This window comes from Pseudomonas sp. S09G 359 (assembly GCF_002843605.1).
GTDB lineage: Bacteria > Pseudomonadota > Gammaproteobacteria > Pseudomonadales > Pseudomonadaceae > Aquipseudomonas.
This window is the reverse complement of the sequence record NZ_CP025263.1, coordinates 2,137,501-2,195,171: the sequence shown is the minus strand read 5'-3', so window position 1 is coordinate 2,195,171 and position 57,671 is coordinate 2,137,501. Positions and strand designations below refer to the sequence as shown.

The 57,671-nt window shown below is 61.9% G+C and carries 45 protein-coding genes, 2 rRNA genes and 1 pseudogene (2 of these 48 only partly in view); 22 read left to right on the top strand and 26 right to left on the bottom strand.

Going from position 1 to position 57,671, the window contains the following annotated elements:
- The 12 genes from CXQ82_RS10080 to CXQ82_RS10025 form a co-directional block, all read right to left on the bottom strand.
- A protein-coding gene (locus tag CXQ82_RS10080; RefSeq protein ID WP_101268415.1) for a TonB-dependent receptor crosses the window boundary here: on the bottom strand, positions 1-693 show its start. Its footprint begins 1,713 nt before the window's first position; 693 of the gene's 2,406 nt are visible here — the first part of the coding sequence; it begins with the start codon at positions 691-693; the stop codon falls past the left edge of the window.
- Positions 694-790: 97 nt separating this feature from the next.
- Positions 791-1,744 carry a FecR family protein gene (locus CXQ82_RS10075; protein ID WP_101268413.1) on the bottom strand — a complete coding sequence of 318 codons (954 nt, stop codon included), beginning with the start codon at positions 1,742-1,744 and terminating at the stop codon, positions 791-793.
- A gap of 29 nt (positions 1,745-1,773) precedes the next feature.
- Complete coding sequence (locus CXQ82_RS10070; RefSeq protein ID WP_101268410.1) at positions 1,774-2,274, bottom strand: sigma-70 family RNA polymerase sigma factor; 501 nt, start codon at positions 2,272-2,274, stop codon at positions 1,774-1,776.
- A gap of 91 nt (positions 2,275-2,365) precedes the next feature.
- A complete protein-coding gene (locus tag CXQ82_RS10065) occupies positions 2,366-3,010 on the bottom strand; it encodes a CGNR zinc finger domain-containing protein (RefSeq protein WP_101268408.1) in 645 nt (214 codons plus the stop codon).
- 96 nt (positions 3,011-3,106) lie between these two features.
- Entirely contained in the window at positions 3,107-3,721 is a 615-nt protein-coding gene (cysC, locus tag CXQ82_RS10060; protein WP_101268407.1) for an adenylyl-sulfate kinase, read from the bottom strand.
- Positions 3,718-4,950, bottom strand: a complete 1,233-nt coding sequence (locus CXQ82_RS10055; protein ID WP_101268405.1) for a nitrate/nitrite transporter — start codon at positions 4,948-4,950, stop codon at positions 3,718-3,720. Before CXQ82_RS10055 ends, cysC begins: the two co-directional genes overlap by 4 nt.
- Positions 4,951-4,960: 10 nt before the next feature.
- Entirely contained in the window at positions 4,961-5,731 is a 771-nt protein-coding gene (locus CXQ82_RS10050; protein WP_101268403.1) for a bifunctional 2-polyprenyl-6-hydroxyphenol methylase/3-demethylubiquinol 3-O-methyltransferase UbiG, read from the bottom strand.
- 7 nt (positions 5,732-5,738) lie between these two features.
- Positions 5,739-6,875, bottom strand: coding sequence for a hypothetical protein (locus tag CXQ82_RS10045; protein ID WP_101268401.1), 1,137 nt, complete (start codon positions 6,873-6,875; stop codon positions 5,739-5,741).
- A complete protein-coding gene (locus CXQ82_RS10040) occupies positions 6,872-7,597 on the bottom strand; it encodes an SDR family NAD(P)-dependent oxidoreductase (protein WP_101268399.1) in 726 nt (241 codons plus the stop codon). The genes CXQ82_RS10045 and CXQ82_RS10040 overlap by 4 nt, the downstream gene beginning before the upstream one ends.
- 10 nt (positions 7,598-7,607) lie before the next feature.
- The gene (locus tag CXQ82_RS10035) at positions 7,608-8,336 is read right to left on the bottom strand and encodes a sulfotransferase family protein (protein ID WP_101268396.1); all 729 of its coding nucleotides are present in this window, start codon (positions 8,334-8,336) and stop codon (positions 7,608-7,610) included.
- Positions 8,333-9,556, bottom strand: a complete 1,224-nt coding sequence (locus CXQ82_RS10030; RefSeq protein ID WP_101268394.1) for a transaldolase family protein — start codon at positions 9,554-9,556, stop codon at positions 8,333-8,335. The genes CXQ82_RS10035 and CXQ82_RS10030 overlap by 4 nt, the downstream gene beginning before the upstream one ends.
- A 25-nt stretch (positions 9,557-9,581) precedes the next feature.
- On the bottom strand, positions 9,582-10,289 hold the full coding sequence (locus CXQ82_RS10025; RefSeq protein WP_101268391.1) for an HAD family phosphatase: 708 nt from the start codon (positions 10,287-10,289) through the stop codon (positions 9,582-9,584).
- Positions 10,290-10,543: 254 nt separating this feature from the next.
- On the opposite strand from CXQ82_RS10025, the gene CXQ82_RS10020 reads away from it, so the two are divergent.
- The 3 genes from CXQ82_RS10020 (at position 10,544) to CXQ82_RS10005 (ending at position 14,579) form a co-directional block, all read left to right on the top strand.
- The gene (locus CXQ82_RS10020) at positions 10,544-11,344 is read left to right on the top strand and encodes a glucose 1-dehydrogenase (RefSeq protein WP_101268389.1); all 801 of its coding nucleotides are present in this window, start codon (positions 10,544-10,546) and stop codon (positions 11,342-11,344) included.
- The gene (locus CXQ82_RS10015; protein ID WP_101268387.1) at positions 11,337-13,163 is read left to right on the top strand and encodes a glycoside hydrolase family 15 protein; all 1,827 of its coding nucleotides are present in this window, start codon (positions 11,337-11,339) and stop codon (positions 13,161-13,163) included. Before CXQ82_RS10020 ends, CXQ82_RS10015 begins: the two co-directional genes overlap by 8 nt.
- 519 nt (positions 13,164-13,682) lie before the next feature.
- Positions 13,683-14,579, top strand: a complete 897-nt coding sequence (locus CXQ82_RS10005) for an alpha/beta fold hydrolase (protein WP_101268385.1) — start codon at positions 13,683-13,685, stop codon at positions 14,577-14,579.
- Here the strand turns inward: CXQ82_RS10005 and CXQ82_RS10000 are convergent.
- Together CXQ82_RS10000 and CXQ82_RS09995 are read right to left on the bottom strand one after the other, a co-directional pair.
- Positions 14,576-16,783 carry an ATP-binding protein gene (locus CXQ82_RS10000; RefSeq protein ID WP_101268383.1) on the bottom strand — a complete coding sequence of 736 codons (2,208 nt, stop codon included), beginning with the start codon at positions 16,781-16,783 and terminating at the stop codon, positions 14,576-14,578. The two genes, CXQ82_RS10005 and CXQ82_RS10000, sit on opposite strands and share 4 nt — an antisense overlap.
- Before the next feature lie 109 nt (positions 16,784-16,892).
- Positions 16,893-17,861, bottom strand: coding sequence for a GlxA family transcriptional regulator (locus tag CXQ82_RS09995; RefSeq protein WP_101268380.1), 969 nt, complete (start codon positions 17,859-17,861; stop codon positions 16,893-16,895).
- 90 nt (positions 17,862-17,951) lie between these two features.
- Here CXQ82_RS09995 and inhA point away from each other — a divergent pair, with 90 nt between their 5' ends.
- Positions 17,952-18,632, top strand: coding sequence for an isonitrile hydratase (gene inhA / locus CXQ82_RS09990; protein ID WP_101268378.1), 681 nt, complete (start codon positions 17,952-17,954; stop codon positions 18,630-18,632).
- Positions 18,633-19,143: 511 nt separating this feature from the next.
- On the opposite strand, the pseudogene CXQ82_RS09985 reads toward inhA, so the two are convergent.
- Positions 19,144-19,772, bottom strand: a pseudogene (locus CXQ82_RS09985) (LysE family translocator).
- 158 nt (positions 19,773-19,930) lie between these two features.
- On the opposite strand from CXQ82_RS09985, the gene CXQ82_RS09980 reads away from it, so the two are divergent.
- From CXQ82_RS09980 to CXQ82_RS09910, 15 genes are all read left to right on the top strand, one after another.
- On the top strand, positions 19,931-20,446 hold the full coding sequence (locus tag CXQ82_RS09980) for a sigma-70 family RNA polymerase sigma factor (RefSeq protein ID WP_101268375.1): 516 nt from the start codon (positions 19,931-19,933) through the stop codon (positions 20,444-20,446).
- Positions 20,433-21,383 (top strand): FecR domain-containing protein, encoded by a 951-nt coding sequence (locus CXQ82_RS09975; protein ID WP_101268373.1) that lies wholly within the window; start codon positions 20,433-20,435, stop codon positions 21,381-21,383. Before CXQ82_RS09980 ends, CXQ82_RS09975 begins: the two co-directional genes overlap by 14 nt.
- 107 nt (positions 21,384-21,490) lie before the next feature.
- Positions 21,491-23,974 (top strand): TonB-dependent siderophore receptor, encoded by a 2,484-nt coding sequence (locus CXQ82_RS09970; protein ID WP_101268371.1) that lies wholly within the window; start codon positions 21,491-21,493, stop codon positions 23,972-23,974.
- A 442-nt stretch (positions 23,975-24,416) separates the two neighbouring features.
- Positions 24,417-25,856: an undecaprenyl-phosphate glucose phosphotransferase gene (locus tag CXQ82_RS09965; protein ID WP_101268369.1), complete on the top strand. Its 1,440-nt coding sequence runs from the start codon at positions 24,417-24,419 to the stop codon at positions 25,854-25,856.
- On the top strand, positions 25,856-27,319 hold the full coding sequence (locus CXQ82_RS09960) for a mannose-1-phosphate guanylyltransferase/mannose-6-phosphate isomerase (RefSeq protein ID WP_101268367.1): 1,464 nt from the start codon (positions 25,856-25,858) through the stop codon (positions 27,317-27,319). The genes CXQ82_RS09965 and CXQ82_RS09960 overlap by 1 nt, the downstream gene beginning before the upstream one ends.
- A 1-nt stretch (position 27,320) precedes the next feature.
- Positions 27,321-28,232, top strand: coding sequence for a glycosyltransferase family 2 protein (locus tag CXQ82_RS09955; RefSeq protein ID WP_101268365.1), 912 nt, complete (start codon positions 27,321-27,323; stop codon positions 28,230-28,232).
- 29 nt (positions 28,233-28,261) lie between these two features.
- Complete coding sequence (locus CXQ82_RS09950) at positions 28,262-29,038, top strand: polysaccharide biosynthesis/export family protein (protein ID WP_101268363.1); 777 nt, start codon at positions 28,262-28,264, stop codon at positions 29,036-29,038.
- A gap of 14 nt (positions 29,039-29,052) precedes the next feature.
- A complete protein-coding gene (locus CXQ82_RS09945; RefSeq protein ID WP_101268361.1) occupies positions 29,053-31,044 on the top strand; it encodes an exopolysaccharide transport family protein in 1,992 nt (663 codons plus the stop codon).
- Positions 31,044-32,234: a glycosyltransferase gene (locus tag CXQ82_RS09940; protein WP_101268359.1), complete on the top strand. Its 1,191-nt coding sequence runs from the start codon at positions 31,044-31,046 to the stop codon at positions 32,232-32,234. Before CXQ82_RS09945 ends, CXQ82_RS09940 begins: the two co-directional genes overlap by 1 nt.
- Entirely contained in the window at positions 32,224-33,552 is a 1,329-nt protein-coding gene (locus tag CXQ82_RS09935; RefSeq protein WP_101268357.1) for a beta-galactosidase, read from the top strand. The genes CXQ82_RS09940 and CXQ82_RS09935 overlap by 11 nt, the downstream gene beginning before the upstream one ends.
- Before the next feature lie 8 nt (positions 33,553-33,560).
- Positions 33,561-34,778, top strand: a complete 1,218-nt coding sequence (locus tag CXQ82_RS09930; RefSeq protein ID WP_101268355.1) for a glycosyltransferase family 4 protein — start codon at positions 33,561-33,563, stop codon at positions 34,776-34,778.
- Positions 34,769-35,872 carry a glycosyltransferase family 1 protein gene (locus tag CXQ82_RS09925; RefSeq protein ID WP_101268352.1) on the top strand — a complete coding sequence of 368 codons (1,104 nt, stop codon included), beginning with the start codon at positions 34,769-34,771 and terminating at the stop codon, positions 35,870-35,872. Before CXQ82_RS09930 ends, CXQ82_RS09925 begins: the two co-directional genes overlap by 10 nt.
- Positions 35,869-37,302: an O-antigen ligase gene (locus CXQ82_RS09920; protein WP_101268350.1), complete on the top strand. Its 1,434-nt coding sequence runs from the start codon at positions 35,869-35,871 to the stop codon at positions 37,300-37,302. Before CXQ82_RS09925 ends, CXQ82_RS09920 begins: the two co-directional genes overlap by 4 nt.
- Positions 37,302-38,711, top strand: coding sequence for a lipid II flippase MurJ (locus CXQ82_RS09915; protein ID WP_101268348.1), 1,410 nt, complete (start codon positions 37,302-37,304; stop codon positions 38,709-38,711). Before CXQ82_RS09920 ends, CXQ82_RS09915 begins: the two co-directional genes overlap by 1 nt.
- Positions 38,712-38,733: 22 nt before the next feature.
- Positions 38,734-39,792 (top strand): acyltransferase family protein, encoded by a 1,059-nt coding sequence (locus CXQ82_RS09910; RefSeq protein WP_101268346.1) that lies wholly within the window; start codon positions 38,734-38,736, stop codon positions 39,790-39,792.
- An 814-nt stretch (positions 39,793-40,606) separates the two neighbouring features.
- On the opposite strand, the gene CXQ82_RS09900 is transcribed toward CXQ82_RS09910, so the two are convergent.
- From CXQ82_RS09900 to CXQ82_RS09885, 4 genes are all read right to left on the bottom strand, one after another.
- Positions 40,607-41,185: a DUF4174 domain-containing protein gene (locus tag CXQ82_RS09900; protein WP_101268343.1), complete on the bottom strand. Its 579-nt coding sequence runs from the start codon at positions 41,183-41,185 to the stop codon at positions 40,607-40,609.
- Between the two features lie 165 nt (positions 41,186-41,350).
- The gene (locus CXQ82_RS09895; RefSeq protein ID WP_101268341.1) at positions 41,351-41,983 is read right to left on the bottom strand and encodes a glutathione S-transferase N-terminal domain-containing protein; all 633 of its coding nucleotides are present in this window, start codon (positions 41,981-41,983) and stop codon (positions 41,351-41,353) included.
- A 12-nt stretch (positions 41,984-41,995) separates the two neighbouring features.
- Positions 41,996-42,574: a GNAT family N-acetyltransferase gene (locus CXQ82_RS09890; protein ID WP_101268339.1), complete on the bottom strand. Its 579-nt coding sequence runs from the start codon at positions 42,572-42,574 to the stop codon at positions 41,996-41,998.
- A gap of 70 nt (positions 42,575-42,644) precedes the next feature.
- Positions 42,645-45,002: a DNA polymerase II gene (locus CXQ82_RS09885; protein WP_101268337.1), complete on the bottom strand. Its 2,358-nt coding sequence runs from the start codon at positions 45,000-45,002 to the stop codon at positions 42,645-42,647.
- Positions 45,003-45,219: 217 nt separating this feature from the next.
- On the opposite strand from CXQ82_RS09885, the gene CXQ82_RS09880 reads away from it, so the two are divergent.
- Positions 45,220-47,448: a TonB-dependent siderophore receptor gene (locus CXQ82_RS09880; protein ID WP_101268334.1), complete on the top strand. Its 2,229-nt coding sequence runs from the start codon at positions 45,220-45,222 to the stop codon at positions 47,446-47,448.
- Positions 47,449-47,564: 116 nt separating this feature from the next.
- The gene (locus CXQ82_RS09875; protein ID WP_101268332.1) at positions 47,565-48,152 is read left to right on the top strand and encodes a hypothetical protein; all 588 of its coding nucleotides are present in this window, start codon (positions 47,565-47,567) and stop codon (positions 48,150-48,152) included.
- Positions 48,153-48,192: 40 nt separating this feature from the next.
- Here CXQ82_RS09875 and CXQ82_RS09870 read toward each other — a convergent pair whose 3' ends face one another.
- From CXQ82_RS09870 to CXQ82_RS09855, 4 genes are all read right to left on the bottom strand, one after another.
- Positions 48,193-48,660, bottom strand: coding sequence for an SRPBCC family protein (locus CXQ82_RS09870; RefSeq protein WP_101268329.1), 468 nt, complete (start codon positions 48,658-48,660; stop codon positions 48,193-48,195).
- Positions 48,661-48,739: 79 nt separating this feature from the next.
- Complete coding sequence (locus CXQ82_RS09865) at positions 48,740-51,238, bottom strand: TonB-dependent receptor (protein ID WP_101268327.1); 2,499 nt, start codon at positions 51,236-51,238, stop codon at positions 48,740-48,742.
- A 99-nt stretch (positions 51,239-51,337) separates the two neighbouring features.
- On the bottom strand, positions 51,338-52,288 hold the full coding sequence (locus tag CXQ82_RS09860) for a FecR domain-containing protein (protein ID WP_101268325.1): 951 nt from the start codon (positions 52,286-52,288) through the stop codon (positions 51,338-51,340).
- A 2-nt stretch (positions 52,289-52,290) separates the two neighbouring features.
- Positions 52,291-52,821 (bottom strand): sigma-70 family RNA polymerase sigma factor, encoded by a 531-nt coding sequence (locus CXQ82_RS09855; RefSeq protein ID WP_101268323.1) that lies wholly within the window; start codon positions 52,819-52,821, stop codon positions 52,291-52,293.
- 135 nt (positions 52,822-52,956) lie between these two features.
- Here CXQ82_RS09855 and CXQ82_RS09850 point away from each other — a divergent pair, with 135 nt between their 5' ends.
- The gene (locus tag CXQ82_RS09850) at positions 52,957-53,358 is read left to right on the top strand and encodes a GFA family protein (protein ID WP_101268321.1); all 402 of its coding nucleotides are present in this window, start codon (positions 52,957-52,959) and stop codon (positions 53,356-53,358) included.
- Between the two features lies 1 nt (position 53,359).
- On the opposite strand, the gene mrdA is transcribed toward CXQ82_RS09850, so the two are convergent.
- From mrdA to CXQ82_RS09835, 3 genes are all read right to left on the bottom strand, one after another.
- Positions 53,360-55,252: a penicillin-binding protein 2 gene (gene mrdA, locus CXQ82_RS09845; RefSeq protein WP_101268318.1), complete on the bottom strand. Its 1,893-nt coding sequence runs from the start codon at positions 55,250-55,252 to the stop codon at positions 53,360-53,362.
- A gap of 360 nt (positions 55,253-55,612) precedes the next feature.
- Positions 55,613-55,728, bottom strand: a 5S ribosomal RNA gene (gene rrf / locus CXQ82_RS09840).
- Between the two features lie 171 nt (positions 55,729-55,899).
- Positions 55,900-57,671: ribosomal RNA gene (locus CXQ82_RS09835) — 23S ribosomal RNA — on the bottom strand (it continues 1,120 nt past the right edge of the window).

Below are 57,671 nucleotides of genomic sequence, written 5' to 3'. Positions count from 1 at the left end.
CAGGTTACCGGCGGAAATCGGCGCCATCGACAGTTGCGGCTGGCCATACGGTGCGAACGCCGCCGGTACGCCGTCGATCAGCACGGTGGAACGTGGCGACAGGCGCGAGGTGAGGCCACGTACACCGACGTTGAGGGAAATATCGCTGCCGCCGGTGCCGTTGGACTCCTGCACCTGCACACCGGGCACGCGGCGCAGTACGTCACCGACGTTCATTGCGCCCTGCTCCACCATGGCTTCGCGACGGATTACCGTGCGTGCGCCGGGGTGGTTCTGGACCACTTCGGCGTTGGCATCGCCCAGCCAGTCGCCGACCACCTTGATGTCGGTGGTGCCCAGTTCCAGCGGCGAACCGGCTTCACCCGTGCCGCTGCTCAGCGGGCGCAGGGTCACGGAACCGGCGTCGATCTGGTAGTCCAGGCCACTGCCCTGCAGCAGCTGGCGCAGGGCCTGTTCAGGCGAAAGGTTGCCGTCGACCGCCGGCGCCTGCTTGCCCGCGACCATGTCGGGGCTGAAGAACACTTGCAGGGATGTCTGCTGGCCCAGTTGGCTCAACGCCGCGCCCAAGGGCTGGGCCTGGATATGAATACCCTCGGCCGCGTAGGCCACAGGCATGGCCGCACTGACGGCAAGCGCCAGGGCCAGCGGCGCCCAGCGGGAAATTTTATTGTTGTTAACGGCACGTTTTTTCACGTCGAACCTAGTCCTGTGATCGCAAGAGTATGCGGCTGTTAATGCAAACCAGTTGCAGTTGCAGGAGAAGACGACGAACTCGAAAAAAACCTGAATGTCAGCGTGAAATAATTTCCTGGCTACCGTCCGGCAAGGTGCGCAAGGCCACCGGCAGGATGTGTGGCAGGGCCTTGAGCAAGGCGTCGGTGTCGTTGGCCTTAAACACACTGGTCAGGCGCAGGTTGCCCACCGCCGGGGTACTGACCCGCAACGGCTGCTCGCGATAACGCGACACTTCCCGCGCCACGTCACTCAGCGAGGCGTTGTTAAACACCAGCTTGCCGGTGCGCCAGGCGGTCAGTTCCTCGGCGTTCACGGCGTAGGCCGCGGCCACCTGCCCCTGGCTGTCGACATGGGTCCCGAGGCCCGCGGTAAGCGTCACCCGTTCCTCTGGCGAGCGTCCTTGCACCTTGACCGTACCGGCTTCGACCGCCACGCGGGTCTGGTCGTCATCACGGCGCACATCGAAGCGGGTGCCGGTGACCGTCACCTGCGCCGCCCCGGCGACGACCACAAACGGCCGGCTGGTGTCGTGCTCGACGCGGAACATCGCCTCGCCGCTCTTAAGCTCCACGCCGCGCCGGTTTTTTTCAAAGTGCACCGCGACGACGCTGCGGCTGTTGAGGTCCATCACCGAGCCATCGGGCAAGGCCACCTGGCGGTGCTCCCCCAGGCGGGTGCTGAACTCGGCACTGTACGGCTTGGGGTGATCGAGGCCGCTGAACAGGCCCAAACCCAACGCCACGGCGACCACACTCGCCGCCACTGCGTAACGCAGGATTGCGCGGCGTTTTGGCCGCTCGCCCGGTGCTTCGCAGAGTGCTTGCAGGCGGGCCTTGGGCAACAGGTCGGCGGCGCTCCACATGCCTTGCAGCACATCGAACTCATATTGGTGTTCGGGCGCTTCATTGCGCCAGGCATCAAAACGCTGGCGCTCGCTGGCGTCCAACTCTGCATCTTGCAAGCGTACAAACCATTGCGCGGCTTCGTCGCGAGCACGGCTATCCATCATGGAAGGTCCTGTTTCAGAGCGGGCATGGGTCATGGGGCCATTGCGTCCAGGCGGTCACGTAGATGCCGCAGGGTGCGGATCATATACTTTTCCACCATGTTTTTTGACAACCCCAGGCGCTCGGCGATTTCCTGCTGGGTCAGGCCTTCGATTTTCTGCCAGATGAAAATCTTGCGGCAGTTCAGCGGCAACTCGGCCAGGGCCCGCTCTATGGAGTCCGCCAGCTGGATCGCGTGCATGTAATGCTCCGGGTCGCCACTGTGGGGCGAACTCTGATCAAAGGCTTCCAGCGTCATGGCCTCGCGCCTGTCCTCGCGCCGGTAGCCGTCCACTGCGATATTGCGCGCGGTTTGATGCAGGTAGGCACGCGGTTGCGCAATGTCGGCGGATTTCGCCTCAAGCACCCGCACGAAGGTGTCATGGGCCAGGTCTTCAGCCTGCTGACGGTTTCGCAGGCGACGCGTCCAGGTCCCGATCAACTCTTCGTAGTGTTGGAAAAAGCCTGTTCTGCGGGGCGGCTGAGGGATCATCGCGGGTGCACTGGGGAGGCGGGGCGTGAATAGTAATGCTTCCTATTAAGTGGAGCAATTGCTACCCGTCGCCGATGGTCTTGCGTCGCAACTAGGGTTGGCCAGCCACCTGTTTGAGACGGCTGAGTTTCTTCCGGCTGCCGCACACGCTCATCTGGCACCATTTGCGCTGTTTGTTCTTGGAAACATCCAAAAACACCCAATCGCAATCGGTATCGCCGCAACTCCGCAACGCATGCAGATCACCGGACAGCAACATCTGCGTTGCTTCGATGGCCAGGCGCCCCAGCAGCATTTCGGTCAACGCCTGCGCCGAGGTGCAGGGGTTCCACGCCCAGGCAGGCCGCCCATCCACCGAATGCAACACCCGCCAGGTGACGCCCTGCTGGAATGTCCGGTTGATCTGCTGCAAGGCCGCAGCAGGCGCGGCCTGGTGCATCGACAACGGGTAAAGCACCGCATACAGGCACTCCCTGAACGCAAGAATGGCGTCCAGGTTCGGCTGGTAGGAAATAGGTGACTCAAACACCATTGGCTTGTAGTCATCGAACTCTTGGGCCGAGATCAATGATGCATGCAGCGCCCACTCAAAGAAGAACTGAAAGCTGGTAAGCCGCTCCTCTAATACCTTCAGCGCAGTGCCGGGGCGCCGGCCGTTGGTGGTGTTGATAAAGTCCAGTACCCGGGCCCCGCCAATCAGACGGATCGATTTTGCAGTGCCCGTAAAATGCGTCATGACTGCTCCTTGAAAAACGCGGTCTTGCGGCGATGGCGCAGAGTACCTTGTTTTCTCAAAGTGCAGATATTGGCAAACCGGCGCAAAGACCAACGGCTACGGGTGATCGTCGCGGCGGGCGACCCAATCCAGAATGGTCTCGACAGACTGTTCAACCGACAGCGCCTGGGTATCCAAGTGCACTTCCGGAAAAACCGGCAGGTCGTAGGCGGAATCAATGCCGGTGAAATGCTTGATCAACCCCGCGCGGGCCTTTTTATACAAGCCTTTGGGGTCGCGCTGTTCGGCAGTTTCCAGCGGCGCATCCACATGCACTTCAACAAAAAACTCATTGCCGATGATGGAGCGCGCGTAATGCCGGCTGGCCGCTGACGGCGAGATCAGCGCCACGATCACCACCAGCCCGGCCTCCAGCATCAAGCGCGCGACTTCCGCGACACGCCGGATGTTCTCGTCCCGATCGCTGTCGGTAAACCCCAGGTCCCGGCACAAGCCGCCGCGCACCGAGTCACCGTCAATAATGCTGGTCAACCGCCCTTGTGCCTGCAGGGCGATGTCCAGCGCATCGGCGATGGTCGACTTGCCGGAGGCCGAGATGCCGGTCATCCAGATGACCAGGGGCTTTTGCTGCAGGGGCGACCGTTCGGCGCGTAAATGGCTGAACGCAAATGCATGCAGGTTCTGGTTTGGACTGTGCGCAAAATGACTCATGGCCGCTCACCCTCTTCGGTTGCCGACACCGGCTGTTTACCCAACATGAAGACCATCACGCATTGCCCGAACAGCAACAGCGCCACCACCCAATAGACCGTCGAGAACGACCCGGTCAGGTCCTTGGAAAAACCGCCCAGGAAGTTACCGCACACGCCGCCCAGGCCAATCAGCACATTGGCGATGCCGAACGCCTGGGTCAGGCGGTTGACCGGCACAATTTGCCCGATGTAGCTGGGGACCAGCCCGAAGATCGGGTAAAACGCCAGCGCAAACAAAAACGCCGCCAGATAAAACAGCGGGAGGCTGTTGAAGCGGAACACCAGCGCGGCAGCCAGCCCGGCACTCAGAAAGCACATTGCCAGCGACGCCCGCACCCCGACCTTGTCGGCAATCCACCCCACCAGGAAGCCCGAGGCCATGCCCACGGCGCCAAGGGTAGTCCAGATAAACCCGGTGTCCTGCACCGACACGCCCAACTCGTCTCGAAGGAACGGCGCGAGGTAAGTCTGGAACGGCAGCAACGCCATGCCATTGAGAAACGCGATAGCCCAGGTCAAGTACAGCGAACGGCTCAGCCAGGGCCTGTCGCTGCCTACGACCGCCGAGCGCGCGCCGGAAAACCCCATGTCCTGGCCGGCCGCCATCGTGCGCAACAGAAACCACGCCACCAGGCACAGGGCCACCGAGATCAGCCCGGCGGTCAGCCAGATAGAACGCCAGCCGCCATGCAGGGTGAGGAACGACACCAGCAAGCCATTGATAAACACCCCATAGCTGGTGCCACTGGAGATCAGCCCCATGACCCGCGAGCGGTTACCCGGGCTGAAGCCCTTGGTAACGATTTCCGCCAGCGGGATATACACCGACGCCGAGCAGCCGCCGAGCAGAATCAACAGCGCACCGGACACCCAGATGCTGTCGCTGACACTCAGCCCCAGCAACGCCAGGGACGTCATCAGCGTGGACACCAGGCTGATTTTCCAGCCCTCGAAATACCGGCTGATGACACTTGTGACCGATGAAAACAGCAGGAAGCCGATCTGCGCGCCGCCGGTGATCACGCCCACCGTGGTGTAGTCGAAACCGATGTCCCGGCGCATGTCCACCACCAGGTTGGCGAACAGGTAAACGCCGAAGCCATAGGTGCTGGCCACGAAGCCGGTCAACACCACCGCCAGCACCACGCTGTCCATAGTGCGCGGGGGGCTTTGTACGAGTGTGCTCATGCTCGTCCCCTTAAATGGCGCGTGCGGTGTGGATGATGAAATCGCAATTCATCATGTCGTAGTCACGCTGGAAATCGCCGTAGCTCTCGTGCGCTGAAAACCCCGATGCGAGCACTTCCGTGGCCAACTCACCCGGCAGCAACGGATACACCTTCAGCCGATACTGCTCGGTGTCATCAAAGGTGTAGATGAACTCACACAACTGCTGGTCGACCTGCCCCAGGCTCACGGACGCATTCGTGCCGCAGTAGTAGTAATTGCCGCTGGCCTTGAAGTTGCCCGCGCGAATGGCAAAGAAGTTGCGTTGATCCACAATCAGCAAGCCGCCCGGCTTGAGCAATGCCCTGAATTTTTCCAACACTCTGAGGCGGTCATGGGCGGCAAACACATGGCACAGCGAACTGCCCAGGCATACCACCGCATCGAACTGCCCCAGCACGCTCGGGTCGAGCGCCAGCCACTCCATGTAGTGGGATTCGATTTCCAGCCCGCGCTGGCGGAAATTTGCGCGTGCCTTGGTCAGCATCGTGCTGCTGCCGTCCGTGGCCACCACCTCGAAACCGGCCTGCTTGAGCTGGACCGCATGGAAGCCACTGCCGGTCGACACATCGATCACCGAGCGCACGCCGTGCTCGCGTAGCAGCCGTTCAAAAAAGCCATCCTCGCCGGCCTTGCGTTTGTCCCAATCGATCAACTCATCCCAACGCTCGACGAAATCCGCCGAGTATTGCGCGGAATAACTGGCCACTTCGTGGTGCTTGCGCCCTGACATCTGATTCATCACACACCTACCAGGTTGAATTTTTAAAGGCGGAATACTTGCTCGCCAATTCGCGGGCAAAATCGGCGGACTGCTCGATCGACATGGTGGTCTTCGAATACCCCAGCATTGCTTGCATTACGGCCATGCACTGCGGGTTGTAGGTGACCGATCCATCGCAATGGATTTCGTCGATACCGTCATGGCTCTGGCAGATGCTATTGATGCGCACCGCCTCCTCCTGCGGGCACGCCTCGGAGAACTGCACCTCGATGCGCCCGTCCTGCAGCCGCACCGGATACCCGCCCGGCAGGCCAAGGGGGCCGGGGGCATGCACCAGCACCGGGGTGGGCGAAAACAGCCCTTCGATCACGGTGACCGCCGAACAGGCCGTGAGGAACTGCCCATCGATGCCGCCCAGGCGACAGAACTCGGTCTTTACCGTGGAAAAAATCACCTCGGCCGGCAGACGGTGTGCCTGCGGCCTGTCGCGCACCTCATACAACAGGCGGTAGCTGGCATGCGCAGGCAACCCGCCGCGCGGTACGTAGTGGCTGAAATAATGCTGGGCATACAGTTGCACCTGCACGTCGGTGGGTGAACATTCCAGCAGCCGCGCAATGGCAAAACGCGTGGCCGGGATCAAGTTCGCCACATTGCCCACGCCGATATCCGGCGCCAGGCCGACCCGGGCCAGGATCGGGTTGACCGCATCGGGAAAGGCCGCATTCACGGTTTTGAGTGCAATCCCGGAGGCCTTCACCGCCTGCATCAGGCTATGCATCAACGTCAGGTGCATCGGCAGCCAGGGGCCGAACTGCGCCTGGTCGAGTTGCTCGAACGTGAGCTTGGGTAACCCGTTGATAACCCGCCATGACTGCAACGACGCACAGTTCACCAACATATCCGGCGCTTCCTCACGCAGCACGCGCGTGACCTTGCCGATATCCGTCAAGTCGGCGATCACCGGCTTGATCGCAATCACCTGCCCCAACTGCGCGCACGACAGCGCCACCAGGTTGCATAGCCGCAGCGTTGCCTCCTCATTGCGGCCCAGCACCACAAACTCGAAGGCATTTTTCGGCCCGAGAATCTTCAGGATCTGCAGGCACAGGTTGCCGGCGCCCACCAGCAGCAGTTTTTTCTTGCGCCCCGAATCGCTCATCGCGGGTAGGCTCCGTTGTCGACCGGTATGACCTTACCGGTCATGTGGCGCATGCCCTCACCGACCAGCAGCAAGATCACCTCGGCGACGCCGCTGGGCCGGATAGGCTCGTTGAGGATTTCCTGGCGCGCGTACTCGGCGCGCCGGTACTCGGGAATGGTGGCGTAGATCGCGGTGTCATGAATCAGCGCCGGGGACACGGCGTTTACCCGCACAAACGGCGCGAAATTCCAGGCATTGGCCTTGGTCAGGCCGATAACTGCCGCCTTGGTGGCACCGTAGAGGGCATCACAGCTGCCCACCTCCCCCGCCACCGAGGCGATATTGACGATGCTGCGCGGGGCTTCGTGCTTGATTTCGCGTTCGGCGAAGTCCTTGGACAGATAAACCAGTGCCTTGAGGTTCACATTGAGGATTTCATCGACTTGCTCGTCGGAATAGGCATAGACACTTTTGCCATGGTAAATACCGGCGTTATTCACCAAGGCATAAATCGTCGCGTGGCGTTCATACAACGCTGGAATAAAACCCTTGATCACCGCGTTATCCGCGAAGTCGGCAACGTGGGTTTCCAACACATCCGTCGTATAACGGTGTTGTAACGCTTCAAGGCCCTGCGCATCCTTATCAGCAGCAATAACGAAATAGCCGTCCTGGATCGCTTGTTCTACAGTCGCCCGGCCAATGCCATTGGCCGCGCCGGTCACAATCAACTTTTTCATACAACAATCCTTATTGGCAAAATTCGTTCATACGCGCGTAATACGTCCGATGGTATTCGTACAACGCCCTTAACTTCGGATGCTGGTCGAGTGCTTGCATATCGATGTGTTGGTTCGGCGGCGAAATAATTCGCTCACTGTTCTCGGCGGCCACGTGCCAACTTCTCCAGGTTTTCCACTGGGGCGGACACTCGCGCTTCCAAGTCATGGCGTGCGGGAGAAACTCGATATCCAAATAATCACAGAGTTTACGCATAACCCGTTCTGGCTCAGCGGCAAGATCATCCGCATTGATCACATACGGCACTTTGCCGGTGAGTTTTGTCACCACACAAAAGATGTCATATAAGGCTTTATGCCCAATGGCCTGCATCGGCATATCCGGGTGTACGCGGTGGTGGGAAATAATACTGCTGGCCGGTTCGCGAATCAGAAAGATATTGTCCTGCTGCGCCAGAAACTCCAGATCAACTTTCAAGTCATCCAGGCAGTGGTAGCACATGTCTTTATGAAAAACATTGGTGCGTTGTTTGGCCGCCAGCAAGTGTTCCTTTATGCCCGAATACGTAGTGGGCAAACTGTCGTCCCATTCATCCGAAGGGATCGCCGAATCCGCGGAAAACGCCATGTGGGCGAACGGCTCGTGGAACACCTCGAAATCCCCACGTTCGATAAACACCCGCTCCAACACGGTAGAGCGCGAGCGTGGGTGCGCCCATAACCCAACCATCCGGTTCATGCGATCACCCCGAATTCGGCCGCCAGCAGTGCGTTGAGGGAACGCTTGAACGGTTTTGTCACCGGGCAGAGACGAACGCAGTAGTCCGCCAGGCGCCGGTGGGCGCTGTTGGCTTCGTTGCAGGCGTTGATAAATGCCTCATGGTTGCCGAAGTCGTACGGCTCGATGCTGTCGATGAAATACGCTTCGCAGAAATACGGGATGCGGATCAACTTGGCGAAGGTCGCTGGCGGCACCTGCAGTGGCTCGGTCGCCGGCACGACTGGCTTGCCGTGGCTTTCGCGCTCGATCAGGAACTCCACCACGTCCGGCGTCAAGGTGTAGCAAGTGGCACGCTGACCGGTTTTTTCCAGGTGCCAGCAGTGTTTGTTGCCGCGCTCGTCGATATCGATTTTTATACTGGAAAGCAGGGTTTTGACCGGCACGGTCGAGGCCGCGACCAGCGCCTGGATCTGTTGGTAAATCATCAGTTCGGCCCAGCGCAGCTCTTCGCAATCCAGCGCCAGGCCACGTTCTGCCGCCTGCAGCGCAAACTCCGGCTGGCAGGCCAAACGCCCGATCATGAAGGTGATCACGTATTTGCAGTGGCGGGTGTCGACACCGTTGCGCTGCGCGCTGGCCAGGCCCCGTTCTATCGCCTGGATACCGGCCTGGAACTGGGAAACCGTAAAGCAGAACGTGATATTCACCGAGCTGCCCTGGGCCACCAGGTCTTCGATGGTCGACATCCCTTCCAGGCTGCCCGGCACCTTGACCATCACGTTTGGCGCCAGCTGTCGCAGCTCCAGCCCCCGGGCAGTCATGCGTTCGGCGCAGCGCACATCCACAGGGTCGACCTGGGCGCAGATCCACCCCTCGGCCTGGGCCGATTGCACCCACAGCGGTGCCAGTGCAGTGGCGCCTTCAGTGATGACTTCGTTGTACAGCTTCTTGCGCAACTCGGCGGGGGACAGGCTCGCCAGGTTAAATCTCGACGCCCAGTACTCGCGTTTTTCGAGAATAACGGCGGTCACCAGCCGCGGGTTGGTGGTGACACTGCAAAACCCTCTGGCCGGCGAGAATGCGTCCGGCATCAGCTGTTCTATGTGGGCTGCCGCTGCCGGGTACTTATCCAGCAAGTGCCTTTTATAGGGCGCGTACACCACGGTTGATGAGTCCCACCACACCTCTGAAGATGGGTCATTGCGTTTTAACCGTTCTATATAACCGAGTGTGTTCACAACGCCTCCTCCCTGAGGAAGTTCGCTAATTATTAATAAGGGTCAACAATTCACGCATATCAGAAAACGTTAAGGCGCCGGCCTCGGCCAACAACGAATGCCGCTCGACAGGAGCAAAACCCAACACTTTAATATTCGCGGCCACCGCCGCCTGGATACCAGCCACACTGTCTTCAATAACCAGGGCATCGCCAACCGCTATGTTGTAGCGGTCACAGGCGGTCAAAAACACCAGAGGATCGGGTTTCCAACGGCCCAATTCATAACAACTGAATATTCGCCCATCGAAATAAGAGAGCAGCCCGGCAACACTCAAGCAATGTTCTATCTTGTTGCGCGGCGCACTCGAGGCTACGCAATAAGGAATATCCAATGCCTGTAACACTTCCAGCATGCCGTCGGTGGCTTTCAAATTAAGCGTCAACGCCTGCAGCGCCTGGGCTCTAAAGTCCGCCTCGAACTGGCTGCCCAGTTCAAGATTCAATAACTGTTCGGCTTCGCCCAAACAATCAGCAATCTTGCGCCCACGAAAACGCTCGATAAACAGCGCTTCATCAAGTTTAAAGTTGCCCGATGCACGGGCATTCAGCAGGCTGATCAACACAGACAAGGTGATCTCTTCGCTTTGCACAAGTACACCGTCGCAATCGAAGATCACCAACTTTGGCAAGCCGTTATAGGCCGGCGACTTTTCCTGGTCTGGTAATTCTCCTTGAACGGCCGAAAGGCACATAACTTTCTCTTTTAAAAGGCCCCGCGATGACTTCCGAACTACCAACGGAGCGGGCTGAGGTGTGCCTATAAGACACGCGGCAAAAAACCCTGTCAAACGCTTTTGATCGGTTTTTTAGTATCTTATGGTTATTTATTATTATTCTTTTATTCCATTTATCACCATGGTTGTAGTCGCTAAAATCACACCGGTGAACTTCCATTGCGCGCGGCCAGTCAGCTGACTGAACTCACGAATTTAAGGCTGGGTGAGCAATGCGAATTTCGTTGGAGCAACAAGTGGCCCTGGTGACGGGCGCCAGTTCCGGAATCGGTGCCGGTGCAGCCAAGGCCCTGGCGCAGGCGGGCGCTGCCGTGGTGCTGAATTACAACCGCCAGGCCGCGCCGGCCGAAGCCCTGGCCGAGCAGATCAATGCCGAGGGCGGCCGGGCGATTGCCATCGCTGCCGACGTCTCTAAAGAAGCCGACGTAGAACGCCTGTTTGCGCAGACCCTCGATGCCTTCGGCCACCTGGACATCCTGGTGGCCAACTCCGGTATGCAGAAGGACGCCGCGCTGGTCGACATGACCCTCGACGACTGGAATAGCGTGATCGGCGTCAACCTCACCGGCCAATTCCTCTGCGCCCGGGCGGCGGTGCGTATTTTCCAACGCCAGGGGCTGCGTGAAGGGGTGTCACGGGCCGCCGGCAAAATCATTCACATGAGCTCGGTGCACCAACTGATCCCCTGGGCCGGGCATGTGAACTACGCGGCGTCCAAGGGCGGCGTGGAGATGCTGATGCGCACCCTGGCCCAGGAAGTCAGCGAGCAGCGCATCCGCATCAATGGCATTGCACCCGGGGCGATTCGTACTGCGATCAATCGCGCAGCCACCGAGGGCGCAGCCGAACAGGCACTGCTGAAGTTGATTCCCTACGGCCGTGTCGGCGATGTGCAAGACGTGGCCAACGCCGTGGTGTGGCTGGCCAGTGATGCCTCCGACTATGTGGTGGGCAGCACCTTGTTTATTGATGGCGGCATGAGCCTTTACCCGGAGTTTCGTGACAATGGTTGATTTGAACAACGAGCCACAAAGCGCCATCGATGCCCACGGCATCATTGGCGACATGCGCAGCGCCGCCCTGGTGAATGACAAAGGCAGCATCGACTTTTACTGCTGGCCGGAATTCGACAGCCCCTCGATCTTCTGCGCGCTGCTCGACTCCCCCGAGGCCGGGACGTTTCAACTCACCCCGGACCTGCCCAACGCCCGACGCGAACAGATCTACCTGCCCGACACCAATGTGCTGCAAACCCGCTGGCTCAGCGATGAGGCCGTGGTGGAAATCACCGACCTGCTGGCCATCAGCGAAGAACCCGATGACCTGCCCCTGCTGATCCGCCGAGTGCGCGTGGTCAGCGGCAAGGCCAGCATTCACCTGCGCTGCGCTGTGCGCCACGACTATGCACGCATACCCACCGTTGCGACCCTGGATAACGGCACCGTGTGCTTCAACGCAGACGGCCAGCCCGGCCTGCGTCTGTCCAGCAGCCACCCGCTGCAGATCAAGGACGCCGCCGCCGTCGCCAGCTTTGTGCTGGGCCAGGAGGAAGATGCCGAGTTTGTGCTGGGCGGCCTCGAGGATGAACGGGTGGACAACGGCTGTACCGACCTGGCGCTGGCACACACCTTGAAGTACTGGCGCGGCTGGATCGCGCAATCGAACTATCGCGGGCGCTGGCGTGAAATGGTCAACCGCTCGGCCCTGGCCCTCAAGCTGCTGACCTCGCGCAAACATGGCGCAATCATCGCCGCCGCAACCTTCGGCCTACCGGAAACTCCCGGCGGCGAGCGCAACTGGGACTACCGCTACACCTGGGTCCGCGACGCTTCGTTTACCGTCTACGCCTTTATGCGCCTGGGTTTTATCGACGAGGCCAACGCCTATATGCGCTGGCTCAAAGGCCGAGTCAGTGACTGCTGCGGCCAGCCGACCAAGATCAACATCCTGTACGGCATCGACGGGCGCCAGGAGCTGCCCGAGACCACCCTGGACCACCTCAGCGGCCATGGCGGCGCCACACCAGTGCGCATCGGCAATGAGGCGGTGGACCAGATCCAGCTGGATATCTACGGCGAACTGATGGACGCGGTGTACCTGGTCAACAAATACGGCGAGGCCATCTCCCACGAAGGCTGGAAACACACGGTGGAAGTCGCCGACCAGGTCTGCGAAGTCTGGAACCAGAAGGACGTGGGTATCTGGGAAATGCGCGGCGAGCAGCATCACTTCCTGCATTCGCGGCTGATGTGCTGGGTGGCCCTGGACCGCGCCATCCGCCTGGCGTACAAGCGCTCACTGCCGGCGCCGTTTGCACGCTGGGACCAGACGCGCCAGGCGATCTACGCCGACATCTGGAGCAACTTCTGGAACGAAGAACGCGGGCATTTTGTGCAACATATCGGCAGCACCGCCCTCGACGGCTCGATGTTGCTGATGCCCCTGGTGCGCTTCGTCGCCGCCACCGACCCGCGCTGGCTGTCGACCCTGGAAGCCATCCAGAAAAGCCTGGTGCGCGACGGCATGGTCTACCGCTACCGCAACGACGACAACCCGATTGACGGCCTGCAAGGCACCGAAGGCGCGTTCGCGGCGTGCTCATTCTGGTACGTCGAATGCCTGGCCCGCGCCGGACAAGTGGAAAAGGCCCACCTCGAATTCGAACAACTGCTGCGCTACGCCAACCCGCTGGGCCTCTACGCCGAAGAATTCGACAGCCAGGCCCGCCACCTGGGCAACACGCCACAGGCGTTGAGCCACTTGGCGCTGATCAGCGCGGCGACATTCCTGGACCGCAAACTCAGCGGAGAAAAGACTACCTGGCAGCCCTGAAAAGCCAGCTGCGGCTCACCTGATGCATGGAGATCCAAATGTGGGAGGGGCGGTGCGACACGCACAAAACCGGTCGGCTCTAAGGCCGCCGCGCTCTTGCTTTTGATTTTAGGCGCCCCGTCAAACACGCTGGCCGCACGCAGGCTTGAATCCGTGGGTAACCCGGCAGGACGCCGGGTTAGCCGCGCTGGGCCAAGGATGGCCCATCGCGGCGGCCCACGGATTCAAGCCTGCGTGCGGGCACACCGAGCCTAAGCGAGGTGCCGAGTGTTGGGGCGAAGACCTTTTGGTTACTTTTGGGGCGTTTGCCAAAAGTGACCCGCTGTAAGAGCGGAACCATAAGCCGCCGTTACCTAAATAACGGATATGTACACCGACAAACCGCTACAAGCATCACCCCCCTCCCACATTTGGATCGCATTCCCCCCCTAGACATGTAAGCCCACTGCCTTCAATACACCCAAGGCCCGTCATCCGTTTCAGCTAGAGTTCCAGCAGCCCCCTAGACAGGACCCCACCATGACCACCCTGCTCTACACCCCCACCCCCATGCTCAACATTGCCTACGAAACCCACGGCCCCACCCACGGCGAACCGGTCATCCTGCTGCACGGCTTCCCCTACGACCCACGCAGCTACGACGAAATCGCCCCGCAGTTGGCCGAACGCGGCTACCGGGTTCTGGTCCCCTACCTGCGCGGCTACGGCCCGACGCGGTTCATCAACGAGCAGGTCATGCGTTCCGGCCAACAGGCGGCGCTGGCCAAGGATTTGCTGGATTTCATGGACGCGTTGGCGATCCCCCAGGCCACGCTTGCCGGCTATGACTGGGGCGGCCGCGCCGCGTGCATTGTCGCGGCATTGTGGCCCGAGCGAGTGCGCGGCCTGGTGACCGGCGATGGCTACAACATCCAGAACATCGCAAAATCCCTCAAGCCACGCGCGCCGGAAACCGAGCATCGGCTGTGGTATCAGTTCTACTTCCACACCCAGCGCGGCGTGGACGGACTGACCGCCAACCGCCGCGAGCTGTGTGAATTGCTCTGGTCACTGTGGTCGCCCACCTGGACCGAGGGGCCGCGCCTGTATGGGCAGACCGCGCCGTCGTTCGATAACCCGGATTTTGTCGAAGTGGTGATTCACTCCTATCGCCACCGCTTCATGTATGCCCCCGGCGACCCGACGCTGGAAGCCATCGAGCAGGCCCTAGCGCGGCAACCGCCGATTTCGGTGCCGAGCATTTCGCTGTGTGGCGCCGATGACGGCGTGGGCCCGCCACCGCAAGAGGATGACGATGTGGAACACTTCAGCGGCGTTTACCGGCGCCAGGTGTTGCCCGGCGTGGGCCACAATATTCCCCAGGAGGCGCCGCAAGCTACCCTGGCGGCAATCTGTGAGCTGCTCGAACGGCCCTAAACCGCGGCCGCAAGCCTGAAGCTGAACACACTGCCCTGCCCCGCCACGCTTTCGGCCCAGAGCGTGCCGCCGTGGGCCTGGATGATGCCGTGGGAAATATACAAACCCAGGCCGCTGCCGTTGGGGTTGCCCTCGCGGGAGGTCCAGTAGCGCTCGAAGATGTAGGGCAGTTGCGCCGCACCGATGCCCACGCCATTGTCGCAGACGCGAAACAGTACTTCGTCGTCTGCCGCTTGAGCGATCACTTCGATGGCGCCCCCCAGGCCGGTGAACTTGAGGGCATTGCCGAGCAGGTTGGAAAACACCTGGAACAACCGCTCCGGGTCGGCCTGGATACGCAACTGCGGCTGCGCGCGCCACGTCAGATTGATGCCCTTGGCCGCCGCCAGCGGGTGCCACATCAAGCCGAGTTGGTCGAGGGTCGCGTCTACCTCCAGCGGTTGCAGGGCCACCCGATAGTGCCCGGCCTCGATGCGCGAAATATCGATCAGGTCTTCGAGCAACGTATTCATGCGCGACGTGGCGGTCTGCATGGTTTCAATCGCCGTGGTCAGGCGCCGGTTGGCCTGGGTTTCTTCGGCGGGCACCAACTTGCGCATCATGCCGCATTGCATCAGCAGGATGGTCAACGGGCTGCGCAGGTCATGGGACACCACCGCCACCAGCTCATCCCGTGCGCGCACGGCGGCATGCTCGCGCTGCACCTGGCGCGCCAGGTCATGCTCGAGGGCGTTACGGCGCAGGCTCTCCACCGCGAGTATTTCCGAGGTCGACCACTGCTGCGCCTTGCCGTCGACTTGCTGCTTCCACAATTCAAACGACTGGCGCGGGCTCAGTGAAGCGGTGCCGGCTTCGCGGGATTTTATCGGCTCACCGCTCCAATGCACCGTCGTCTTCACCTCGGGACGGAACCACATCACCGCGTTGTCCACCGGCTTAGGCAGGCGAAATGCCAACAGGCCACTGGCGATGCCTTCATAGGCAGCGGCCGGCGCAAAGTCCGCGCCCAGTTGGTGACTGGCAACCACACCTTTTTCCTGTTGCCGGATCCAGGGGTAGAGGGCGCGAATTTCATCTTCGCCGGGGCACACGCCAAAGCGATGCAAACGCTCTTCCACCAGAATCGCCAGCCCGCTTGCCGCCGTCAGGTCCAGTAACGTCTGGGCGTGCGGGCGCAAGCTCTCCATCACATCGCAGGTGTCCAACGCCATGGCGCTGGCCAACGCCTCGATCATGACGGTCTTTTCCAACTGCTGACGCCGCGCCTCCTGCTCCTGAAGCAAGGTGATCTGCATCGACAGGAACTGGCCGACGCTGGTGCAGGCCGTGCGTAACTCATGGGGCACGCGCAAAGGCTCGCGGTGGCCACAGGTGATCAGGCCCCAGAGCTGGTCATCCTTGATCAAGGAGATGCTCATCGAGGAGCGCACGCCCATGTTTTTCAAGTAATGGCAGTGCACCGGCGAGACACTGCGCAGCACCGCGAAGCTGAGGTCCAGAGCCTGGCCGGTATCCGGGCGCAGGGCCGGCAGGATCGGCACCGGCGTATAGACAGCGTCGGGAATCACACGGATCCAGTTCAGCCGGTAGAGTTCGCGGGCCTGGGGCGGGATGTCCGACGCCGGGAAACACAAGCCCAGGTAAGGCTGCATGCCGTCGCTCAGGGATTCGCCGATCACCTTGCCGTGCCCTTCCTGTTCGAAACGGTACAGGGTGACCCGGTCATAGCCGGTCAATGCACGGATTTCAGTGACACAGATCTGGTACAGCCCATCGAGGGTCTTCGCTGATTGCAGGCGGCGCAAGGTGCGGGCGACGTGCAGGGCTGCCGCATGCTGGGGTATCACGGCGCGCTCCAGCTCCAGAAACAACAGCCCTTGGTGGCGGTGCAGCAAGGCGTCGTACAGCGCACCTTTTAGGGTGACTTGATGCTGCTCGTCCTCATCCGCATCCAGGTCCGCAAGGGCCAGCCGCACCTGGGCCAGCGCCGCTTCGCCAATCAAGCTGCCCAGCGCCTGGCCGGTCACCGACGCGGTGCCCAGGCCCAGTTCGGTATTGATGTTGGCGCTGGCCTGCAGCACCACCAGTGTCGGCTCGCTGAGGGTCAACAACACGCCATGGGGCTGGATCGCGCCAGGAATATGAATAGGCTCGCTGGCGCAGTCGTCCCTGAGGTCGGCGCCGGTGGCAGTCAATGGTTTCATGGGCAATGTCACGCCGGGGGGCGGAGGGAGTAGCGGCGCAGTACTGAGAGCTGACTGCGGCAGGTAGTCAGGCAACATAGCACCTTGGTTCAACTGTGTACGTTTTCGTTTAAACCGGCTCGCAGAAGCGCTCGCGGTAGGCCTGGGGCGTAACTTCCAGGGCGCGCACAAAGCTGCGGCGCAAGGTCTCTTCACAGCCGAAACCGCACTGCACGGCGATGCGCTTGATTGATGCCGTGCTGTCCGCCAACTGGCGGCGCGCGGTTTCCACGCGGATCAGTTCAACGGCGCGCGCGGGGGTCTGGCCGGTTTCGGCGCGGTAGTGGCGCACGAAGCTGCGCTCGCTCATGCCCGCCTGGGCGGCCAGGGTTGCAATGCTCAGGTCGAGGGTGAGGTTTTCGGCGACCCAGGCGTGCAATTCGGCGAAGCGGCTGCCGCCCTTTTGCAGGGCCAGGGTCACGCTGAACTGCGACTGGCCACCGGGGCGCTTGAGGAACACCACCAGGTGCCGCGCCACTTCCAGAGCCACGGCGCGGCCCAGGTCTTCCTCGACCAGAGCCAGGCACAGGTCGATGCCGGCGGTGACACCGGCGGAGGTCCACACCGAGCCTTGCTGGATAAAGATCGGGTTGGCTTCCACCGTCAGCGCGGGAAACTTGTGCGCAAGTTCTTCGCAACGGGTCCAGTGGGTGGCGACGCGGCAGCCATCGAGCAAACCGCTGGCAGCGAGCAGGAAGGCGCCGGTGCACACCGAGGTCATGCGCCGCGAGTGCCGGGCTTTTTCGCGCACCCAGTCCACCAACGACAGGTCTTCGGCAGCGCCATACACGCCCCAGCCGCCGGCGATGACCAAGGTGTCACAGGGCGCATCGGCGGCGGGCAACGGCTGCGCCACCAGCGCCAGGCCGGCGGAGGTCATCACCGGCTCGGCCTGGTCGGCGATCACGTTGACGGCGTAAGGCAGCGGCAAACCGCGCTGGCGCGCCAGGTCATTGGCCGAGGCGAAGACCTGCAACGGCCCGGTCACGTCGAGCACCTGGGCATTATCGAAAGCAAGCACGTGGATCAGTCTGGGCATGATTGGCGTGATTTGTGGGTTCAATGGCGTACTCGCCAAAGCCTAGGCCTCTAGAGTGAAGCCGTCCACCCCTTTATTGGAGTTTCATTCATGACCTTGCAGATCGGCTTTCTGTTGTTCCCCGGCATCCAGCAACTGGACCTGACCGGCCCCTATGACGTGCTCGGTTCGCTGCCGGACGTGAAGTTGCACCTGGTGTGGAAAGACCTCGCGCCCGTTACTTCCAGCACCGGCCTGGTGTTCACCCCGACCACCACCTATGCCGACTGCCCGAACCTGGATGTGATCTGCGTGCCCGGCGGTTCCGGCGTCGGCGCGCTGATGGAAGATGTGCAGACCCTGGACTTCCTCAAGGCCCAGGCACACACCGCGCGCTACGTGACCTCAGTGTGCACCGGCTCGCTGGTACTCGGCGCGGCGGGCTTGCTGCGCGGCCGCAAGGCCACAACCCACTGGGCCTACCACGACATGCTCGCCCCGCTCGGCGCCATCCCGGTACAGGACCGCGTGGTGCGCGACGGCAACCTGTTCACCGGTGGCGGCATCACCGCCGGCATCGACTTCGCGCTGACCCTGGCGGCCGAGCTGTACAGCGAAGCGGCGGCGCAACTGGTGCAGTTGCAGATCGAATATGCGCCGGCGCCGCCGTTCAACTCCGGCAGCCCAGAGACGGCGCCTGCGCATGTGCTGGAAGAGGCCAAAAAGCGCACGTTGGAGTCGCGTAAAGTCCGCGGCGAGATCACCGCACGGGCGGCTGCACGGTTGGGCTGACACACCGCAATACCCGTGGCGAACAAGCTTGTGTGATGAGCGGGCTTGCCCGCGTTGGGGCGCGCAGCGGCCCCAAAACCGGACCCCGCGTAATTCCTGAAGGAACACGGTGAATCTGATGGGGCTGCTACGCAGCCCAACGCGGGCAAGCCCGCTCGCCACAACAAGCAATCAATTGGGGCGCGGCATCGCCGCCAAGCGCACGCTGGAGTCGCTAAAGCCCGCGGCGAGATCACGGGCCTGTGGCGAGCGGGCTTGCCACACAGGCAATCAGTTGGGGCGCAGCATCTCCGTCAAGCGCACGCTGGAGTCGCTAAGGCCCGCGGTGAATACCTGTGGCGAGCGGGCTTGCCCGCGTTGGGGCGCGCAGCGGCCCTAAAACCTGACGCCGCGTAATTCCTGAAGGAACGCGGTGAATCTGATGGGGGCTGCTACGCAGCCCAACGCGGGCAAGCCCGCTCGCCACAACAAGCGGGCTTGCTACAGAAATGCGCTCGCCACAAAAAAGCAATCAGGTGGGGCGCGACATCAACGCCAAGCGCACGGCCAGCAAGGTCAACACCGTCGCCAGGCCCCATTTTTGTAGCAAGGCACCTTGTGAGCGCGTCGCAAAGAATCGGCTCAGCGCACCACCAAAAACTCCCAACAGCATGTGGAACAGCCCTGCAATCAACGTCAGCACCGCGCCTAGCACCATCAGTTGCGTGGCTATGGCCCCGGCCTCAGGCCGCACAAATTGCGGCAGGAATACCAAAAAAACAACAACGCCTTGGGGTTCAGCAAACTGTTCAACATGGCTTGCCAAAATACCCGGCCCAGGGGTATTCGGCTGACGTCAGCCGTGTCCAGGCCAGAGCGTTTCTGCACGGTCTTGAACGCAAGCCACAACAGATAGACCACCCCCGCATAGCGGATCAAATCAAAAGACGGCGGCCAACTGGCCACCAATGCTGTCACCCCGGTGGCAGTCAACAGCGTCAGCAGCAGGTCCGCCACGCCGATACCCAAGGCCGACGCCACCCCGCCTCGCCAGCCATGGGTCACGCCATGGCTGATCACAAACGCCATATTCGGCCCCGGCGATAACAACAGCAGTAACACCGCACCTGAAAACACCGCCAGGGTCGCAAGGTCGATCATGCTCAAACGCTCCGCAGGGCAAACCCGCAGATTAATCCGCAGGCCCCAGGCCAACAAAAAATTGTGCTGGATACATTGTTCGCCGGAATTGCTCATTCCCACAGCCAACGTCTAGAATGCGAAACATTATCAATTAAGACTGCTGCGCCAGGATGCCCATGTCGAGCGACCACCCACTGGATCATGCCGCCATCGGCCAGCTGTACCATACCCATTCCTCCTGGCTGCGCGGCTGGCTGAGCCGGCGTACCGGCTGCCGTGAACACGCCGCCGACCTGGCGCAGGAAACCTTCGTGCGCCTGCTCAATGCGCGCAAGCAGCAGGCCTTGCAGCAACCGCGGGCCTACCTGAGCAGCATCGCGCGCAGCCTGATGATCGACCAATACCGGCGCCGCGAGCTGGAGCGCGCCTACCTCGACAGCCTCGCGCATTTCCCGCAGGTCGAGGTGCCGTCCGAGGAAACCCGACTGCTGATCCTCGACAGCCTGGAACGCATCGACCGCCTGCTCGATCAGCTCAAACCACGGGTACGCGAAGCCTTCCTGCTGGCACAACTGGACGGCCTGACCTGCGCGCAGATCGCCAAGCGCCTCGGCGTCTCAAAGGCCACCGTGGAGCGTGACTTGTCCAAGGCGCTGCACGCCTGCTATCGGTTGCGCTATGCCGAACTATGACCCGCGCCTGGTCGACCAGGCCATCCAGTGGATGATCACGCTGCGCTTTAACATCGCCGACGACGCCAGCACCGCCGCCTTTGATCGCTGGTTGCACACCAGCGCCGAGCACCAGCAGGTATGGCAGCGGGTGGCGAGCATGAATGACGATTTCAGCCAGTTGCCGCCCCAGGTCGGGCGCCATGCCCTGCACGGTGCACGCCAACGCATCAGCCGCCGTGATGGCTTGAAGCTGCTCGGGCTGGTAGCGGGTGCGGCGGGATTGACCTGGCTGGGCCGCGACTACACGCCCCTACCCGGCTTGATCGCCGACTACCGCACCGCCACCGGCGAACGGCGCTGGCTGGCCTTGAACGACGGCAGCAAAATCCAGCTCAACAGCGCCAGCGCCATCGACACCGCATTCACCCAGGAACGGCGCCTGGTGCACCTGCACCACGGTGAAATACTGCTGGACACGGGCGCTGACAGCCGCCCCTTCTGGGTCCAAACCCGCGACGGTTACCTGCGCGCCCTCGGCACGCGCTTGCTGGTGCGCGAAGAAGCCCAGGGCACCTCTCTCGCGGTGCAACAGGGCAGCGTGGCGCTGTTTGCCGACAGCCATGACGCCACGGCGCGGCAACTGATCAAGCCCGGCGAACAGGTGCTGTTCGACCGCAGCGGCGTCCGCCCGCCCATCGCCAATGGCCTCGACCCCTGGGGCTGGAGCGACGGCGTGATCAGCGCCCACAACATGCGCCTGGATGACTTCCTCGCCGAGCTGGGCCGTTATCGTAATGGCTTGGTGCGGTGCAGCGCGGCGGTGGCCGGCTTGCGTGTATCGGGCACCTATCAGTTGGACGACACCGATCAGGTGCTGGGCCTTGTGGCGCAATCGCTCAAGGTCGATGTGACCTACCGCAGCCGTTATTGGGTGACCGTTTCACCTCGCGTTTAACTAATCGAAAAATAAATGAGGTGAATTCTCATTGCCGCTCGACCTGTAAGGAAAGGCCGATCAACAGGCCGGTTCTGTCCACTTCCTTTCAGGAGCACCCCGCGGTCATGCAAGCGTTCCCTTCCCAACGTTCCCCTCTTAAACGCGCGGTGCAGGCCGCCTTGCTCGGCGCCTGCCTGGGCGGTGGCGTGGTGCCATTGGCCGCGCAGGCCGAGCCGGCCAGTGACACGCAAGCCCGCGACTGGAACATCGCCGCCGGCGCCCTGGCCACTGCACTGGACCAGTTCGCCCGCCAGGCCGGCGTCAGCCTGTCGTACGACGCCACCAGCGTCGCCGGCAAGACCAGCCAGGGCCTCAACGGCCGCTTCGACCGCGAACAGGCGCTCGGCCAGTTGCTGCGCGGCCAGGGCCTGCAGGCCCAGCGCCAGGGCAACAGCACCTGGCTGCTGCTACCGCAAGTGGCGGACAGCGGCACGCTGAACCTGGGCGCCACCCTGGTCACCGGTGATCGCCTGGGGGCAACCACTGACGGCACCGGTTCCTACACCACCGGCGCCGTCACCATCGGCAAAGGCGAACACAGCCTGCGGGAAACGCCGCAGTCGGTCAGCGTGATGACCCGCCAGTTGATGGACGACCAGAACCTCACCACCATCGAAGACGTGATGGAACACACCCCGGGGATCACCAGCTACGCCTCGCCTATGGGCGGCAAGTACTTCTATTCGCGTGGTTTCAAGATGCTCGGCCAGTACCAGTACGACGGCGTGCCCCTGGACATGGGCAAGGACTACGTACAGGCCGACAGTTTCAGCGCCAACATGGCGATCTACGACCGTGTCGAGGTGCTCAAGGGCGCGGCCGGCATGCTCAAGGGGGCTGGCACCGCCAGCGGTGCGGTAAATTTCGTGCGCAAGCGGCCCCAGGCCAAGCCCACCACCAGCCTGTCGCTGTCCGCCGGCACCTGGGACAACTACCGCGCCGACGTCGACACCGGCGGCGCGCTGAATGAGAGTGGCACCGTGCGCGGCCGCGTGGCGATCAGCCAGCAGGATCGCGGCTCGTTCATGGACGTTCAAAAGCGCAAGGACCAGGCGTACTACGGCGCCCTGGACTTCGACCTCAGCCCCGACACCACCCTGGGCGTTGGCGCCAGCTACGAAGACGTCGACGCCAGCCCCTGCTGGGGCGGCATACCGCGCTACGCCGACGGCAAAAGCGCCAACCTCAGCCGTTCCACCTGCCTGGGCCAATCCTGGAACGACTGGCAAAGCCGACGCACCACCTACTTCGCCGACCTTACCCACCAGTTCAACGAAGATTGGAAATTCAAGGCGGCGGCGGTGCACAGCAGTAACCGCCAAGACACCAAATACGCCGCCAGCGAAGGCACCATCGCCTATGGCAACCCGGCGCCCACGGCCAATTCCTACGCTGCACTGATGGACTACGACCACCGGGACTACGGCCTCGACGCCTACGTCGACGGCAAATTCCAGGCCTTTGGCCTTGAGCACGAGTTGATCCTCGGCGCCAACGGCAGCCGTGGCACCCAGGACGACATCTACGCGATCCAGAACCTGCCCACGCGCCAGAGCATCTACCAACCCAACCACCACTTCCCGGAACCGGCCAACAGCACCTTCTGGCCGAACATGTACCGCGGCGGCACGGTCAAGGAAACCGCCACCCAATACGGCACCTACGCCACCTTGCGCCTGCGCCTGGCCGAACCGTTGATGTTCATTGTCGGCAGCCGCGTGAGCTGGTACGAGAACCGGCGCCAGTCGAATAACCTGGCCTGGGGCGAATGGGCCGTGCAAGACGCGCGCACCAAGGAAACCGGCGAGGTCACACCGTTTGCCGCATTGATCTATGACCTCGACGAGCACCTTTCGGTGTACGCCAGCTACGCCGATATCTTCCAGCCGCAAAGCTCATACGCCACGGCAGATGGCGCGGCACTCAAGCCGAAAATCGGCAACAACTATGAGCTGGGCATCAAGGGCGAATGGTTCGACGGGCGCCTCAACAGCTCCCTCGCACTGTTCCGTGCCATCGAGGAAAACGGCGCCGAAACCGACTACACCAGCTTCTGCGCAACCTCCGCCGATGGCTATTGCTACACCGACACCGGCAAGGTCCGCGCCCAGGGCGTAGAAGCCGAAATCAGCGGCGAAGTGCTCGAACGCCTGCAGGTCTCCGGCGGCTACACCTACACCCAGACCAAGTCGTTGAAGAACATCGACAGCGCCATTGAAGGCGGCAGCTCCAACACCTACGTACCGCGCCACATGCTGCGGATGTGGGGCGATTACCAGCTCGACGGCGCCCTGTCGAAATGGAGCGTGGGCGCCGGGGTCAATGCCCAGAGCAGCAACTACCGCGTGCAAACCATCAAGCTGGAACAGGCCGGTTATGCAACCTGGAATGCACGCCTGGGCTACCGCATCGATGACACCTGGAGCGTGGCGCTCAACGGCAACAATTTGTTCGATAAAAGCTACTACAGCACCGTCGGAACAGCCGCATGGGGCAACTTTTATGGTGAACCGCGTAATTTCACAGTTAGTTTGAAAGGCAACTTCTGATCCCCCCAAACCCCGTGTGGCAGGGCACTTAGTGCGCTCTGCCACCGCCTCTTTGTCCCCCTTTCCCAGCCCCTTTCGAAAAAGGTTTTTCCTTTAAGCAGGAAAAATTTGATATTTGTTCCTACACTCAAAAACACACCCATTCACCGAGTGTTCGGACAAGGAAAGTCAATAAAATGCCGCTAAAGAGACTGATTAACCTGTCTAGTATGCCGCCTCCGCACCATCGTCAATTCGTTGACTAACACACAAAAGGAACACTCCTTCAGCCACTACCCCGCAGATTCCCTTCAAATGGATAGCTTTGTTTGGTTTATGCATTTGGATTGATAGTTGCGTATTACCCAGAGTAGCCCTGGTTCGAAGTGTCCTCTAAAGCAGCCACTGCCTTATTGAACAAACACGCGAACAGCAGAGTCTGGAGTGCAATGAGGAATGTTTTATGCGAGAGAAGTCGTCCGTCGACAGCTTGTTTTTAACACGTGCCGGTTTTGTCGAGTTCTTTGTTGTTTTCGTCAAGTTTATCCATGGCCTCTCTGCCATCCTGCCGCCTCTGGTGCTGGTGATTTTCATTGACCCGCTGGAATCCGAGCTGCGCGCCCACTTCTTGGGACTGCTGGTATTTTTTGCGGTCCTGACCATCATTCTGTTCCAGGCCCTGGGGATCTATTCCGAGGAACTGTTCAGCAACCGCCTGCGCCTGAAAACCAAGATCAAGGCCTGGTCGGCGGCGTTCTGCATCCTGCTGTTCATGTACCAGATCCTGCAGTTTTTCCCGCAATTGAGCCCACGCAACCTGGTCGCCTGGTACTTCGCCAGCCTGGGTTTGTTCTGCCTTGAACGCCTGATAATGCTGCGCCTGTACCGCAAGCTGATGCGCGCCGGCAAATACCTGCAGCGCACGGTGATCCTCGGGTTCACCGACACTGCCGTGCACGTCGCCGACCACCTGCAACGCAACGGCGATATCCGCTCCGGACTGATCGGCTTCATCGACGACCGCACCGAGCGCATCCCCAAGGAACTGAGCAACCTGCCCTTGCTGGGCAACACCCGCGACCTGGAAAAACTGATCCGCGGCGAGCAGGTCAACCAGGTAATGATCTGCCTGCCCTGGGCCGCCGAGCAGCGCATCCACGGGTTGGTCAACCGCCTGCGGCAGATGTCGGTGAACGTGATGCTGGTGCCCGACATGGCCGCCCTGCGCTACGGCCACAGCAAAATCACCGACGTCGGCGGCATCCTGATGTTCAACACCTCGCAATTGCCCCTGCGCGGTTGGTCGCCGGTGATCAAGCGCCTGGAGGATTTGCTGCTGGCCAGCGTGGCGCTGGTGTGTCTGTCGCCGGTGATGGTGGCCACCGCGATTGCGATCAAGCTCGACTCCAAGGGCCCGGTGCTGTTTCGCCAGAACCGCTACGGCTACAACGACAATGAGATCCGCGTGTTCAAGTTCCGCTCGATGTACACCGACCAGAGTGACTTCACCGCCGAACGCCAGACCACCCGCCAGGACCCGCGCATCACTGGCGTGGGCCGCATTATCCGCAAGACCAGCATCGACGAGCTGCCGCAGCTGTTCAACGTGCTGCTGGGCAACATGTCCATGGTCGGCCCGCGCCCGCATGCCACGGCGACCAAAGCGGCAGGCGTTCCCTTCGAAGTCGCGGTGAGCGAATACAGCTCACGCCACCGGGTGAAGCCGGGCATCACCGGCTGGGCGCAGATCAACGGCTACCGGGGTGAAACCGACACCCTGTTCAAGATCCAGAAACGTGTCGAGTACGACCTCGAGTACATCTCCAAATGGTCGGTGTGGTTTGACTTGTACATCGTCTTCATGACGGTCCCGGCCGTCCTTTCCACCAAGGAAGTCTATTGATGAACACACTCAACGGATTAATTCCCTGCATCATTTCCGGTGGTTCGGGTACGCGGTTGTGGCCGGTGTCGCGGCAGAACATGCCCAAGCCCTTCATGCGCATGCGCGACGGCCAGAGCCTGCTGCAAAAAACCTTCCAGCGCGCCGCCAAGTTGCCCGGCGTGGAAAGCGTGTTGACGGTGACCAACCGCGACCTGCTGTTCCGCACCCTGGATGACTACCGAGGGGTCAACAAGGCCCACCTGCCCCTGGACCTGTTGCTCGAGCCGTTCGGCCGCAACACCGCAGCGGCGATTGCCGTGGCGGCGCTGCATGTGCAGGAGCATTTCGGCGACGACGCGCCGTTGCTGGTGATGCCCGCCGACCACCTGATCCTCAACGAAGTGGCGTTCGCCGCAGCCGTGACCCAGGCCCGCGACCTGGCCGAGGCCGGCTATCTGGTGACCTTCGGCATCCAGCCTGATCACCCGGAAACCGGCTTTGGCTATATCGAACAAGGCGAAAAACTGAGCCATGGCAACCGGGTCAAACGCTTTGTCGAAAAGCCCGACCTGGCCACTGCCCAAGACTACCTGGACGGCGGCAAGCACCTGTGGAACGCCGGCATGTTCTGCTTCAAGGCCAGCACGCTGGTGGACGAACTGGCCACCCACGCCCCGGATGTGCTGGAAGCTGCCTGCGCCGCACTTGAGCACAGCCAGAGCCTGCAAAACAAAACGTCGCGCCAGCGTGAACTGGACGCGGAGGCATTTGGCAGTGCGCCGGACATTTCCATCGACGTGGCGTTGATGGAGAAGTCCAGCCAGGTCGCCGTGGTGCCCTGCGACATCGGCTGGAGCGACATTGGTTCCTGGGAAGCCCTGCGCCAACTCACCCCCAGCGACGCCCATGGCAACCAGGTCAATGGCGAAGCGATTTTGCATGACGTGCACAACTGCTACATCGACTCGCCCAAGCGCGTGTTGGGCGCTGTGGGCGTGCACGACCTGATCATTGTCGACACCCCCGACGCCCTGCTGATCGCCGACGCCAACCGCAGCCAGGATGTGCGCTACATCGTCGCCGAGCTCAAGCGCCAGAACCATCCGGCGTACAGCCTGCACCGCACCGTCACACGGCCGTGGGGCACCTACACCGTGCTCGAGGAAAGCAGCCGCTTCAAGATCAAGCGCATCGTGGTCAAGCCCCAGGCATCGCTGTCGTTGCAGATGCACCACCACCGCAGCGAGCATTGGGTAGTGGTCAGCGGCGCGGCGCAGATCACCAATGGCGATCGCGAATTCCTGATCAACGCCAACGAATCCACCTACATCCCGGCCGGGCACAAACACCGCCTGACCAACCCCGGCATCATCGACCTGGTGATGATCGAGGTGCAGAGCGGCGAGTACCTGGGCGAAGACGATATCGTGCGCTTCGACGACATCTACGGGCGCGCACCCGCCCTCGATGTGAACAAATGATATGCGCACGTCCCTGATCATCCCGACCCGTAACGCCTCCAGCCACCTGGCGCGACTGCTGCCGGCGCTGAAGATGCAAACCCTGCAACCGGACGAAATGCTGGTGGTGGACAGCGCCTCCAGCGACGACACCGTGGCGCGCTTTCGCGAGTTCGGCGCGCGGGTCGAGGTGATCGACGCCCGCGACTTCAACCACGGCGGCACCCGGCGCTGGGCCAGCGAACAGGTGGGCGGCGAGGCGCTGTTCGTGATGACCCAGGACGCCATCCCCGCCACCCCCGAGACCTTCGCCAACCTGCTGGATGAATTGCAACAGGACTCGCTCAACGGCGTGGCCTATGGCCGCCAACTGCCGCACCCCGACGCCGGCGTGCTTGGCGCGCAATCGCGGCACTTCAACTACCCGGAGCAAAGCCGCAGCAAAAGCCTGGCCGACGCGTCCACGCTGGGGATCAAGACCTGCTTCAGCTCCGACTCGTTTTCGGTGTACCGGCGCAGCGTGTTGCAGGCCGTAGGCGGTTTCCCCGCCGACGTGATCGGCAGCGAAGACGCCTACGTCGCCGCCCGCATGCTGCTGGAAGGCTACAAGGTGCGCTACGCCGCCACGGCGCGGGTGTATCACTCCCACGATTACAAACTCATGGATGAGTTTCACCGCTACTTCGACATCGGCGTGTTCTACGGCCGCGAACCGTGGATCAGGCAGGCGTTTGGCGATGCCGGCGGCGAAGGCAAGCGCTATGTGCTCGCCGAACTCGCCGCCCTGCGCAAGGCCGGAGCCTTGCACCGCGCCCCCGAAGTGCTGGTGCGCAGTGCATTCAAATTGCTCGGCTACCGGCTGGGCCATCTTGAGCGTCGTTTGCCGCTGTCCCTCAAGCGGCGCATCAGCATGTTTCCCGGTTATTGGAGGTGAGCAGCATGACCCACAGGAAGTCCCCCTTGATGAAAAAAACCCTGCTCGCCCTGGCCATGCTGGCCCTGGCCGCCTGCAACACACCGGCGCGCATCGTCCCGCCGGACAGCCAGACCGTCGAAGACGGCAAGCGCGCCCTCGAGCAGCTCGCCCAGTTGCCGCCGGCGGTGGAACGCATCCGCATCGGCGACCAGCTGCGCATCGTGCGTGATGCCGGTGAGATGCCGACCCTGTCGGCGTTCAACGTCAGCACCATCTACGAGCTGACGCTGTACACGGTGCAGAACGACGGCAAGATCAACTACCCGTTCATCGGGCCTATCCAGGTGGCCGGGCGCCAGCCCTCGGACCTGGCGACGGAGCTGACCGGCAAGCTCGCGCAGACGTACCGCGAACCGCGCGTGACGGTGAACATCAACCAGGCGCCGGGCAATTCGGTGATCGTCGGCGGCGCGGTGAACAACCCGACGGCGGTGCAGATCGCCACGGCCAACACCCTCGAGCAAGCGATTCTCGGCGCCGGCGGGGTGAGCCCGGCGGGCAACGCGAGCATGGTCGCGCTGCTGCGCGAAGACGCCCAGGGCGCCTATCGCGCCTACTTCCTGGATTTCAGCCAGTTGCTCAAGACCGGCCCCAACGGGCGCAAACCCGTGCGCCTGCAACGCGGCGATGTGGTGTTCGTGCCCAAATCCAACGTGGGCGAACGCATCCAAGGGGTGGATACCTACATGAACCAACTGATCCCGTTCACCAAGTCCATTGGGGTGGGCTACAACTACACCCGAACCAGCGGCGGCAATAACTAAAGGAGCGACATCCCATGATCGAGATCCGTTCTTTTCGTGATCTGCTACGCCTGTTCTTCATCTTCCGGCATGAGTTCAGACTGGCGGCGATTGCCGCCCTGGTGATCATTTTGCTGGGGGCGTTCCTGCTGCCGGCCAAGTACGAATCCACCGCACGCCTGCTGGTAAAACCGGGGCGCGATTCGACCCTGCCGATCGAGATCAGCAACCGCCAGGCGCTGGTGATGCCCAGCACCCAGCGCGACCCGATTGTCGATGAGGAGCGCCTGCTGACCGGGCGCCCGATCGTCCGTGCGGTGGCCGAGCACTACCTGGAAGTGATCGACAACGCGCCGCCGCCGGAAGGCTTTATCAAAAAAACCAAGCATTACGTCAAGCAAGGCATCGGTGCGGTGTTCGACGGCCTGCGCGTGGTCCTGGAAACCGTCGGCGTGGTGGAAAAAACCACCCCGGTGGAACGCCTGGCTGCCGGCTTGGAAAAGAGTTTTGAAGTGAGCCACGCCGCCGGCTCCACGGTGATGGACATCAGCTTTACCTGGAGCGACCCGGAAATCGCCCAGGCGGTGGTCAAGGATTGGGTGGAAACCTATATCAACGAACGCACCCAGGCCCTGGGGCGCAAGAGCCTGTACGCCTTCTATGAAGGCCAGGTGTCGAACAGTGCCACCGAGATCAAGAGCTACAAGGAACAGATCCTCACGCACCTCAACCAGATCGGCGCGGCGAGCATCACCGACCGCCTGGAAGACTTGTCCGAGCGCATCAACGTGCTGCGTGGCGAAGTGTTCAACACCACGCGCCTGATCGCCTCGTCCGACAGTGCCATCCAGAGCACCCGCAACCAGCTCAAGGGCCAGCCCAAGGAAGTCACCACCGTTCGCCAAATTGCGCTGAACCCGCAGCAGCAGGATTTGCGTCGCCTGCTCAACCAGAAGCTGCTGGAAAAAGCCGACATGATGCGCACCTACACCGACAACGCGCCGCCGGTCAAAGCCCTGGATGCGTCGATCCGCGCGATGCAGGGCATGGTCGCCAGCGAGGCCAACACCGTGCAGGCCTCGGAAAACCGCGCGCCGAACACCCTGGAAATCCACTTGCAGCGGGTGCTGCTGGATGAGACCAGCAATAACCTGGCGCTGCGCACCCAGTTGGTACAACAGCAGAAGCAGCTGGTGAACCTGGAGGGTCAGCGCAAGGAAGCCCTGGAGATTGAACCGGAACTGGCGCGCCTCTCCCGCGAGCTGAGCACCACCGAGCGCAACTACGCGCTGTATGTCGACAACCTGGAAAAATCACGCATCGACCGTGAGCTGGACAACAGCCAGATCAGCAACATCGCTGTGATCGAAGAAGCCACCCTGAACCCCGGCCGCATCTTCCCGAAAACCCTGGTGATGCTGGTACTGGCGATCCCGTTTGCGATCGTCATCGGCCTGCTGGTGATCTACCTGTGCTACCTGCTCGACCAGCGTATCCACGACGGCGGCCTGGTGGAACGCAAGTTCGGCCTGCCGCTATGGACCACGCTGCCGGAGCTGGACACTACCACCGCGCAAAGCACCAACGCCTTCAACGCGAGCATCTACCGGCTGTACAGCCTGCTGCAGCCCGCACGCATCGCCGAGCAAGGCCTGACCCTGGGGTTGACCTCGGCACGGCATGGCGAAGGCGTGACCTTTGTGGTGGAACAACTGCGCCAGTTGCTGCGTGAGAACGGCATCAACGTCCGGGTCGGTGGGCTCGAAGCCGCGGCACCGGGCGAAGTGGTGCTGCTGGACGCCTCGGCCTTGCTCGACAACCGCGAGGCGTTTATCACCCTGCGCCGCGCGGACCTGATCGGGCTGGTGGTGGAAGCACGCAAAAGCACGGTGCCGGTGGTGGAACATGCGCTGTCGATCCTCAATACCGCGTTCGGCAAGGTGGACGGCATCATCATCAACCGTCGCAAGTTCGAAGTGCCCGGCAAAGTGCTGCAGACCATCGGCAAATACCGGGGGGCGTTCTGATGCGTATCGCCCTGCTTGCACCTTTGCCACCGGAAAAAAACGGGATCGCCGACTACGCGAACCATTTCCGCACGGCGCTGGAACAGCTGGGTGTAACGGTGCTGACACCGTTGGCCGAGGTGGCGGGCAACAGCGCGGCGATCAAACAGGCAGTCGCCGCCTTCAACTGGCATACCGTGGACCTGGTGCACGCTGAGCTGGGCGGCGGGCGCCTGGGCGAGTTCCTGGCCCTGCGCGAGCTGCGCAAGGCCTACTCGCACCTGCCGCTGACCGCCACCGTGCATGACCCGGAGCGCATTGTGTGGCGGCGCGAGCAGCTGCCGTTTCCGCTGAACCTGCTGGAGCGTTTGCCCAGCCCTTTGCCCCAGGCGGCCGTGGTGCTGGCCGACCCGCTGACCTTGCGTGAAGAGCGCCAGTTGGCGGCTGGTTTGACGCGCCTGATCACCCTCACTCGCCTGGGTGCCGAGTGCCTGAGCCAGCGCATGCAGTTGCCGGCCGGCAAGGTGGCGGTGATCAACCATGCCAACCTGGCGATTGCACCGGCACCGTTGCCGCCGTTGGAGACCCTGCACCTGCTGTACTTCGGGTTTATCTACCGCGGCAAAGGCATCGAAGACCTGGTACAGGCCCTGGCCGATGTGTTCAAACAAGCGCCTGAGTTGCGCGACCGCGTGCGCCTGACACTGGCCGGCGGCACCGCCGCAGAGATGGCCTTCGGCGCCGGCGGCAACTACCTGGAGCAGTTGAACAGCCAGATCGCCGAACTCGGCCTGACCGCCTCCATCGACTGGCGCTTGAACCTGCCGGCCAACGAAATCGCCCAGACCATCCAGGCCCACCATGTAATGGTGCTGCCCTATCGCGAATCAAAAAAACTCGGCCTGCTCGGGCGCCAGCGTGGCACCAGTGGCGCGTTGTCCTGGGCCGCTGCGTGCGGGCGCGGGGCGATCACGTCGGATGCGCGCGCATTTGCCGAGGAAGTCGCCAGCGGCAACGGCGCCATCTATCCCGAAGGCGATGTGGCCGCACTCAGCGAACAACTGCTGCGCCTGGCGCGCAACCCATTGCTGGCCCGGGACTGGGCCGAGCGCGCCGGCGAAATCGGCCGCGAACGCTTGTGGCCGCTGACCGCGCAGAAGTTCGCCGACCTGTTTGCCGAAGCTATCGCCGGAGCCCGCCATGGCGCGTAAACGCACCTACCTGGCCACCCTCGCGGTGGTGGCACTGCTTGGCCTTACCGCCTTTATCTGGGGACGCCAGGCCGACGCCGAGAACCACGTGCTCAAGGGCAGCAAGGTGGTGGTGTGGAGAGATTTCCTGGGGGTGAACGCACAGTTCCTGTGGTTCAGCCCCGAGCGTTACCAGATGCAGATCGACCGCCTCAAAGCCTTGGGCCTGGAGTGGGTGCGCCTGGATCTGCACTGGGATCAACTGGAGCCGGTGGAAAACCAGTACCAGGTTGCCACGCTGGATCAACTGGTCGGCAAGCTGCAAGACAATCAGCTCAAATCGGTGTTTTACCTGGTGGGCTCGGCGCCGTTCGCCACCACCGCGCCGGTCGGTGCGCCCTATCAGGATCAGTACCCGCCCAAGGACCCGAACGTGTTCGCCACCCGCATGGCGCTGCTGGCCCAGCGTTACCCCAGCGTCAACGCCTGGCAGGTGTGGAATGAACCGAACCTGCTGGGCTTCTGGCGCCCCGTGGCCGACCCGGCCGGGTTTGCCGCGCTGCTCACCGCCAGTGCCAGCGCCTTGCGCGGCGTGGCCCCGAGCAAACCGGTGGTGGCCGCCGGCATGGCGTTCTTCAGCGAAATGCCCAACGGCCAGACCATGTTCGATGCCCTTGGCGCACTCGGTGTAGCCAGCCTGAATACGGTCATTTCCTACCATCCCTACACACAATTGCCCGAAGGTAACGACCCGGCCAACCTGGACTTTATCGCCAAGACCAACGCGCTCAACCTGGCCCTGCGCAACGCCGGCGTGCAGACCCTGTGGAGCACCGAGTGGGGCTGGTCGACCTACCCCGGCCCCAAAGACGCCCAGGACATCATCACCCAAAAAGGCCAGGCCGATTACATCGTGCGCCGCGTGGCGCTGATGAGCGCGATGGATTTCGACCGGATCTTCCTGTTCACCCTGAGCGACCTGGACCAGCGCGCCAGCGTGCGTGACCAGTTTTATGGCCTGCTGGATATCGACGCGAACCCCAAGCCGGCCTATACCGCGCTGAAAAACTTCCTCGACGTCAGCGGCCCGCAGCTCACCCCCGGCGACCCACCCGTAGCCGACCAGTTGCCCGACGGCCTGTTCAGCATCGGCTGGACCCGCGCCGACGGGCACAAGCTGTGGTTCTTCTGGTCGGCCGAAGGCGGCAACGCACACTTGCCGGGCCTGGCCAATGCGACGCTTTACGACCCGCTGCGCGGCACGCAAACCCCGGTGAGCGGCACCAACGGCCTGACCGTCACGGTCAAGCCGAACCTGCAAATTCTGTTATGGGACTGAGGCCTGCCATGCGCATTTTATGGATCCTGCCCTACTCGCCCTGGCCCGCCACCAGCGGCGGCAAGACGCGCCAGTTCCACCTGTTGCGCAGCCTGGCGGCGCGTGGGCACCGAATCACCTTGCTGCTGCATGACAAGCACCCCGTCTCACTCACCGACCGCCACGTGCTGGAGGCGATTGTCGAGCAACTGATCATCCTGCCGCGCCGCCCGCTGCGCAGCGTCACAACCCTGCTGGCCGGGCTGTTTGCGCCCTACCCGCTGCTGGCCAGTGTGAATGGCCTGTCGGGGGAATTGCAGGACACCTTCAACTGGTTGCTGGGTGAGCAGTGGGATGTGGTGCAGATCGAGCACAGCTACAGTTTCCAACCTTATGAAGAAGCGCTGGCACGTAAATCCCAACCGTTTGTGCTGACCGAGCACAACGTCGAATCAGCCCTCGGCGCCGCCACCTACGACCGCCTGCCGGGCTGGTCGCTGCCGTTTATTCGCTACGATCAATGGCGCTACGCGCGCTGGGAACGCCGGGTGATGCGCCAGGCCGCCAAGGTGGTGGCGGTGACAGAAAGCGACGCACAGGTGCTGGCAAAAATCGCCGGAAAACCGGTGCCCGTGGTGGTCAATGGCGTGGACTGCGACCACTTCGCCGCCGCCCGCCCCGACCCGTCGACACGCCGCGTGCTGTTCCTCGGCAACTATGAATACGCACCCAATGTGGACGCCATCGAGTGGGCCCTGGATGACATCCTGCCCAAGGTTTGGGAGCGCTGCCCGGATGCGCGCATGAGCGTGTGCGGTTTCGGCATGCCCGACAGCTGGCGCGACCGCTGGCCGGACCCGCGCATCGAATGGCAAGGTTTTGTGCCTGACCTGCTGCACCTGCAATCAAGCTGTTCGGCGTTTCTGGCGCCGTTGCGCCATGGCGGCGGCTCCAAGCTCAAGGTGCTCGAAGCCTTGGCCGCCGGCCTGCCGCTGGCAAGCACCGAGCAAGGTGTGTCAGGGTTGGACCTGGTGGAAGGCCTGGACTACCTCGGCGGCCAGACCGCCACACAGTTGGCGGACGCGGTGGTGCGCCTGCTGCAGTTCCCCGACGCCGCCGCGCCCATGGGCGAATCCGGCCGCGCCTATGTGCGCCGCGCCCATGACTGGAGCGTCGCCGCCGGCCAACTGGAGCAGGTGTATGCCAGTTTGGCGCCAGTCAATCACAAGGAGCCCGCATGCGTGTAGGCCTGGATTACCGCACCGTCGGCACCTCGCCGCAATCGGGCATCAGCCGCCAGGTGTATGCGCTGGAAAGCGCCCTGCACACCTTGCCGGGCATCGAGCTTGAGCGGTTTACCGTGGCGCCCCTGGGCGATGAAACCCGATTGCAGGCCCATTGCCCGGATTGGGGCTGCGCGAAAACCGCCATGCACCAGCCACAGAATCGCCTGCGCTTCGAGGCCGGCTTTTTGCCGCGCGCGCTGCGTGAGCAGCATATCGACGTGTACATCAGCACCTTCAACATGGGCCTGCCGTTGCCGCCCAAGCCTAAAGGTTTGCGCACCGTGGTGCTGTTGCATGACCTGTTCCAGATCACCTTGAACAACTACCACGCCAACCGCCTCAAAGCGCTGGTCTACAAGACCAGTGATCGCCTGTCGATTGCGTACGCGGTGCACAGCGCCGACCGCGTGTGGACGCCGTCGCAGTACAGCGCCGACGAGACCGTGCGGCTGTTTCCCAAGGCGGCGGGCAAGGTTCGCGTGCTGCCCAACCAGGTCGACGGTTTTGCCGAACTGGCAGCGGACCTGTCCGCGCGCCAACTGCCCGAGCATTATTGGCTGCTGGTGGGCACCCGCGAGCTGCGCAAGAACGTGCCGTTTCTGGTCGACGCGTGGCAGCAGGCGCGGCGCCAATCCCCCCACGTGCCGGAGTTGGTGCTGGTGGGCAGCCTGGAGCATCTGCCCGAAGCCCAGCGCACATTGCCAGGGATTCGCGCATTGAGCGGTGTGTCGGATGCCGAGTTGCATGCGCTGTACCGCCAGGCCTCGCGCCTGTGGCAGCCGTCTTACGCGGAAGGCTTTGGTTTACCGGTGATTGAAGCGCTCAGCGTCGGCACGCCGGTGGCGGTGGCCAGCGGCACCTCGCTGGATGAAATCACCCCGCCATCGGCGCCGCGTTTTTCGCCCACCGATGGCCCGGCGCTGGTGCAGTTGATGCTCAGCCTGGGCGAACGCCCGGCTGAAGACACACCCGAGCAACGACGCCAATGGGCAGCGCGTTTCAACCACCACGCCTACCGCCGGCGCCTGGCCGAACTGATCGAGGAACTCACGTGAGAGCGAACCTGACCAGCCTCGTCGCGATCCTCTTTGGCCTGCTGTTTGGCGCGCTGGCCCTGGTGCTGTCACCGGCCAAGGCGTTCCTCGCCGTGCTCGGCCTGGCGGGGGCGGTGACCATCCTGCGTTTCCCGTTCTGGGGCCTGTTGTTGTTTGCGTTTGTGGCAACGTTCATGCCGTTTTCCACGGTCAACCTGGGCATTCGCAGTACGGTCAGCGAGGCGATCCTGGCGCTGACCTGGGGCGCGATCCTGTGGCAAAGCTTCCTCGCGCGCCTGCCCAAGGGGGCGAGCCTGACACGGCGCCCTACCGACCAGATGCTGTTGTGGCTGATGCTGTTCAGCGTGGTCCCGTTCATGGTCGGCCAGGTCACCATCCAGGCCGACACCAGCGGCGTGGCCAACTGGCTACGCTGGCTGCTGAACCTGTCGGGGGTGTTTATCGCCGCCAAGTTGCTGGTGGACCACAAGCATCGCGAACACCTGGTGATCGCCCTGCTGCTGGGCACCCTGGCGATGCTGGTGCTGTCGATCGGGGTGTTTGTGCGCACACGTTCCGGGGCCGGGATTGCGCCGATCCTGGCGCTGTTCAACTACGCCAACTTCGACACGTTGAAATTCGGCCTGGAGGCCATGTCCTCGCGCATGGGGTCGCCGTGGACGCACCCAAATGCCATCGGCGGGATCATGGCGCTGCTGCTGCCGCTGGCCTTCTGTTTTGGCATGACCGAGCAAGGCTGGAAACGCGCGCTCGGCCTGGGCGTGGCGTGCCTCGGGGCGGCGGCGTTGCTGTTGGCCAGTAGCCGCGGGGCGATGGTCAGTCTGGCGTTGGTGCTGATGTGGATGGCCACACGCCGCGTGCCTTACACCGGGCGCCTGCTGATGATCGGCGCGGCGTTGACCGTGGCGCTGGTGATCGCCTACCCACCGCTGCAGGAGCGCCTGGCGACGATTTTCTCCTCGAGCAACGCCAGTACCGAAGTGCGCTTCGACGAATACCGCATGTTCCCCCAAGCCGTGGCGGCCTACCCGTTCGGCATCGGCTTCAAGGTCGACCCGCCGGTACCGGGCACGCATTTCCTGGGGATCTCCAACCTGTGGCTGAACTACATCTACAAGATCGGCATTGTCGGCATGCTGTTTTTCGTCGCGGTGACCGTGCGCTGGTGGCGGGAAGCGCGCCCGGAAACCGGCCCGATCCGGCTGACCAAGGACAACGCCCTGTGGCTGGGCACCACCGGCGGGCTTCTGTCGGCGCTGGTCAGTGGTTTGTTTGACCACTACTTCAGCTTTGCGGTGGTGATGGTCGCGCTGTTCTGGCTGATGGTGGGCATCAATGTGCTGGAGGCGCGTCGCCTGTTTCCGGCGCGCCTGCCGCAGGTCAAGGCCGTAGCGTCGCGCGAGCCGCTGCTTGATGGCGCGCGGCCCTGATGCTGGGCTCCGCCGCTTGGCTGACCGTGGCGACCCTGCTGGGCCTGTGCCTGGGGTTTGCCCGCGAATGGCTGCTGGTGGCGGCCTGGGGCGCGGGGGAGCGCAGTGATGCGTTCCTGATCGCGCTGTTTCTGCCCGAGGCGCTGCGCATGTCGCTGGCTGGCGGCGTGCTGAGCGCCGCCGCGTTGCCGCTGTACCTGGGTCGCAAGGACGGCGAGCGCCTGGACTGGCTGGCGGTGCTGTTCCCGGCCTTGATGCTGATTGCGCTGGTCACCAGCCTGCTGCTGACCCTGCTGGCGCCGTGGCTGGTGCAAGTGCTCGGGCCGGGGTTGGCGGCCAGTGCCACGGCCCTCGCCGGCAGCAATTTGCAAATCGTCGCCTGGTGCGTGCCGGGCCTGATGCTGCACGCGCTGTTCAGTATTCCGTTGCAGGCCAGCGAACGTTTTGTGCTGGCCGGGCTGGGCTCGTTGCTGTTCAACCTGCCACCGGTGACCTACCTGGCCCTGGCCGGCACCGCGACCCAACCGCACTCGCTGGCCCTGGCCTGCCTGGCCGGCAGCCTGTTGATGCCATTGGCGCTGCTGCCGTCGATCTGGCGCCAGGGCTGGCGGCCGTGGCGCTGGCAACTGAGCGTTGCGCCGCTGCGCGAGCTGGGCCAGCGCATCGGCCCGTTATTGCTGAGCAATGGCGCCAGCCAGGGCCTGGCGCTGATCGAACGGCTGGTGGCGTCGCTGTTGGGCGAAGGTGCGGTGACCTGGGTGAACCTGGCGCGCAAGCTGATGAACCTGCCGCTGATTGCGCTGATGAGCCTCAACCAGGTGCTGCTGGGCATGATGAGCCGCCGTCAGGGCGACGAGCGCCTGGCCCTGCTCAAGCGCGGCCTGGAGACCGCCAGCCTGCTGACCCTGCCCGCCGGCGTCGGCCTGGTGGCGGCGGCGCCCAGCCTGGTGGCGTTGCTGTTGCCCAAGCAATCGGCGGATTCGCCGCTGCCGCTGTTGCTCGCGTGGTTCGCCGTGCCGTTGGTGTTCGGCGCCTGGAACGCCTTGCTGGCGCGTTACGCCTACGCTGCCGGCGACACGCGCCAGCCACTGCGCTGCGAGTTGCTCGGCAGCCTGGTCAACGTGCTGCTGCTCGGCGCCCTGCCCTTCGTCTTCGGCCTGGCCGGTATCCCCTTGGCCGCCCTGGCCGGAGTGCTCTGCACCGCCTTGTTGCTGATGCAGCGCCAGGCCTTGCTCGACGCCCTGCCCTGGCCCCGGCATTGGCTCATCAGTGCGGGCGTGCTGAGCTTGGCCGCGCTGCTGCTGTTTGGCATTGACGGTGTGTGGCTGCAACTGGGGCTGAGCACCCTGGCCGGCGCCGTGGTGTTGCTCGCGATGGGGCTGTGGCTCAAGCCGTGGCGCAAGGCATGAATGATCGGTTGGGGAGACGTGGATGAAACACCGTTGGATTCAAATGGACATCGCCAAGGGCATCGGCATTCTGGTGATCGTGTATGCACACAGCTGGTTCGTCGCCACCTCCCCGGACCTGATGTACCCGATTTTGGCGTCGTTCATATTGCCGCTGTTTTTCTTCCTGTCCGGGGTGTTTTTCAAGCCCGAGCAGCCGTTCGTGGAGATGGCCGTGCGCAAGGCCGACGGCCTGCTCAAGCCGTTTTTTTTCACCATGCTGCTGTATGTCACCGTGCGTGCCGTGCTGCGTGGCCAACCGCTGCTGCCGGATATCGGCGGGGTGCTGTATGCCTCGGTTGACACCATCCCATGGCAGGCGATGTGGTTTCTGCCGCACTTCTGGGTGGCGATCCTGTTCAGTTGGGTAGTGCTGCGGCTGATCCGGCGCCTGTCGCTGCCGGTGAGCTGCCTGGTGATGGTGGCGCCGCTGCTGCTCGGCATCTGGATACTACCGCTCTTCTGGCAATTGCCGGTCACCCTGGGTGGGCAAACCTGGGTGCTGCCCGGCCTGCCGTTCAGCCTCGATATCACCTTGATCAGCAGCACCTGTTTTATCTACGGCTACCTGCTGCGCGACTGGCTGCGTACTCATGCCGGGTCATGGCTGACCTTGTTGGTTTCAGTGGTGCTGTTCGCCGCGGTGTTCCTGTACCGGGGCGACACCATGGACCTCGCCCAGCGCCGGTACGACCATTGGTTGTGGACCAGCCTGCTGGCGGTGATCGGCGTGTACGCGTGCTGGGCCCTGGCAAAGGTGCTGATGGTATCGGCGCTGGTGACCCGGGCGATGACCTACATCGGGCAGTCGACGCTGATCCTGTTGATCTTCCACGGCGAGATCCAGCACAAGACCTTCGACCTGCTGGAGCGCCTGGGCCTGCACGCATTTGCCGCGGCGTGCATTGGTTTTGTGGTGGCGGTGGGGGTGCCGTTGTTGATTGGTGAAGTGATCAAGCGGGTGGCGTTTTTGCGGTTTTTCTATTTTCCGTTTCCGGTGCGCAAGGCGCCTGAAGCCCGGCGCTCAACTAATGTGGATTAATGTGGGAGGGGGGTTGTACTCGATGGCGGTTTGTCGGGGTACATATCCGTTGCTGCGGTAACGGCGGCTATTGGTTCCGCTCTTACAGCGGGTCACTTTTGGAAAAGAGCCCCAAAAGTAACCAAAAGGGCTCTTGCCCCAACACTCGGCACCTCGCTTAGGCTCGGTGTGCCCTCACTCCGGCTTGAATCCGTGGGCCGCCGCCATGGGCCATCCTTGGCCCATCGCGGCTAACCCGGCGTCCTGCCGGGTTACCCACGGATTCAAGCCTGCGTTCGGCCAGCGTGTTTAACGGGGCGCCTAAGATCAAGGTCACGATCAACAGCGCAGATCAAAAGACCGCTGACTTCGTCAGCGAAAAGGATGTAAGGGCCACAGCAAAAACAAAGCAAAGCAAAAACGCTTTTGATCTAACCACTCAGGTCGGCTACTAGGCCGCCGTGCTCTGCTTTTGATCTGATTTGGCTTTTGATTTTGATCTGAAATCGCCCCGTCAACCACGCTGGCCGGAATTCGACAGGGATTTGGGGGGTAAACCGGCAGGGATGCCGGTTTAGCCGCCCCGCGCCATGGATGGCGCGTGGCGGCGGCCCCCCAAATCACTGTCGGATTACGGGCACACCGAGCCTAAGCGAGGTGCCGAGTGGTGGGGCGAGGACCTTTTGGTTACTTTTGGGTCCTTCCAAAAGTGACCCGCTGTAAGAGCGGAACCATAAGCCGCCGTTACCAAAATAACGGATATGTACACCGACAAACCGCTATCGGGGGCAAGCCCCCTCCCACATTTGTACCGTGTCGGAGCTTACCGCACGCGTCAATCATCCAGTTGTTGCGGGGCTGGCTTGCTGCCGTGCTTCACAGGCTTGGCGCCCTTCGCTGGCGCCGGTGCCGCAGGTTCTGGTTCCGGGGCGGCGGCGGCGGTTTCTTTTTCAGCCATCGGCATCTGGTCGATCGCGCTGAAAAACTCCTTAAGGTCGAGGGTATCCGGCGGCACCGTCTTCTCGACTTTCTTCTCACCATCCTTGCCCACCAGGATCACTTTAGTGCCACTGCCAGCACCCAACTTGAGCGCACGGATCAGCGCGTTGGTTTCCGGCGGCGTGAGCTTCTTGTTGTCCTTCGGGTCCTTGGCGAATTTTTCACCTTCGGCGCCGATGCTGCCGAACTTCACGGTGTAGAACACCATGCTGCGTTCTTCAAAGGACTGCTTGATGGCAGGTTCATCCAACTGTTTCTTCAGCTCCGCCAGAGTGGCGTTGCCGGAGTCCAATTCCACCACTACCAGCGGCCGGGCCTTGCCCAAGTCCTGCTTGAGCGGGTTGATATCATCAGCAGCCAACAGCGGCCCCGTAAAAGCCATCAAGGTAGCCAGGGTCAGCGACCGGATGAGCATGCGCACCTCCTTTGAATTCCATGCAGGGTTCTTGAGTTTCATGTCTGCGACAGTCAAATTCAAGGATGATTCCTACACTACCTCAACAAAGCGTAGGTCAGGACGCCCGCTACGCAAGGGGTTGGAGGGCTGCAAACGTCATTGTTTCCACTGATTGCGGAAACATTACGAGACCTTCCACTCCGGCCAATGCCGAGCAAAAACGGGGGCTACGATGGGGTCGGCATCCACCTGCGCCAGGGTCTGCGCAAAGCTCGGCGCCAAGCCGCTCAACACGTCCCTGGCCTCATCCCAACGCGACACGGCCGCCGCCATGATGCCCAGCGCATTCGGCTCGCCCTCGGGGGCAAAGAGTTGCTCGGCAAACTGATCGGCGAACACCACCCAGGCCTGATGCAAGTAACGCCGCGTGCCGGTGATCAGCTGCGTCTGCGCGGCTTCATTCACATCGCCCAGCCAGCGTTGCGGGTAGTCGATGATGCCGATGGCCGAGTAGCAGTTGGCGGCGATGTACACCAGGCCGCGCAGGATCGCAGCGCGATCGCCGCTCAGCAGGTGGGCGTGGGGAAACTCCAGGCCCAGGTGGATCAGGATCGCGGCGCTTTCCGTCAGCACCTTGCCGTCGGGGGTGACCAGCGTGGGCACCTGTTTGAGCGGGTTGATACGAGCCAGTTCGTCGCTGCCCTCACCGTCAGCCCAGGAGGCCGCATCCACCCGCCGCCACGGCACCGCGCAACGCTGCAGGGCGATTTCGATCATGCACGAGCCGGATTCGTCGATGCCATAGAGCGTGTACATGGGCCTTTCCTCCTAACGTTGCAGCTTGGCCTGCAAGGCAGCTTTCACCTGCGGCCATTCCGAATCGATGATGCTGAAGCGCACCGAGTTGCGCTTGCGCCCGTCGGGCATGATGCGCTCGTGGCGCACGATGCCTTCCTGCACCGCGCCCAGGCGCAGGATCGCGGCGCGGGATTTTTCATTCAGTTCGTCGGTGGTGAATTGCACGCGCACGCAGTCCAGCACTTCGAAAGCGTAGGTCAGCAGCAACAGCTTGGCTTCGGTATTGATCGCGGTTTTTTGCGTGGATTGCGCCAGCCAGGTATGGCCGATTTCCAGCTTGCGATTAACCCGGTCGACCTTCCAGAACCGCGTGCTGCCCACCACCTGGCCGGTGCTTTTGCGCAGGATGGTAAAGGGGATCACGTGGCCCGCGTCGCGCCCGGCCAGGGCCGTGTCGATGTACTTATCAAGCGTGTCCGGGCCCGGCACGTTGGTGACCTTGAGGTTCCACAGTTCGCCATCGGCGGCGGCGTCAAGCAAGGCGCTCGCGTGTGCCCGTTGCAGGGGCTGGAGTTCGACTGTGGTGCCGGTAAGTGTGATTTGGGTCATGGAAGGCTGCGCCGTCGGGTGGTCTTCAAGCCCCAAGAGTGCAGGCTCCCGACGGGGTGAGGCAAGCGTTTTAGAACAGGCCCATCTGCCCACCGACCAGGGTGGCAAAATCGTCATTTACAAACGGCAGGATCGCATCCGCCACCGGCTGCAATTGCCGGGTGACGTAATGGTCGTAGTCGATAGGCGCCTGGCGCACTTCCAGCGGTTCGGGGCCGTTGACGCTGATCACGTAGCTGATCCAGCCACCGCGCTGGTACTGGCGCGGGCGTCCCAGGCGGTCGTTGTAATCGTCGGCCAGGCGCGCCGCGCGCACATGCGGCGGGACGTTGCGTTCGTAGTCGTCGAGCCGGCGGCGCAGGCGCTTGCGGTAGATGAGCAGTTCGTCGAACTCGCCGCTCAGGGTGCGGCGCACGTAGTCGCGGATGTAGTCCTGATGGGGCTGGCGATGGAAGATGCGCTGGTACAACGCCTGCTGGAATTGCCGGGCCAGGGGCGACCAGTCGCTGCGCACGGTTTCCAGGCCTTTGTAGACCATTTCTTCGCTGCCATCGCCGCGCACCACCAGGCCGGCATAGCGCTTTTTGCTGCCCTCCTCCGCGCCGCGGATGGTCGGCATCAGGAACCGTGTGAAGTGGGTTTCGTATTGCAATTCCAGGGCGCTTTGCAGGCCGAACTCCGTGTGCAGGTGCTCACGCCACCAGGCGTTGACGTGCTGCACCAACGCCTGGCCAATGCGCCCGGCCTCTGCCTGGGAATGCGCAGCACCAAGCCAGACAAAGGTGGAGTCGGTGTCGCCGTAGATCACTTCATAACCCTGTGCTTCAACCAGCGCGCGGGTCTGGCGCATGATCTGGTGGCCGCGCATAGTGATCGACGACGCCAGCCGTGTGTCGAAGAACCGGCAACCGCTGGAGCCGAGTACGCCGTAAAAGGCGTTCATGATGATTTTCAGCGCCTGGGACAACGGCGCGTTGTGCTCGCGCTTGGCCTCTTCGCGGCCTTCGGACACCCGCGCGACGATGGCCGGCAGGCAGTGCCGGGTGCGTGAGAAACGCGCGCCGCGAAAACCTTCCACCGACTCGCTGTCACCAGGGTGCTTGAGGCCTTCGATCAGGCCCACCGGGTCGATCAGAAAACTGCGGATGATCGACGGGTAGAGGCTTTTGTAATCGAGCACCAGCACCGATTCGTAAAGGCCGGGGCGCGAGTCCATGACAAACCCGCCGGGGCTGGCCTCGGGTGGTTTGTCGCCCAGGTTCGGCGCGACGAAGCCCTGGCGATGCATCAGCGGCATATACAGGTGGGTGAAGGCCGCCACCGAGCCACCGTTACGGTCGGCCGGCAGACCGGTGACGCTGGCGCGCTCAAGCAAGAACTTGAGCAGTTCGGTCTTGGCGAAAATCCGCGTGACCAGCTCGCAGTCCTTGAGGTTGTAGCGCGCCAGGGCGGGCTTGTCCTCGGCGAACATGCGGTTGATTTCGTCCATGCGCTGGTACGGCGTGGAGATGTCCTTGCCTTCGCCCAGCAGGGTTTGCGCGACGTTTTCCAGGCTGAAGGATTCAAAGCTCCAGGTGGCCGAGCGCAGCGCTTCGATGCCGTCGATGATCAGCCGCCCCGCCGCTGCCGCGAAGTAATGGTTGCGGCTGCCATGCTCGCGCCAGGCCATGGGCTCGTCGCCACGCCCGAGCATCAGCGGCACGCCGAGGCGCTGGGCATGTTCGTGGAGCACGCGCAGGTCGAACTGCACCACATTCCAACCGATGATTGCGTCGGGGTCATGGGTGGCCAGCCACTGGTTGAGGCGCTCGAGCAACTGGGCGCGGGTGTCGCAGTAGTCGAGCTTGAAGTCCACCGCCGTAGTCTTGTTGGGCGGGCCGAGCATGTACACCTGGCGCTCGCCGCAACCTTCGAGAGCGATGGAATAGAGATCGCCCTGGGCGGTGGTCTCGATGTCCAGCGACACCAGTTTCAACGGCGGGCGATATTCGGGTGCGGGTTTCATCTGTGCGTCGCACAGCACGCCGCTGGCGTCGGGCGTGCCACCGAACCACACCGGCGCGGTGATGAAGCGCTCCATCATGTAGCGCTCGGGCGGGCGCACGTCGGCTTCGTAGACATCCACACCGGCAGCGCGCAGGCGTTTTTCCACGTCCATCAATTGGCGGTGCTGGCGGGTGTACAGGCCCAACACCGGGCGATGATGGAAGTCGCACAATTGCAGCGGGCGCAACTCGATATCGCGCTCGCCCTTGAGTAGCCAATCGAGCGGTTTGCGATGGGCCTCGGGGATGAACATCACCGACGTCTGCACGGGTAGGCGGATAAACCGTGGCCCCTGGTCGGTGGCCAGCCAGAAGCTGACCTCCGTACCCGCTGGGGTGTCGCGCCAATGCCGGGTCAGGACAAAACCCTGCTGTAAATCCACCGTACCGCACCTCAGGAATCGCTTTCAGGCGTTGATTCTACGCGGCATCCGGCCGAACGCGGCAGGTAAACGCGCATGCAGTCGGTAATCGCATAAATTTGTTGCAAGATATAAATAACAATCACTATCATTCGCACCGGAGTCGTATCCGCGCAGCGAGGACGCGCAACGTTGTTGCCCTTTTCCTCACATTGACGGTTCGCCGTCAGGATCGACCATGCCCACCCGTACCCCGTTCGCTGTGCCGTTTCGCCCGACCCTGCTCGCCCTTTGCTGCTCCCTGAGCCTTGCCGCTCACGCCGCAACCCCAGCCACCCCGCAGGATGCGAACAACAGTCAGGATGGCAACACGCTGGAACTGGGCGCCACCAACATCAACGCCGAAGCCCCCGCGCCGAGCGCCCTGCCCCCGGTGTACGCCGGCGGCCAGGTGGCACGCGGTGGCCAACTGGGTGTGCTGGGCAACCAGGACATCATGGACGTGCCGTTCAGCATGTCGTCCTATACCGAAAAACTGATCCGCGACCAGCAGGCCGAAACCATCGGCGATGTGTTGCTCAACGACTCCTCCGTGCGCCAGGCCTCGGGCTATTCGAACCAGGCACAAGCCTTCGTGATTCGCGGCCTGCCGCTGAATGGCGACGATATTTCGCTCAACGGTTTGTATGGCATCCTGCCGCGCCAGCTGATGTCCACCGACGCCCTGGAACGGGTTGAAGTGTTCAAGGGCCCCAACGCCTTTATCAACGGCGTGACCCCAGGTGGCTCCGGCATCGGCGGCGGCGTAAACCTGCAAGCCAAGCGTGCCGATGATGTGCCGTTGCGCCGCTTCAGCACCGACATCAGCAACGATGGCCGTGTCGGCGAACACCTGGATATCGGCCAGCGCTTTGGCGAAGACAATCGTTTTGGCGCACGGGTGAATATTTCCCAACGCGAAGGCGACACCGGCGTGGATGACGAGAGCCAGCGCTCCAAACTGTTTTCGCTCGGCCTGGATTATCGCGGCGATGCGCTGCGGCTGTCCGGCGACTTCGTGTACCAGAAACAACAGGTCAATGGCGGGCGCAACTCGGTGTTTCTCGATACCGGCGTGCGCGTCCCGAAAGCGCCCTCGGCAGACACCAACTATGCGCCGAACTGGGGCACCACCAGCCTCGAAGACACCTTCGGCATGCTGCGCGGCGAATATGACCTCAACGATAACTGGACGGCGTATATCGCGGGTGGCGCCAAGCGCACCCATGAAATCGGCCGGTATTCGTCGTTCACCGTGAACGACAACCTGGGCAACGCCACGGTCACCGGCTCACGTATTGCCCACCAAGAAGACAACACCAGCCTGATGGCCGGCCTGAATGGCAAGTTCCAGACGGGCGCCGTCAGCCATAAGCTCAACCTCGGCCTGACCGGAATCTGGACCCAGGCACGCAATGCCTATGACTTTGACTTCACCGGGCACGCGAGCAACCTTTATAACCCGGTCGATGTGGCAGAACCGGTCAAGGGCAGCGTCACCGGCGGCGACATGGGCGACCCGGGCATCACCGCCAAGACCTTCGCCCGCAGCGCGGCAGTGTCGGACACCTTCGGCTTTATGGACGACCGCCTGCTGTTCACTGCCGGCCTGCGCCGCCAGGAGTTGGTTGTACAGGGTTACGCCTACGACACCGGTGAGCGCACGGCCAACTACGCCAAGGGCGTCACCACACCGGTGTATGGCCTGGTGTTCAAGCCGTGGGACCACGTGTCGTTCTACGCCAACCATATCGAAGGCCTGGCGTCGGGCCCTACCGCGCCGACCGCCTTTAATGGCGCCACCGTCACCAACCCCAACCAGACCTACGCACCTGCGCGCTCGAAACAGACCGAGGCCGGCGTCAAGGTCGATATGGGCAGCTACGGCGCAACGCTGGGTGTGTATCGGATTGAACAACCGACCCAGGGTTATTCTTTGCTGAATGGCGACGGCACCGCGACCTTTGTGTACGAGGGTGATCAGGTCAACAAAGGCGTGGAACTCAACGTCTTCGGTGAACCGCTGCCAGGCCTGCGTCTGCTCGGCGGCGCTACAGTGATTAACACCGAAGTCAGTGGTACCAGCGGCGGCGCCAACGATGGCAACCGCGCGGTCGGCGTGCCGTCGTTCCAGCTCAATGCCGGGGTGGATTGGGATGTACCGGGCCTGCAAGGCGTGAGCGTGAATGGGCGCATGTTGCGTACCGGTGGCCAGTACGCCGACGCGGCCAACAACCAGAGCCTGCCGACCTGGAACCGCTTCGACGTGGGCGCACGCTACACCTTCAAGGTGGACCAGCGTGACGTCACCGTGGGCGCGACGGTGGAGAACGTCGCCAACACCAAGTACTGGGAATCGGCACTCGGTGGCTACCTGACCCAGGGCGACCCGCGTGTGGCGAAGCTGTCAGCGACGGTGGATTTCTAACCCCCCAACGGGTGGCCGCGGTAACGGCCACCCGTTGTGCCCTACCACCACCGCGCATTTGTGTATCTACACGCCTCCACTAGACTCAGGGCTCCTCTCACATGGAAGTCCCTTAAATGAAAGTAGCTCGCCCCCTTCGCCAAGCGATCGCCCTGGTCACGTTGCTGGCCGCCGGCAACCTCAGTGCCTTGGCCGCCGATATTCCGCTGTCCAAAACCCTCGAAGCCGATGAAGTGACCACCAAAGTGCTGGCCGTGGATGCCGCCAAGCATCGGGTGGTGCTCCAGGGCGCCGACGGTGGCCAGGTGCATGTGCAACTCACCGATGCCGCCAAGGACCTGGGCCACCTCAAGGTCGGCGACCAGGTCAAGGTACTGACCACGCATTCGGTCGCCGCCGTACTGGACACCGACGTGGACAAAGGTGCGCCGGACGCCAGCGAAAAAACCGGCGTGATCCGCGCCACCGCCGATAACCCCAACCCCGGCGGCGCAGCTTTCCGCCAGGTGCAGGTGCAGCTGAAGATCACCCATATCGACTTGAAGAAAAACCAGGTCACCCTGGAGAACCCAGCCGGCGCGACCAAAGTGTTGAACGTGGAGAAACCGGAAATCCAGGCGGGCCTCAAAACCCTCAAGGTCGGCCAGAGCGTGTTGGTGACCTTTACCGATACCCTGGAAATCACTACCGCCCACGAGGGCTGACGGCAACGACAACGGGCATCAATAATGATGCCCGTTGGCGTCAGGCCTGGCGGGCCTGGCTGAGGTAGTTTTCGATGTTGCCCATTTGCTCGTCCCAACCACGCGAGTTCATTTTGAACGCCTTCTGGCGGCGGGCCTCGGGTACCCCGTCAAAGCCGGACTCGACCACCCGCAGCAGAATGCCCGGCGCGCGGTCCTCGATGGTGAACTCCACCAATGTGGGCGTTTCCTGGTCGTAATCGACGCCCTGCTCGACCGCGAAGGGATGCCACCAGAAAGAGAACAGTGTTTGCGGCAGGATACGTTCGATCCTGGCTTTCCAGACCACATGCTCGTAACCCGGATACGTGATGGGCGCCTCGATGGTTTGCCCTGCTTCAAAGGTGTTGCCCTTGAGGGCAATCCCAAACCAGTTGCCGAATTGCTCGGCGTTGGTGAGCGCTTCCCAGACCTGTTTACGTGAAGCGTTGAGCAAGACTTTTCGTTCTATGCGATCTAATACGTGCATAAGTCACCTCCTCCATTGACAGTAGGCGACATCGAACAATGCGCAACCTTTCGGTCGCGCATTGGTGTTGCTACTTACTTCAGAACTTCCACTTGGCGTTGACCATTGCATTGCGCGGCTCGCCGTAGGAGCCCGAGTTGAACGTGCCCATGCCGTCGTAGTATTTCTTGTCGAACAGGTTGTTGACGTTCAGGCCCACCGACAGATGCTCGTCCACCTGGTAATTTGCCAGCAGCCCCACGACGGCGAACGGGTCCTGCACCGCCTTATAGTTCGGCCCGGTGTAGTTGATCTGCGTGGTGGCGTACATCTCGCTTTGCCAGGCGACATTACCACCGACCGTCAAGCGCTCCAGGGCACCTGGCAGCCGGTACGTGGTGCCGAGCTTGAACAGGTTGATCGGCTGGTTGACCTGTACACGCTCGCCGTCCTTGTCGTGAGACTCGCGGTAGGTATAACCACCGAATACATTCCAGCCGGCAGCGAGTTCACCGGAAATCTCGGTTTCGACACCGCGCGTGGTGGTGCCAGCGATGGCCTTGTACACCGTTTTGCCACTGGCATCGCTGCCCGAACTGGTCGGGGTGTTTTTCTGCTCGATATCGAACACGGCGATGCTCGCGTTCAACGCCCCCTCGAAGAACTCGCCCTTGAGGCCGATCTCGTAGTTATCCCCCTCAAGCGGTGCGAGCGAGCCACCGGAGGCGGTTTTATAGAACGTCTGCGGCAAGAAGATATTGGTATAGCTGGCGTAGACCGAGTAGGTGTCGTTGAGGTCGTAGATGATTCCCGCGTAAGGCGTCACGACTGCGCTTTTCTTGGTTTCGTCGGTCGCTTTCGCGTGGGGGTCTTCAGTGGTCACCTCATCGAGTTGCTTCCACCAACTGACACGGGTGCCGAGAATCAGCGTCAGCGGGTCGATCGGTTTCAGACGCAGCGCGCCATACACACCGGTCTGTTGCAGGGTGGTCACTGTGCCGCCGACCTCCTTGTAGGCGCGGCGCCCATACTGGCGGCCGTCCCACGTGAAGATATTGTCCACGTCGCCATAATCATTGTCCTGGTCGGCCAGGGTGCTGCTGTAGTTCGGATAATTCAGATGCGTGCGCGAGGAGCTGGCGCCGACCACCAACTCATGCTCGCGGCCAGCCAGCTGGAACGGGCCATTGGCGTAAACGTCCAGCGTGTCCTGGGTCTGGTAACTGTCCAGGCGGTAGATGAACGCCTTGGCGCCCTGGCCGGTGAGCGGGTCCGGGTAGCTGCCACTGGCGGAAGCGCCCTGCCCCTTGCGGTAGGAATACTGATGGCTGTAGGCCGTCTTGAGGCTCCAGTCATTCTCCAGTCGATGCTCCAGCAGGGTGGTGAAGGTGTAGCTGGTGTTGTCCATGTAGCTGGAGCGCGAAGCCGGATTGAATGAGCGGGAAAAGTCGGTCTGACGGCCATTGTTGTAGAACAACGGAATATGCCCGTAGCTGGTGCCATCGGCATTGTTGTTCTGGTAATCCAGGCTGGTGCGCAGGGTGGTGCTGTCATTCAGGTCGATGTCCAGCGCGCCATACATCACGCGCTTGTCTTGCTTGTACCAGTCGATGAAGGAATTCTGCTTTTGGTACGCCGCGACAAAGCGGCCGCGCACATTGCCGGTGTCGGTCAGCGGGCCAGACACATCGACTTCGGAGCGGTAGCGGTCCCATGCACCCGCTTCTGCCGAAATGTAGGCCTGGAAGTCTTTGGTCGGGCGCTTGCGCACCAGGTTGATGGTGGCGGACGGCGTGCCCGCACCACTCATCAACCCGGTGGCGCCGCGCACCACCTCGACGCGGTCGTAAATCGCCATGTCGGAAATTGCGCCGGTGTACTGCTGTGATTCGTTGGCGACCTGGGACGGAATACCATCGTACTGGAAGTTCTGGATCTCAAAGCCACGGGAGTAGAAGGAATAACGCTCACTGTCCCGATGGTTGCTGCTGATGCCGGGCGTGAAGCTCAGCACCTCGTTGAGCGTAGACAGGTGCTGGTCATCCATCAGCTGGCGGGTGACCACACTCACCGACTGCGGTGTTTCACGCAGCGACAACGGTAACTTGGTCGCGGTACTGGTCGCACCCGTGGTGTAGGAACCGCTGTTTTCGGTGGTAAGGCCCAGCCCTTCGGCATTGATGCTGGTGACCCCAAGGCTCAAGGCCCCGCCACCGGCCTGAGGCACCAGGCTGTAACTGCCATCGTTATTCGCGGCCAGGGCCAGATTGCTGCCCACCAACAGTTGGGCAAACCCTTGCTCAACGCTGTAGGCACCCTGCAGGCCGGCGCTTTGCTTGCCCGCTGTCAGGCCGGAATCGAAGGACAACACCACGCCTGCATCGCTGGCGAATCGGCTCAACACCGCACCTAACGGGCCGGCAGCGATCGCAAAAGTCGGCGGCTGGCTCGCCGCCATAACGCTTGACCCCGCCGCAAACAACGGCGCCAGCAGCGCGTACTGCACCATCAGCGACACGCCAAACAACGCGACCTGCAAGGGCTTTTTGCGAAATGACCAAAGGGGTTGATTGGCGACTGAAATAGACCCTGCGCGCATGTTGACTCCTGATGACTCGAAACGAATAAAGGGGGTTTGCAGGAGGAGTCGAACGAGGTGGGGCAAATCGACAACGGCGTTTGATAATTATTTTCAATATCAGGCGAGCGCGGCCAGTGTGGTCCAGTAGCGCGTACTTGAAATGACGCGCACCGGCAGCGCATGAGTCAGCGCATTGAGGGCAAGGTCGATGTCATCCAGCGAATAAGCGCCCGATACCGTGAGATGAGCGATGTCGGTGGCGCATCCCAGATAACCCGGACGGTAACGCCCCAACTCGGCCACGAGGCGGTCCAACCGCCAGTTATCGACGATCAGGCGTCCTTGCGCCCAGGCGCCGGCACCTGCCTCGTTGGTGTTGAGGGTCAGCATGCGCTGGCTATCAAAGGTGACGCTGTGGCCGGCGGTGACCACGGTTTCTGCAGGCTCGACGCCCAGGCGCACCGCCACCGCGTGTTGCAACACGCTCATGCTCGTGAAGCTGTCGAACTGGCGCACGTCAAAGCGCGTGCCCAGCGCGCGCATTTCACCCTGGGCGCTGCGCACCCGAAACGGCCGGGGGTCGGAGGCGGTGTCGACCAGGATTTCGCCGGCATGCAGGATCAACAGGCGTTGCTCGGCGGTGTAGCGGATGTCCACGGCACTGGCAGTGTTGAGGGACAGTTGGGTGCCATCGTCCAGGCGCAGGCTGTGACGCTCGCCTGTGGTGGTGCGTTGGTCCGCCATCCATTGCGGCGCCTGTCGATAACCGGACCACCCGATGGCGCTCACACCGGCCCCAATCATCACGCCCTTGAGCAAGGCACGGCGACCCAGCCGCAGAGCATCATCGGCGGCGACGCCCATCACATTCACAGCCAGCGCACCGGGCAGGCACTGGAGTTGGCCCTGGAGAATTTCCACGCGCTGCCAGGCCCATTGGTTCAGCGCGCTGTCGTCACGCCAGGTTGACCACGCCGCATGCAACTCAGGGTCACCGGGCTCGGCGGCCAAACGCGCGACCCATTGCGCCGCCGCGCGAAGGGCCTGGCGTTGCCGATCAGTGGCCATCGTCAATGTTCCAGGGCAAAAATGAGGCAATGCTCGGTGGCCTTGGCGATGTATTTGGTCACCGAACTCACTGACACTTGTAGCTGTTCGGCAATGTCCTTGTAAGGCATCCCCTGCAACTGGGACAGCAAGAAGGCGCGTTTGGCTTTGCGCCCCAGGCCATCCAGCATGGCGTCAAGACGCTGCAAGGTTTCGATGATCAACAACCGCTCTTCCGGCGAGATGGCATAGCCCTGTGGTTGTTCGGCCAAGGCCTGAAGATAAGCGTTATCAAGGGCTTTACGACGGAAGCTGTCGATCATCACGCGCTTGGCAATGGTCACCAGAAAGTGCCGGGGTTCCTTCAAGTCAGCCGCCAGAGGCTGATTGCGTTCAGCCAGCAGCAAACGGATAAAGGTGTCTTGAGCCAGGTCTGCAGCCTGCTGGGAGCAACCCAGGCGCGCACGCAGCCAGCTCACCAACCAGCGGTGATGGGCACCGTAGAGCTGGCCAACAGGTTCGTGGAGAGGACGAGGCATAGCAGACAAAGGCATAATGATATTGCGCGCTAATGAGAACGCTTCGCAATTTAGACCAATGCAGGAATAAGGGCAATCACTTGTATGATCGTGATGCGAAGCCTGACTGTGGAAGGTAGATTGTCGCCCTCCCCTCAGAGGTTGCACGTAATGAGCCCAACGCTCCATGGAAGTTGTTTTTGCAAGGCCGTGCAGTACCAGGTCGACCGCTTCGACATGCCCATCAGCCACTGCCACTGCAACAGCTGCCGCAAGGTGCATGCCGCCGCGTTTGTGGCCACCGCCGGGGTGATGCGCGAGCATTTCCGCTGGACCGAGGGCGAGGCGCTGCTGTCGTCCTTCGAATCGTCGCCAGGCAAACTCAGGCATTTCTGCTCGCGCTGTGGCTCCCATCTGATAGCCGAACGGGCGCACCAGCCCCATGTGATCGTGCGGGTGGCGACGCTGGATGATGACCCGGGCGTGTTGCCCACCTCGCACATCTGGACGTCCCACGATGTGCCCTGGCTTGCCTATGCAGGCCTGGAGCAGTGGGACGAGTGGAAGGCGTGACTCAGACGCGTGGGTCACCCGGCGCCTTGGCCGGCGTCGCATATTGCGGCTTCAGGTGGCCTTCTTGATCGAGCAACCAGGCGTCCATGATCTGCCGCACCACCGGGCCCGCCACGCGACCGCCAGCCTCACCGTTTTCGATCATCACCGAAATCACGATTTTCGGATGTTCCGCCGGGGCGAAGCCGACAAACAAGGCGTTGTCGCGATGGCGCTCAAGGGTCTTGTTACGGTCATAGCGCTCGCCCTGCTTGATCGCCACCACTTGCGCGGTCCCGCTCTTGCCGGCAATGCGGTATTGCGCGCCTTGCGCCGCAGCCCGGGCGATACCGCGCGGGTCGTGCATCACCAGTTGCATACCGTGGTTGACCTGCTCCCAGTCACGCTGGTCCTTGAGGACTACGTTGGGCATCGGGTTCTCGTCTACCGGCGCTACGCCATTGATAGTCTTGGCCAGGTGCGGACGGTTCCACACGCCCTTGTTGGCGATCAACGCCGTCGCCTGGGCCAATTGCAACGGGGTGACTTGCATGTAGCCCTGGCCAATGCCGAGGATCACAGTTTCACCCGGGAACCAGGGCTGGCGGCGCGTTGCGCGCTTCCAGGCCTGGGAGGGCATCAGGCCGGCCGACTCCTCGAACATGTCCACGGAGACTTTCTGGCCCAGGCCGAACTCCGCCAGGTAGTCATGCAGGCGGTCGATGCCGAGCTTGTGCGCTAGGTCGTAAAAGTAGGTGTCGTTGGAGCGCATGATCGCCGCGTCCATGTCCACCCAGCCATCACCGCTGTGGTTCCAGTTACGGTATTTGTGGTCAAAATCGGGGAGTTGGTAGTAACCGGGGTCGAACACGCGGGTTTGCGCGGTGACCACACCACTGTCGAGGCCAGCGATCGCCACTTCCGGCTTGATGGTCGAGCCCGGCGCGTAGAGCCCCCTGAGGACACGGTTGAACAACGGCCGGTCGATGGAGTCATGCAGCGCGGCGTATTCCTTGAAGCTGATACCCGTGACGAACAGGTTCGGGTCAAAACTCGGCTTGCTGACCATGGCCAGCACTTCGCCGGTTTGCGGGTCGAGGGCCACCACCGAACCACGGCGATCACCCAGGGCTTCTTCCGCCGCTTCCTGAAGGTGGACGTCGAGGCTCAGGACGATGTTTTTGCCAGGGATCGGGTCAGTGTGTTTGAGCACACGCAGCACGCGGCCTTGGGCGTTGGTCTCGACCTCTTCGTAGCCGACATGGCCGTGTAACTCGGACTCGTAGAAACGCTCGATCCCGGTTTTACCGATGGACTGCGTGCCGCGGTACTCCACCGAGTCGAGGGCCTTGGATTCTTTCTCGTTGATCCGTCCGACATAGCCGATGGAATGTGCGAAGTGCGCGCCCAGCGGGTAGTGGCGGACGAACTGCGGTTCTACGTCTACCCCGGGCAAGCGGAACTCATTCACGGCCAGCACCGCGATCTGCTCTTCAGTCAGCTCGTAAAACAGCGTCACCGGGACGAAGGGGTGGCGCGCCTGTTTCAACGCCTTGTCGAACACGGCGCGGTCTTCGGCCGGCAGGTGCAGCAGATTGACGATGGCGTCCAACTCGCCCTTGAGGTCGGTGGTGCGCTCGCGGGTGATGGTCAGGTTGTAGCTGGGGCGATTGTCGGCCAGCACCACGCCGTTGCGGTCATAGATCAACCCGCGCGTCGGCGTGATGGGCAGGACGTGGACCCGGTTGTTTTCGGAAATCGTGGAGTGGTAGTCGTACTGCACCACCTGCAGGAAATACATACGCCCTACCAGGGCACAAGTGATGCCAATCACCAGCAGCGCGCAGGCGAGCAGGCGCTTGTTGACCAGGCGGTTTTCTTTTTCGTGATCCTTGATCGGTATCGGTTCAGGCATTTCTACAGCATCTCGTTGAAGAAGGTCGACGCCGCGTCCTGCGGATAAAGATCAATCCTTGTGAAAATGTGCTGCACCATACCAAAAATGCAGAAACACTTTGCATCGATTTCCCCCAACGGCAGGCTGATGGTGGTGTTTTTTTCAGGAAAGAACGGCTTTCGGCTTCAGAAAGGCCTGCAGGCTGTGGATATAGAACGTAGGGACGGTTGAGGGGAGAAGGGGCTGTATTGGACTTTCGCGGCGTATCAGGAAGTAGGCGTTATCGTTAACGTCCATCGCGAGCAAGCTCGATTCCTACACGACCACCCAAAAACAGAACCCCTGTTTGCGTTAGCAAACAGGGGTTCTGGAATTTAATCTTGACGATGACCTACTCTCACATGGGGAAACCCCACACTACCATCGGCGATGCATCGTTTCACTACTGAGTTCGGGATGGGATCAGGTGGTTCCAATGCTCTATGGTCGTCAAGAAATTCGGGTACTGAGTCGTAGCCAGATGGCTTCGCTTCAGCAAATTGGGTATGTGACAGCTTTCGGTGTTTTTGCGAGATCGAACTTTCGGTTCATTTCGTCTTCACACACCGCAATCTGATGCTCCTCTTTGTTTCCAAATCAGGAGAAGCAAATTGCTTGGGTGTTATATGGTCAAGCCTCACGGGCAATTAGTATTGGTTAGCTCAACGCCTCACAGCGCTTACACACCCAACCTATCAACGTCGTAGTCTTCGACGGCCCTTCAGGGAACTCAAGGTTCCAGTGAGATCTCATCTTGAGGCTAGTTTCCCGCTTAGATGCTTTCAGCGGTTATCTATTCCGAACATAGCTACCCGGCAATGCCACTGGCGTGACAACCGGAACACCAGAGGTTCGTCCACTCCGGTCCTCTCGTACTAGGAGCAGCCCCTCTCAAATCTCAAACGTCCACGGCAGATAGGGACCGAACTGTCTCACGACGTTCTAAACCCAGCTCGCGTACCACTTTAAATGGCGAACAGCCATACCCTTGGGACCGGCTTCAGCCCCAGGATGTGATGAGCCGACATCGAGGTGCCAAACACCGCCGTCGATATGAACTCTTGGGCGGTATCAGCCTGTTATCCCCGGAGTACCTTTTATCCGTTGAGCGATGGCCCTTCCATACAGAACCACCGGATCACTAAGACCTACTTTCGTACCTGCTCGACGTGTCTGTCTCGCAGTCAAGCGCGCTTTTGCCTTTATACTCTACGACCGATTTCCGACCGGTCTGAGCGCACCTTCGTACTCCTCCGTTACTCTTTAGGAGGAGACCGCCCCAGTCAAACTACCCACCATACACTGTCCTCGATCCGGATAACGGACCTGAGTTAGAACCTCAAAGTTGCCAGGGTGGTATTTCAAGGTTGGCTCCACGCAGACTGGCGTCCACGCTTCAAAGCCTCCCACCTATCCTACACAAGCAAATTCAAAGTCCAGTGCAAAGCTATAGTAAAGGTTCACGGGGTCTTTCCGTCTAGCCGCGGATACACTGCATCTTCACAGCGATTTCAATTTCACTGAGTCTCGGGTGGAGACAGCGCCGCCATCGTTACGCCATTCGTGCAGGTCGGAACTTACCCGACAAGGAATTTCGCTACCTTAGGACCGTTATAGTTACGGCCGCCGTTTACCGGGGCTTCGATCAAGAGCTTCGCGTTAGCTAACCCCATCAATTAACCTTCCGGCACCGGGCAGGCGTCACACCCTATACGTCCACTTTCGTGTTTGCAGAGTGCTGTGTTTTTAATAAACAGTCGCAGCGGCCTGGTATCTTCGACCGGCATGAGCTTACGGAGCAAGTCCTTCACCCTCACCGGCGCACCTTCTCCCGAAGTTACGGTGCCATTTTGCCTAGTTCCTTCACCCGAGTTCTCTCAAGCGCCTTGGTATTCTCTACCCAACCACCTGTGTCGGTTTGGGGTACGGTTCCTGGTTACCTGAAGCTTAGAAGCTTTTCTTGGAAGCATGGCATCAACCACTTCGTTAACTAAAAGTTAACTCGTCATCAGCTCTCGGCCTTAGAATCCCGGATTTACCTAAGATTCCAGCCTACCACCTTAAACTTGGACAACCAACGCCAAGCTGGCCTAGCCTTCTCCGTCCCTCCATCGCAATAACCAGAAGTACAGGAATATTAACCTGTTTTCCATCGACTACGCTTTTCAGCCTCGCCTTAGGGACCGACTAACCCTGCGTCGATTAACGTTGCGCAGGAAACCTTGGTCTTTCGGCGTGGGTGTTTTTCACACCCATTGTCGTTACTCATGTCAGCATTCGCACTTCTGATACCTCCAGCAAGCTTCTCAACTCACCTTCACAGGCTTACAGAACGCTCCTCTACCGCATCACTTACGTGATACCCGTAGCTTCGGTGTATGGTTTGAGCCCCGTTACA

What these genes read in the sequence shown, in the direction of transcription:
- CXQ82_RS09925 (WP_101268352.1), top strand. Translation starts at nt 34,769, where the DNA reads ATGCGTGTAGGCCTGGATTACCGCACCGTCGGCACCTCGCCGCAATCG.
- CXQ82_RS10045 (WP_101268401.1), bottom strand. Translation starts at nt 6,875, where the DNA reads ATGAGCGATTCGGGGCGCAAGAAAAAACTGCTGCTGGTGGGCGCCGGC.
- CXQ82_RS09900 (WP_101268343.1), bottom strand. Translation starts at nt 41,185, where the DNA reads ATGCTCATCCGGTCGCTGACCCTGGCTACCTTGATGGCTTTTACGGGG.
- CXQ82_RS09870 (WP_101268329.1), bottom strand. Translation starts at nt 48,660, where the DNA reads ATGCACGTATTAGATCGCATAGAACGAAAAGTCTTGCTCAACGCTTCA.
- CXQ82_RS10025 (WP_101268391.1), bottom strand. Translation starts at nt 10,289, where the DNA reads ATGTGCCTTTCGGCCGTTCAAGGAGAATTACCAGACCAGGAAAAGTCG.
- CXQ82_RS09930 (WP_101268355.1), top strand. Translation starts at nt 33,561, where the DNA reads ATGCGCATTTTATGGATCCTGCCCTACTCGCCCTGGCCCGCCACCAGC.
- CXQ82_RS09935 (WP_101268357.1), top strand. Translation starts at nt 32,224, where the DNA reads ATGGCGCGTAAACGCACCTACCTGGCCACCCTCGCGGTGGTGGCACTG.
- CXQ82_RS09980 (WP_101268375.1), top strand. Translation starts at nt 19,931, where the DNA reads ATGTCGAGCGACCACCCACTGGATCATGCCGCCATCGGCCAGCTGTAC.
- mrdA (WP_101268318.1), bottom strand. Translation starts at nt 55,252, where the DNA reads ATGCCTGAACCGATACCGATCAAGGATCACGAAAAAGAAAACCGCCTG.
- CXQ82_RS10040 (WP_101268399.1), bottom strand. Translation starts at nt 7,597, where the DNA reads ATGAAAAAGTTGATTGTGACCGGCGCGGCCAATGGCATTGGCCGGGCG.
- CXQ82_RS09875 (WP_101268332.1), top strand. Translation starts at nt 47,565, where the DNA reads ATGAAAGTAGCTCGCCCCCTTCGCCAAGCGATCGCCCTGGTCACGTTG.
- CXQ82_RS09940 (WP_101268359.1), top strand. Translation starts at nt 31,044, where the DNA reads ATGCGTATCGCCCTGCTTGCACCTTTGCCACCGGAAAAAAACGGGATC.
- CXQ82_RS09895 (WP_101268341.1), bottom strand. Translation starts at nt 41,983, where the DNA reads ATGTACACGCTCTATGGCATCGACGAATCCGGCTCGTGCATGATCGAA.
- CXQ82_RS09855 (WP_101268323.1), bottom strand. Translation starts at nt 52,821, where the DNA reads ATGCCTTTGTCTGCTATGCCTCGTCCTCTCCACGAACCTGTTGGCCAG.
- CXQ82_RS10075 (WP_101268413.1), bottom strand. Translation starts at nt 1,744, where the DNA reads ATGATGGATAGCCGTGCTCGCGACGAAGCCGCGCAATGGTTTGTACGC.
- CXQ82_RS10035 (WP_101268396.1), bottom strand. Translation starts at nt 8,336, where the DNA reads ATGAACCGGATGGTTGGGTTATGGGCGCACCCACGCTCGCGCTCTACC.
- CXQ82_RS09865 (WP_101268327.1), bottom strand. Translation starts at nt 51,238, where the DNA reads ATGCGCGCAGGGTCTATTTCAGTCGCCAATCAACCCCTTTGGTCATTT.
- cysC (WP_101268407.1), bottom strand. Translation starts at nt 3,721, where the DNA reads ATGAGTCATTTTGCGCACAGTCCAAACCAGAACCTGCATGCATTTGCG.
- CXQ82_RS10070 (WP_101268410.1), bottom strand. Translation starts at nt 2,274, where the DNA reads ATGATCCCTCAGCCGCCCCGCAGAACAGGCTTTTTCCAACACTACGAA.
- CXQ82_RS09960 (WP_101268367.1), top strand. Translation starts at nt 25,856, where the DNA reads ATGAACACACTCAACGGATTAATTCCCTGCATCATTTCCGGTGGTTCG.
- CXQ82_RS09860 (WP_101268325.1), bottom strand. Translation starts at nt 52,288, where the DNA reads ATGGCCACTGATCGGCAACGCCAGGCCCTTCGCGCGGCGGCGCAATGG.
- CXQ82_RS10005 (WP_101268385.1), top strand. Translation starts at nt 13,683, where the DNA reads ATGACCACCCTGCTCTACACCCCCACCCCCATGCTCAACATTGCCTAC.
- CXQ82_RS10065 (WP_101268408.1), bottom strand. Translation starts at nt 3,010, where the DNA reads ATGACGCATTTTACGGGCACTGCAAAATCGATCCGTCTGATTGGCGGG.
- CXQ82_RS09995 (WP_101268380.1), bottom strand. Translation starts at nt 17,861, where the DNA reads ATGCCCAGACTGATCCACGTGCTTGCTTTCGATAATGCCCAGGTGCTC.
- CXQ82_RS10050 (WP_101268403.1), bottom strand. Translation starts at nt 5,731, where the DNA reads ATGAATCAGATGTCAGGGCGCAAGCACCACGAAGTGGCCAGTTATTCC.
- CXQ82_RS09880 (WP_101268334.1), top strand. Translation starts at nt 45,220, where the DNA reads ATGCCCACCCGTACCCCGTTCGCTGTGCCGTTTCGCCCGACCCTGCTC.
- CXQ82_RS09850 (WP_101268321.1), top strand. Translation starts at nt 52,957, where the DNA reads ATGAGCCCAACGCTCCATGGAAGTTGTTTTTGCAAGGCCGTGCAGTAC.
- CXQ82_RS10055 (WP_101268405.1), bottom strand. Translation starts at nt 4,950, where the DNA reads ATGAGCACACTCGTACAAAGCCCCCCGCGCACTATGGACAGCGTGGTG.
- CXQ82_RS10015 (WP_101268387.1), top strand. Translation starts at nt 11,337, where the DNA reads ATGGTTGATTTGAACAACGAGCCACAAAGCGCCATCGATGCCCACGGC.
- CXQ82_RS09915 (WP_101268348.1), top strand. Translation starts at nt 37,302, where the DNA reads ATGCTGGGCTCCGCCGCTTGGCTGACCGTGGCGACCCTGCTGGGCCTG.
- CXQ82_RS09910 (WP_101268346.1), top strand. Translation starts at nt 38,734, where the DNA reads ATGAAACACCGTTGGATTCAAATGGACATCGCCAAGGGCATCGGCATT.
- CXQ82_RS09975 (WP_101268373.1), top strand. Translation starts at nt 20,433, where the DNA reads ATGCCGAACTATGACCCGCGCCTGGTCGACCAGGCCATCCAGTGGATG.
- CXQ82_RS09965 (WP_101268369.1), top strand. Translation starts at nt 24,417, where the DNA reads ATGCGAGAGAAGTCGTCCGTCGACAGCTTGTTTTTAACACGTGCCGGT.
- CXQ82_RS09950 (WP_101268363.1), top strand. Translation starts at nt 28,262, where the DNA reads ATGAAAAAAACCCTGCTCGCCCTGGCCATGCTGGCCCTGGCCGCCTGC.
- CXQ82_RS09970 (WP_101268371.1), top strand. Translation starts at nt 21,491, where the DNA reads ATGCAAGCGTTCCCTTCCCAACGTTCCCCTCTTAAACGCGCGGTGCAG.
- CXQ82_RS09955 (WP_101268365.1), top strand. Translation starts at nt 27,321, where the DNA reads ATGCGCACGTCCCTGATCATCCCGACCCGTAACGCCTCCAGCCACCTG.
- CXQ82_RS10000 (WP_101268383.1), bottom strand. Translation starts at nt 16,783, where the DNA reads ATGAAACCATTGACTGCCACCGGCGCCGACCTCAGGGACGACTGCGCC.
- CXQ82_RS09945 (WP_101268361.1), top strand. Translation starts at nt 29,053, where the DNA reads ATGATCGAGATCCGTTCTTTTCGTGATCTGCTACGCCTGTTCTTCATC.
- inhA (WP_101268378.1), top strand. Translation starts at nt 17,952, where the DNA reads ATGACCTTGCAGATCGGCTTTCTGTTGTTCCCCGGCATCCAGCAACTG.
- CXQ82_RS09890 (WP_101268339.1), bottom strand. Translation starts at nt 42,574, where the DNA reads ATGACCCAAATCACACTTACCGGCACCACAGTCGAACTCCAGCCCCTG.
- CXQ82_RS10020 (WP_101268389.1), top strand. Translation starts at nt 10,544, where the DNA reads ATGCGAATTTCGTTGGAGCAACAAGTGGCCCTGGTGACGGGCGCCAGT.